Source organism: Brevibacterium sp., from assembly GCF_031179145.1.
Classification (GTDB): domain Bacteria; phylum Actinomycetota; class Actinomycetes; order Actinomycetales; family Brevibacteriaceae; genus Brevibacterium.
This window is the reverse complement of sequence record NZ_JAPSIB010000005.1, coordinates 101932-159602: the sequence shown is the minus strand read 5'-3', so window position 1 is coordinate 159602 and position 57671 is coordinate 101932. Positions and strand designations below refer to the sequence as shown.

Here is a 57671-nt window from a genome sequence, read left to right as displayed (position 1 = left end):
CGCTGTCGGCCGCACCCACAAACGCATCTTCTAGCAGAAGTTCGAAACGTTTCTCCCAAAGAGGGGAATGAGGTTCATTGAAAAGTTCAGCTGCCTCTTCTACGAATACAGATTTGGGCCATCGCAACTGGTTCTTTTCTTCACTGAAGTTCACGCACACCGCCTCTCTGCCTCTAGCCTAGAACATCCGTCTAAACTCACGGGGGCAGATCTTACGGCTGCGACCCCGGCGTTGCTGTGCAAAAGTCTCGGTTTTGATATCGAGGCTGCCGAGCACGCGAGGGCCCTTGGTCTCGCCCGCTACGCTCGACTGCGATGACCATACTCACGATCTTCTATAGCAAAATAGTGGGTCACTCGCGAGGCTTCCTATCGCGGCACCCGCCGGGCGGCCTTCTCGATGTTCTTCGCCATCTGCGGGAAGATCAGCCGGTGGAACGGTGAGACGAACGCCCAGTAGAGCTCTCCCCGCAGTCCGCGAGGAACGAACAGCGCCCGCTGCCGGTACCGGCACCCCGCCCGACCGCCACCAGTCACGCCCTCCTCCACCGTGAACTCCAACCACGCATCCCCGGACATCTTCATCTCGGCGCGCAGGAGCAGCCGGGATTCCGGCTCCAGAGCCTCGACGCGCCACCAGTCGACCGGATCCTCCACCCGCAGCGAGTCGGGCAGGCGGCGTCCCCGGTTGAGGCCGACGCCGCCGACGATCTTGTCCCAAACCCCGCGGACCTTCCACGCCAAGGGCCAGGAGTACCAGCCGTTCGCCCCACCGATCCCGACGACCACGGACCACAGCTGCGCGGCAGATACGCCCGGGAAGAAGAACGTCCGGTCATCGGTGTAGGGCCTGCGCCCCGCCCATTGCGGATCATTGGGCAGCGGGTCAGCCGCCCGTGCCAGCACACCGGTGTCGGCATCCCAATTGGTGTCGACGGCGCCCTCGGTCTCCCGCTGCAAAGCCAGCCGCACGGCCTGCTCGTAGCTGAGCAGCCCGGTCGACGGCGGCGGGATGAGAGAGTCGATGTCGCGCTCCGACGCCACGGCGTCTTCCTGCAGCGACTGGACAAGAGGCAGCGTCAGTGAGAACGGCAGTGGCGTCACCAGGCCCACCCACAGTCCCGACAGCTTCGGCGCCGGCAGCGGGATGGAGACGACGTGGCGGGGCTTGAGCCCGGCGATGCGGGCGAAGGCGCGCATCACCTCGGCGTAGGTGAGGACATCGCGCGAGCCGATGTCGAAGGCACGGTTGACCGGCTCGGTGATGTCGACGGCGGCGATGAGGTAGTAGAGGACGTCGCGCACGGACAGCGGCTCGATCCGGTTGGACACCCAGTTGGGGGCGGGCATCCAGCGCAGTTTCATCGCGAGGTGGCGGATCATCTCGAACGAGGCCGACCCGGAGCCGATGATGATCCCGGCTTGGAACACGACCGTGTCGACTGCGGAGTCGAGGAAGATCTGCCCGACCTGCGCCCGCGACCGCATATGGGTCGACAGCGACTCCGTTTCGGGATGCAGCCCACCCAGATACACGATGCGGCTGACCCCGGCGCTCTCCGCAGCCTCGGCGACCCGGGCGGCGGTGCGGGCCTCGCGAGTCTCGAAGTCGCTGCCCGAACCCATCGAGTGAACAAGATGGTGGACGACGTCGATGCCGGCCATCGCCTCGACGAGGCCCTTGCCGTCGTCGAGGTCGACCCGATGGACGTCGACGTCGCCGGCCCACGGGACCCCCTCGAGCTTCTCGGGCGAGCGCACTGCGACGCTGACGTGGTGACCGGCTTGGAGCAGGCGCGGCACGAGGCGACCGCCGATGTAGCCGGTCGCCCCGAGCACGAGCACCCGGCGCGGCGTAAGAGTTCTGCGGATGATCTCAGTGTTCACGTCCATGCCGGTCCCCCGCTCAACGTAACGTCATTGAGCCCAGCGTAACGTCATTCGCCTGCGGCGATGGCGTCGATCGCGCTCGGATCCGAGGCGCGCAGGAAGTCCTCGATGCGGGCCGCTTCCTCGGCTTCGCCGATCCCCGCCGAGGCGCGTCCCAGGGCGTAGAGCGCGCGGAGGAATCCGCGGTTGATCTCGTGCGACCACGGGATCGGGCCGGCTCCACGCCAGCCGGCGGCGCGCAGGGCGTCGAGGCCGCGGTGGTAGCCGACGCGCGAGTAGGCGTAGGAGTCGACGAGGCGGCCATCGGCGAACGCCTCATCGGCGAGAACCGACCACGCCAGGGAGGAGGCGGGCAGGTCCGCGACGATGTCGAGGGCCTCCTCGCCGGCAGCCAGTCGCCTGCCTGCCTCGACGTCGGCGTGGTCCTCGGGCAAGTAGGTGGGCTGCGGGCCCAGCTGCCCGGCATTGAGGTTGCCGATGTGCGAGGGGTTCCCGATGGGCTGAGTCATGTGCGTCTCCTTAGTGTGTGTCCGTGTGCGATTGTCCGTCGCCGAGGTGATTCCTCGGTTCTCGTGTCAGTCCGTCTTCACGGCGGACGGTTGGATGGCGTAGGGGTTGGTGCTCAGGGCGCCGAAGATGTCCTTCTTCGCCAGTTCCGTGAGCTGCTCCTTCGACTTCACGCCGGTCGCCCACACCTCGAGGCCCGAGTCGAGCCAGGTGTCGACGTCTGCGGCGTCGACGGCGATCATCGTATAGCCCTGGGACTTCAGCTCCTCGGCGCTCGCGGAGGCAAAGTCGCCGACGAACATCGCGGCGATGCCTGCGGACTTGGCCGCGGCCGCGACCTCGGGGTTCGAGGTCCGCACGATCGTCGATTTCTCGGCCTTCGCCTCGGCGATGGGGGCCAGTGCCTTGTCGGCGAGTTCGGTGGGTTCGATCTGGGGCATGAGCACGGTGGTGCCGGCGAAGCTGTCGACGGTCTCATCCCAGGTGATCGGCTCTCCGGCCGAGTTGCCCTCGCGCGGGGACCTGATGCTCAGGTCGGAGAAGGTGTCGCGGTTGAGCTTGTCGAGGCCGCCGGTCGCACCCATCAGCTCGGGGGCGAGTTTGGGGTCGGCGGCGACGACCGTGCCGTCGCCGAGCTCGGCGAGGGTGGGCGCGGGGAGGTAGCCGAACTTCACGTCTTCGGTGAAGGCGAGCTTCGAGTTGGCGGGGTAGACGGCCGATCCCCCGTCGAGCGCGGCGACGGCCGGGTGTTCGAGGGCGTCGACGGTGAGGTTCTCGCGGGGGGCGAAGGCGTTGAACAGGAGGACGACGATGACGCCGATGACCACGACCGCGCCGGCGATCAGCGGGGCGTTGAACTTCTTCGGCTCCGGGCGCTCGGGCACAGGGGTGCGATCTGCAGTGCTCATCGGCTGCCATCCGTCGTGGTGCCGGCTCCGGTGACGAGGCCCTTGAGGAAGCCTGCACCCCAGCACAGGTGCATGGTGGGTAGGACGAGTCCGAACCAGAAGCGTTCGCGGCGGCCGCAGTCCTTGGCCTTGCCTGCGGTGGCGATGATCGCGGCGATGTAGGCGAAGCTGGGGACGTGGACGAGTGAGGTGAAGCGGCGCAGGAACCTCGGCCACCGTTTCGTCTGCCCGCCCAGCTGCAGGAGCGCTTCGATCAGGCTGGCTGTCATCCCGAGCACGAGCACCGGCGGCGCGAAGTAGCGGATCGAGTTCTTCGACCCGTAGCGGCGGATGAGTTCGGCCCGCCAGATCCCAGTGGCCCAGAACTGCTTGGCGATGTTCGACCAGTGCGCGCGCGGCCAGTAGGAGACCTGCAGTCGCGGATCGAAGCGGATGCGCCCGCCGGCGCCGCGGATGCGCAGATTGAGCTCCCAGTCCTGCCCGCGTCGCAGCCCTTCGTCGAAGCCGCCGAGGTGGTCGAAGACTTCCCGTCGGTAGACGCCGAGGTAGGCCGACTCCGAGTCCTGCGCTTCGTCGCCGGAGTGGTAGGCGGGACCGCCGAGGCCGACGGGTGACATGTAGGCGCGGGCGACGGCCTTCTGGAAGGCGGTCTTTCCGCGGGCGTGCATGAGCCCGCCGCAGTTGGCGGCGCGGGTCTCGGAGAGGACCGTGACGCCTTGGCGGGTGTAATCGGGCGCCAGTCCGGAGTGCGCGTCGACGCGGATGATCACCGGTTGTGTGGTCTGGGCGACTGCGAGGTTGAGGCCGATGGGCGTCGCGGCCTCGGGGTTGTCGACGGTCTTGATCCGCGGATCCCGGGTGGCCATGTCGGCGACGATCCGGTTCGTGTCGTCGGTGGAGGGCCCGAGCGCGATGACGATCTCCTTGTCGCCGTCGTACTCCTGCGCCAGGATCGTCGTGATCGCTTTGGCGATGTGCTCCTGTTCGTTGAGCACGGGCATAATGTAGGAGACTCCGGGGAGCTCGGCCAGCGGCGGCAGGCTGTCCGGGGTCAGGGATTCAGAACGTTTCGACACGCTCTCAATCTTCCCATATCGCGCCTGGGCGTCTGCTCATGGCGCTTTGAGGCTCACCGCACCTTCTCGTACCCGAACCGCCCCAGCACTCTCTCGACAATCCCGGGCTTCGACGCCCTCACGACCGGAGCCGCTTCGCTCGGCACAGTCTCTTCAACCGGCCCCGCCTCTTCCGTGTGCCTCCAGTAGCCCTCGCTCTTCGCAATCGCCGAGATGTCCGGCTTATAGGGAGGGGCGACGAATGACAGGTGAGGACGTTCCCAGGCGATGTGCCGGCGCACGACCTTGGCCGGAGTTCCCACCGCGATGCAGTTGTTCGGAATCGTCCGGGTGACGACGCTGCGGAAACCGATCACCGACCCATCCCCCACGTCAGCCCCACCCAGCGCGACCGCCTGAGCGCCGAACCAGACGTGGCTGCCGATCCGGATGTCCTTGACCGGGTTGGCTCGCAGCCCGGTGTCGACGTCGAAGATCGGGTGGCCGTCGTCGGCGCGGAACTGGTTCTCGCTCGCGATCATCACGTCGTCGCCGAATTCGACGGTCGCCCCTTCGACGGCGCTGACGATGCACATCGTTGTGGTGGTGACGTCTGCGCCGATCTTCACCGTGGCGTCCTGGCCGATGCGGATGTTCATCGCGAAGCCGTGCCGCGCATTGGGTCCGATGATCAGGGTCCCGTTGTCACAGTCGAAGACGACGAGCAGCCGTTTGATCCGCGCGCGAGGGTCGACGATGATCCGGTTGTTCCTGCCGCGGATTGTGATCGCGATGTTCTTGTCGAATACTGTCGGCGATTCAACAACGTTGCCGTCGTCGTCAGAGAAGTCTGCCAGACTCGTGAGCTTCTTCACGCTCGGCAGGCTACCCGCCCCACCCACTCCTCCGCGACTCCGCCCGGACGCCGGACCCGGAAAACTCCAGCTCAAAACCGTCACTTGCAGACAGTCACCTTGTCGCTACTCAAGCCTCTGATCACGTCAGATGCTGTCAACTACGGTCGTTCTACCACAGAGGAAGTCGCAGGACAACCTGTAGCATCGCCGAGAACTCTCGTCACGCCGAGGTGACCCACAGGTCGCCGAGCCGCGGGTGAATGAACACCTGACCGTCGGCCCGTCGCCGAGAAATGCCGCCACACGACCACGGATGAGGACTACATGGCCGTTCAGGAGCACCTGCTCACCGTCGTTATCGAGGCGCCCGCGCCACTGGATCGCGAATCGACCACCTACCGCCGCCTCATGTCGGCACGTCTGCGCTGGGAGTCGGAGTTCACGGTTCGCGTCGTCGAAGAGCCATTGACCACCGCCCTGATCACTGAGCTCTGCGCAACGGTTGGCAGCAAGTACATCGTCTTCGTCCGACAGACTCACCAGATCACTGCGACCTACCTTCCGACTCTCCTCAAGTTCCTCAGCTCGAGGACTGTCTACCTGGCAGAGCCATTCAAGTACACGGGCGCCATTCCCAAGCAGTTCGCGTCGACATCGATCGACCGGAACTACCATTACACCCGCGACACGGATGTCTACGGCGTCGCATTCAATGTCGGTCGCCTCGGCGATGTTCTCGATGCGATCCGCGACGTCGACCGCACCGGCGTGTACCTGGCGTACCGCCTGTACTGGTCCATCAACTCGGTCACTCCGCTCGAAGAGGGCTATTCCGTCTCATCCGACACCAGCTCCGCCATCGGCATCAGCCCGCAGCCGGACGTCTCCCGGCTCGTCCCGCTGATTCCGACTCCGTCGAGCTCGATGCGCCTGCATCTGCTGCGGCACCTCGTCCTGTTCCTCCGCGGCCTGCGCGAAACGGAACGCACCGACGTCACGCTCGATCACCTCCGCGGACTTGTCAGCACATTCGATCTGACGAAGAACCTCGATCTGGCTGAGCACATGCACGCCTTCGAATGCGCCTGGATCCGGTGGCTGGACCGGCCGGATACGAAGGAGCACCTGTTCAAGCAGCTGTCGGACCAGGATGCCTACCTGGTGTTCGATGACGCCCCGCATGATCAGAGCGACAGCAGAGACCGCCGCGACGAAGGCATCGCCCGCGACGGCCACCTCGGCGAATCCTCCGATGTGGTCCTCCACCGGATCGAACTCGGCGAGGAGACCCTGACGGTTGTGAAGTCCTACCTGCCGCGCGACCTCCGTCCGGAGCTGGATTCGCCGGACCACTATGACTTCTACCGTCGACCGATCACCGCGGACTCGGTCATCCTGTTCTTCGACCGCCCGATGCAGGCCGATGACAACGCCGAGCACCTCTATGCTCACTTCACCGCCGAGCACCCCGAGTTCACCCAGGCGTACTTCGCGCTCAATCCCAAATCCCCCGATTGGGAGAGGCTGTCCGCGCGCGGCTTCAAGCTCGTGCCGATCTTCACCCCAGAGTTCTACGAACTCTTCCTCCGCTCCGACCTCGTGGTGTCCTCGCAGATCTTCAACCTGCGGCACCAGGGCAAGACGCTCGCCAACTCGCGATTCGTCTACCTGCAGCACGGCGTCCAGCTCAACGACATGTCGAACTGGGTGGCGTCGAAGTTCTTCGACGTCTTCGTGGCCACCGGCAAGGTCGAAGCCGACTACCTCAAGACCGTGGCCCCGGTCGAGACGCTCAACTCCGGACTCCCCCGACTGCAGACGCTGAGCCGGGACTCGGAGGGCTCACGCGACCTGCTTTTCATGCCGACGTGGCGGTTCAACCTCCATCAGGCCTCCCCCGAGCACTTCCGCGGCTCCCAGTACTTCCAGGCCATCAATGCCGTGCTCACGGACAGGGCGCTGCTCAACTACCTCGAGCGCACGGATCGGACCCTGCACGTCAAACTGCACCCCAACATCGAGAAGCGGGCCGCGCAGTTCTCGTTCTCCCGCCGCGTGGTGCGATCGGAGCTCAGCTACCGCGAGGCGATATCCGCCGCGGAGTTCGTCTTCACCGACTACAGCTCTGCCGTGCTCGACGCCGCTTTCGTCGGCACCCCGATCGCCTACTACCAGTGGGACGCGAGCGACTTCTTCCACGAGCAGCCGTACGAAAGCCGACTCGACTATCGCTCCGAGGGCCTGGGCCCGGTCTTCACCGACCATGCGGAGCTCGTCGTGCACATCACCGCCGAACGCTATGCCGAATCCGATCCGGAGTTCGCTCGCCGCAGCGAACGGTTCTTCGAAGGTGTCGACACCGAAAGGATCAACGACACCATCATCGAGAGGATGCTGAGCCTATGACGAACCCCGCGGCCAAGCTGCGCCGTACGCTCGCGAATCAGGCGAAGCGGGCGGCGTACTCACCGACGGTCCGCAACCTCGCACGCACGGCGATCACCTCCGAGAAGGCTGAGCCCCTGCGCAGGAAGCTCGCCGCCAAGGGACTCGACGGCCACGTCCGACGCTTCACCTCGGAGTGCCTGCCCAAGGGCATGTACTTCGCGAAGCTCAGCATTGACGACTGGCAGAAGTTCAAGGGCGAATCGTTCCAGCTCCTCCAGGGTTCGACCGTCGTCTACGGCAACGAGATCGAACCACCCGCCAAGGGCTTCCCGCTGGAGTACCGGAACATCATCGTGACATCATCCGATGTGGCGAAGTTCCGCCTCTCGATCGACTCCTCCTTCAGCCTGCAGATCGGGCACGGGGCATTCACCACCCCACAGCAGGTGGCCTACGACAAGCAGTACGGCGTCGAGCAGCACGGCGACGTGTTCTACTCGCTGCGCGGCAACACCACCTCACCATCGAAGCTACTCATCACCTTCCCCGGTTTCGGTCCCTCGACGTCGCGCATCTCCTACGCGGTGAGCTACCTCAAGGCCCTCACCGACGCGGACCTCAGCGACACCCTGATGGTCTGCTTCCAGGATCGCTACCTGGCGGCAGGCTCCTACATGCTCGTCGACAACGGCGGCCGGTCCCTCGTCCAGAGGGTCAATGACGTCATTCAGGGCTTCATCGATCGTTACGGTATCGCCGAAGACCAGATGCTCTTCTTCGGGGCGTCGAAGGGCGGCAGCATCGCCATCCAATACGCCGAGAACCACCCCCAGGCGCGTCTGCTGGTCGCCGTGCCGCAGATGAACCTGCGCTACTACCTGGACAAACCCTTCTTCAAGGACAACATCTTCGCCCAGGAAGGAATGCACTCGGTCCCGCAGCCGGAGCGGCTCATCCGCAACTACTTCGCCGAAGGCCGCACGATCGACTACTTCTACACGAACACCGACGAGCAGAGCAACCACTCGCTCATCGAACTCGTCGAGGACGTCCCCGGTCTCTCCAAGTACCGCGTCGACGGCCAGCACGGCGAGGTGGCCCGCAAGGCACTGCCCACGATGCTCGCCATCATGCGCCGGTTCCTCTCTGATCACACGGGTTCTTCGACCACCACAGTCGATGAAGTCCACTGCTTCAATCACGACGGCGCCCGTGCCCTGCAGGTCCGCGTCGATCCGGATCAGACGCCGGTAAGTGCCGCGAACTGGTACCTCGAAGGCACGCTGGGGCGCACGAGGTTCCTGCAGTTCCTCTCCGATCATCACCTGCCGTTCGTCAAGTACACCGACGAACAGCAGAGGCTGCACCCGGAGATCGACGATCTTCGTGGACTTCGCAGCATCGTCGCCTATGACCAATCCGGTGGAGAGTGGATCGCAACACTGCCGCAGACCTATGAGCTCACCGAGGACGTTCTGCCCCGACGCACCCACCCGACCGCGACGCTGCGCCTCGACGCTGAGGGACCCGCCGAGTACGTCATCGTCCGCGACACCAAGGTCAATCGCTTCTCCTACGACTGCCGCCGCGGCACCGGCAATGAGCCGAGGATCGATGTCCACATCGTGCCCGACATCGATGCCTTCGACCTCGCCGAGGTGAGACACCGTACCGATGCCCGCTTCGTGGCCGCCGTGGAAGCCCTCGAGTCCGGTGAGCTCGTCGACCTCATGGTCAACCGGCTGTTCCTCGTCTCCGCCTGCGACTCGGCAGCACTCTTTGTCCACGATCTTTCCCTCAGTGAGCCGGCAACACAGGTGCTCGCCGAATACTCGGCGACCCGCACGACTGTGGCGCTGGACAACGCAGCCGCAACTCCGGTGAGCGTCTTCGCGCAATTGGACCTCGACCCCGCAGAACCGTCTGTCCAGAAAGTCTGAGTTCGCTCTCCGATTTCGTCAGCCTGGACCAGCCCGCTCGAGTGCAGCGTGGTCTAGGCTGATTTCTCTTTGCGGAAGATGAGCACGGTGGCGCTGCTCGCGGCGAGGTCGATGTCGAACTCGGTCGCCTTCGGGTCGTCGCTGGGCCGAGCCGGTCCGCTGTAGGGCACCGACTTGGGCAATGGCGTCGACGGGTGGACCGCGGTGGCGTTCTTGGCTTCGTTCGAGGGCGCGTGGACCTGCGCGGCCTCGGCCACCGTGTACCCCTGCGGTGCGATCAGGGTGACAGGGTTGCCGCCGGAGGTCTTGGCGTCGTTGGCGTTGACGACCGTCGTGACTAAGGTGTTCCCATCGTCCTTGCTCACTGTGTACGCGCTCATGTTTCCCCCACCCTTGACCGTGGTGTCAAGGAAGCTGCCGCCGGTGCTGGGCACCAGCAGGCGCAGCGCGGAGTAATGGGGGCGCCCGGTGAAGGTCGACGACTGGGTCCCGTGGTCGGCGGGATCGCAGACGAGGGACATCGGCGCTCCGCCGAGGCAGGCGCCGAGCATCGAGTGCATCGCCATGCGTTCGACGCCGAGAGTCGCCGCGTAGAGGGAATAGTCAACAGCCCAGAGTGCGGTGGCATGGGTGCGTGAGGCGTCGTTGGTGCCGGGGCAACTGGTCGTCCCGGTCTCCTCCAGCCAGAGCGGGAGGCCGGCGCCTTCGGCTTTGGACAGACCGATGTCGAGGATCTTCTCCGCGCTGTCCTTGGCCAAGGGGTCGATGAGGTTCTGGGCCTGCGGCCCGCGACCGGGAACTTTCGTCGACGAGCATTCGTAGAGCTGATACCAGTGCTGAGACAGGGCAGCCGTGTTCTTGACGTCGGCGTCGAGGAAGGCGTCCATCCACTTCCCCTCGTAGACGTCCGGCCCGATGATGGGCGCGTCCGGGCGCTTAGCATGAATGGCACTGACATATGCCTTGAGCTGCTTGGAGTACTCAGCGGTGTTCCACCCCGAGCCCCGGACGGCACCGTTGGGAACCGACTTGATCGTGTAGCCGTTGGGTTCGTTGCCGATGGCCAGGCCGACCAGGGAGTCGCCGAGGATGTCGACCGCGTGCACTGCCATGTCGGCTCCGCGCTGCGGATCGTAGGCGCCCAGCGGAATGCCGATGGTGACGGTGGAACCGGTCGCGTCGACGAGCTTCTTCAGCCGCTTGAGATCATCCGGAGTGACGACGACCTGTTCCGACTTCGTCGGCTTCTCCCCCGTCGACGTCCAGAACACCCGCCTGTCCAGTTCGTTCCCTCCAAAGCGCAGCGCAGGATCGCCGAGGTGGTTGAGCAGGTCATCGAGGTTCGAGGCGGCCGGGTCGATCCTGGGATCTGCGAGCTCCGTCGACTCGAAGGAGATCCCGATGTTGTCGTCGCGGAATTTCTTGCCAGTGCGCTTGTCGGAGATGTTGATGGTCGTAGGGTCGCCGTTGATTGGGCCCGTGAACTTTTGAGTGAATATTTGTGGGGTTGAAGACTCACTGGCTTCCGTGGATTGCGCATCTGAGCGGTCCTCGAGTGTGCATGCCGACGTCAGAAGGACACACACTGCCATGGAAAGAGTCAGAAAACGAATGCGCACTCGACTTGGTCTCCCGCCGCTTTTGTCAATGGATTCAGAGAAGAGGAACCGTCGGTAGTTTGCCGGAACTTCTTGTACTCCAATCGTCCCATGAGTCCATTGATCCACCGCACTGGCAACCGACTCACAACTTCTCAAGTCATCGGCGGTAACGAGACCGCACTCGGCATTTTAGATTTCTAATCCGAGCCTGAAACTTCGTAGCTGTAGGAGCCGACTCTGGACTAGCAGGACCCTGCGGGATAAGAAGCTAGGCGTCCGAATCGATATGTCCGCAACCCGAACACTGAAGGACAACAGTCAATGAAGTCCGGATCGTCTGCTGCTTCAAGCTCGTCGCTGATCTTGATTCGTCGAAGTTCGCCATTCGTAGATGCTATTGACGATGGACACGTAGTCCTCGTCCCGGTAGTGGAACGGCTGCGGACCCCATTTATGATCCGGTCCTATTCTTACTTCATCGCTTCGCCTCGTGATCACGGTCGCAACTGCAGCTTGTGCAATCCTGCGGTAGCGCACGTACTCGGCGTTGGCCCGGGCCGCCCTATCCGCGAACTCCTCAGATTCAGTTGACTTGGTATTCCGCAACTGGCCGAGCGCTTCAGCCGCTCCCTTCCCGCTGGTAAGTGCGCGCCTGGAATCCCGAGCCGCCCGCTGTACCTTCCGCAACCGCCTACCGAATTTCGCCGCCGCATCGTTCTTGGGGTGCGGAGCTCCGTCGACAGCGCCCGCCCACTCGATGTCCAAGAGAATAGTCTTGTCCCAGATCCCGGCCTTCTTCAGCTTATCGATGAGCATGGAGAAGCCCTTTTGCCACGCCTGAAAATGCTCGTCGGTCCCAAAAGCCACCAAGCGTGCACCTGCTTCTGTCGCTCTCGCTCCAGCACCGCACAATTCGATTTCGAGGGAGTTCGTCATCGCGGTGCCGTCAGGAAACAACCAGAAGCCCCGACGCTCGTCGACCAGATCTATGAGGACAACGTCGATCAGATGGGCCTGCTTGACCAGTCTGTCGACACCGTCTCCTCGAAGATCGCTCTTGACCATGCGTCGCTGGAACGGGGACTCGAGCGCGCCAAATGCGACACCTGATTCGCCATGAGGAGACAGAAGACTCGTCACCGAGTGTCGAGCGACATAAGCGATGACGTTCACATCAGCAGCGAACTCGCAGGTGTCTCTGCTCACGCAAGACCCGAAGATCGCTATATTCATCGTTTGGAATCCCTTGAATGCGTGCCGATGGAGCTTTCATGCGGGGTCTTCGAGGCGCTCACTGATTCCGAATCGTCCATATCACGCCGCTTCTGTCGGTCCTGGTAGCGTTTGTCCGCGACCTTGCGGGCCTGCAAGGCCAGACGGCGCCCGGTGAGATCTCCTTCGGAAGCAATTGCCGAAGCCCTGTCGAGGGGATCGGATGCTCGCAGAATGACTTTTTTGTCGCTGGGTCGAAGCCTCAGAGGGGGTGGACCGGCCTGAGATTTCACCGCGCTGAAGGCTTCCGAGGCGGGTTTGGGCAACGCCGGAAACTTCGCTGGGCTCTGCGGTGTTTCGAATTTTTCCGGCCAGACTTGAGACTCTGCGGAGGCAAGTAGGGGTGTCGCAGTCTCTTCAATGACTTCGGCGTGATCGCGGCGTTTGATATGGCGCGCAAATGCGCGTTCCTTTTTCGTTGCGCGTGCCGCATGACGTGGAATGGGGTTCTTCACCAGTTCCGGTTCGAGGATGTTGATCTCTTCTTTCACGGCGTTTCTGACAATATCGTGGAGCAGCTTCTCAGCGACGTCCTCCTTGCCCTTGGCGACGTTCCAGGCCCACCATCGGTATTTCTCCGCCACCGCTTCGGCGGGGCCGTCCATGAGGATCTCACCCTTGTGCATCCACACAGCACGAGTGCACAGTTCTTGGATCACTTTCGCTGCGTGATTCACCAAAAGGACGGTGCCCGCCTCAGCCAGAAGCTCATCCATAGCTCTCTCGCTGCGCTCGGCAAAAGTCGCATCACCTGTGGAGAGTGCTTCGTCGATGAGGAGGATTTTCGGTCGAGCGGCCAACGCGATCGCGAAGCGCAACCTGGCGCCCATTCCCGAGGAGTATGTGCCCATTGGTCGATGAATGGCAGCACCTAAGGAAGAGAGCTCGACCACATAGTCGAAGGCCTCAGCTGCTTCCTCCGGTGACAGACCCATCGCCAGACACCCCAAGCGAACGTTCTCACTTCCGGACAGGGCCGGTTGCAAAGCGGCGCTCACGCCGAGTAGCAGCGGTTGATAGCGGACGAGAATGCGCCCCCGGTCAGGCTGCTCGACACCGGCGATATTGCGCAGGAACGTCGACTTCCCGGAACCATTGGCTCCGACGACGCCCACCATCTCGCCCTCACGCGCGACGAGATTGACTCCACGCAGCGCCCGGACGGTTGTCTGTCCCCTCCTCCCAAGCATGGCGTTTCCAATGCGTCGCAGACCCTGTGAGCGCTGACCGGGGTCGTTGGTGTTGACCGTGTACCGGACTTGGACGTTTTCAGCAACGATATTGGGAGCTTGGGGTTCAGAGTCGACCATAGCTCTCCTCCCCTCGCCAGAAGAACAGGAATCCGACGATGAGCAACCCGAATGCCCATACAGTGCCCAAAATCCACAACCAAGCTGGTGAGTCGACACCGTAGAGCAGGGAGTTTCTCACCAAAGTCAGGTACGCGTGCATTGGGTTGAACTGCATCGCCGTGAGGATCGCAGGGTAATCAGCCAGACGGTCTTCAATCGAGAAGAAGACGCCCGAGCCGTAGAGCCAGAACCGGCTGACGATGGACATGAAGTTCGTCAGGTCCGGGATCTTGTGTCCGATCCTGGCCAGCAGGCACGCGAGTCCGACGTTGAAGATCGTCTGCAGCGCAATCACCGGGATGACGAGGATCACTCGCCAGGTGATCACTTCGGCAGGAGGAATGACCGCGATGAGGACAAGCATGACGGCCACCGTGGGGATGAAATCAAGGAAGTTCCTCACCACAGTGGAGATCGGCAGGGCGGCACGCGGGAACTGGAAGCCCTTGATCATCTGGGCACCTGCGCGGATCGATCCAGTTCCACCGGTCATGCTCTTTCCAGTGAACTGGAAGAAGAAGACACCGATGACCAAATAGCCAAGAAAGTTCTCAATGCCCCGGGAGGATTGGAGGATAAAACCGAAGATGAACCAAAATGCAAGTACCGAAAGCAATGGGTTGAGGAACAACCAGCCGTAACCGAGGAGATTCTTCCGCGTCGAACCGCTCATCTTGGCACGCGATTCGGCGATGATGAAATGTCGACGGTTCCACAGCGCTGCAAGATAGCTGCGCAAACTGGTTCGCTTGCCGACAGGCACGAGCCCCTCACTGGAGACCGAAGGGATCGTGCTCAGCCCGAGTGGATTCCTGACTTCGCTCGGATTCGTGGGCTCATTCACTTCGCATCAGCTCCCACGAGGTGGGAATAGGTCTGGCCGTACCGTCGGCCGATGTCCTTCCACCTCCGTGTCCCGAGAACATGTTCACGTCCATTCCGTCCAAACTTCAATCTCGCACTATGATCGCAGGCCAACTGCGACAGTGCGTCAGCCAATTCTCCCGGATCTTCGGGGGACACGCACAATCCTGCACTGTCCGGAACGAGTTCTCTCAGGGCCGGCAGATCTGAGATGACGACCGGCCTCGCCAGACCCATCGCTTCGATCGGTTTGATCGGAGTGACCAGCCGGCACACCGGTTCGTCCTTCCGCGGGACAACGATAGCGTCAAGGCCGAGCTGATACTCGATCGCTTCAGCCTGTGACACTCTTCCGGTGAAGAGCGCATTCTCCCCCAACGCTCCAGCACGTTCACGCAGGTCCGGCAAGGCGACACCATCGCCCGCGATAAGTAGGCGCAGATCGATGCCCGTGTCCCTGGCGAGGATGACGGCGTCGACGAGGTCGTCGAGTCCTTCATAGCCCACGATCGAAGCCGCTGTTCCCACCCAGATGCCAGCTTCGGGCAGGCCGAGACCGGCTCTCACCTCGGAGGGGGTACGTGAGATGCTTGCGTTCACGACGGCTTCGGAGACCGAGTTCGGTATAAGAGTGATCGATTCCTCCGGGACTCCGCCTGCGACCAGATGCTCGCGCATGGTCTCACCCAGTGTGATGACGGCATCGGCGGCCTTCGCAACCTCGATCTCCTTGGCCCGCATGAGTTCGAAGCGTTGGCTGGCACGCCGTGCGGCACGCTCGGCCGGAGTGCCGCCGGCCGCCGCCCAAGTCTCCTCCAGGACGCCGCGGACTTCGTAGACCCAGGGCAGCCCGGCTGCTCGAGCGGCTGCACCGGTGGCCAGACCGTTGACATAGTGCGTCGTCGTGTGGAGGATCTGCGCACCGCGATCCTGTGCTTGGGCGACGATCCAGCTTGCCTGATCGCTCAGCCGAGCGGTGGGTGTGGGCAGAGGACGCAGCGGCACCTGCCGCAAGTAGTCAATACCGTCAATGGTCTCGACTGGTCCCGAACTCACCCGTCCGATCGTCACCGGGTAGGAGGGCCGAGTCACGGCAGCCACTCGATGCCCGGCGTCCTGCAGGGTGGCCAGGATCGCATGCGAGCGGTAGGCATAACCCGAGCGCGTATGGGGCAGGGAGTTCGTCAGCACGTGGAGCGCTGCGGGTCGGGAGGTTTCTCCCACCGAGCCTGCTGCCGAGTCCTCTCCCGAGTCATGGGCCGGTCGGGCTGTGACGTGAATAGTTACCTGCGGCCACCAGCCTGGCTGCAGGCAGAGAAGCTCATCGAGGAGCCTCGCTCGGCGAGCTCCAGCTGGCACAGCTTCGATGGCCTCGTTGAGCTGGCCTTTGGTCCAATGGATTCGTGAGCTCAGTGCGGCAGCTTCGGGCAGCGCATCTGAAATAGCTTCAGCCTGCTCGAGGAGGCCGAGGTTCAGTGCGATTTCCCCGAGCAGCCGAGATGGGGTCCGCGAATTTGCCACTAGGTCCTTTGCTTTCGTCTCCTGGCCGAGCAGCCATGCAGAGGCAGCCTGAGCCGCATCGCCGGGGAACCGACCGAGAGCATGACCCGCGAGACGCGAGAACGGACCAGGCAAGCGTCGCGCCAGCTGCATGCCGAAGAACACATGGTCGTCGTTGATATGGGAGAACGTCGTCGAGGTCACATTGGTGATTTGACGGGCGACGAAGAGCAGATTCATGCGACCACCCCTCTGAGGATGCGTTCGTAGTCGTGTCCCATGGTCGCAGCCGAGGCGTGCCGAATCACCCATTCGCGGGGCTCCTCAGCTGAGGAATTGGTGCCGAACTCCGCTCCGGATTCAATGCGTACTCGCATAGTGGTCATCGCTGCTGCTATCGAGTCGATGTCTCCCGGGTCCGCCACTTCGCCTGCGGCGGTGCTGGTGATGATGTCAGCAGCCTCGCCGGCGACGACACCGAGGACCGGAATCCGGCGTGCCATGAGCGAGTAGAGTTTCGAGGGCACCGTGCACTCGTAGGATTCGAGCGGACTGAGGCTGACAAGCCCGGCGTCGGCCCATTCCCAATGGGCTGCGAGTTCCGCTCCGGCGTGCTGAGCGAAGAATTCGACGGGGACATCGTTTTCTGCCGCGGCAGCTTTGAGAGCCGCTGTGTCGACGCCATCACCGACGATGCGTAGACGAACACCCTCTGTGCGGGCCAGGGCACGGATCGAGGTGCCGAGGTCCTGGGAGCGACCGACAGTCCCCACGTAGAGCAGGTTGAGACCAGACCGCGCTTCCGCACGATTCGGCGTGGTGGACTCACTTGGCTTGTCGAATGAGGAGGAGACCACAGGGATCGCGCCCGTTGCGGTCAGCCCTGAGGCGCCGGCGAGTTCTGCGGGCGAGACTCCGCTGCGCACTACTTCAGCGGTGACACCGCGATCCTCCAAACGGCGCTTGAAGCCCTCCGTGGTGACGACCACGACCGCGGCGCGCCGTTGGGCTCGGGTAAGCAGGTCAGGCAGGAGTGCGTGCTCGACGGAGCTCGTGAACTTGCGCGGCAGGTATTTCCCTACGGCACTCGTGACCAGATTCATCTCCGAAATCAGGTCTGGCCAAGCGTCACGCACCTCGGCAACATGGGGGACGCGCAGGATCCGCGACAGGGTGTCTCCAGCGAGCAGATATGGCAACGCAGGAGTCGTGGAGACGACGACATCGGGTTTTGAACTGCCGCGGAGTCGATCGAGGACAATGGACATGGCACCGGTTGCCGACACCGCCTGATCGAGCATCTGCCGCGTCATGGACGAGCCACTGCGCAGATAGGGCACACGCAGGATCCGCTCCCCTTCGACTCCGGCATCCCAGGTGCCTCGGAGCCGAAGGTCCACCCGGCGTCTGCCGCGGCCAACCTGGGAGTCGAAGAATCGGTCACGATCGGGATACGGATAGTGCGGATGGGGAGCGACAGTTATGACCTGGTGACCTGCCGCTCGGAGGTGATCGACGAGTATGCGCCAGCGCCGTTGCGGGGCGCCGACCTCTGGGTAGTAGTAATGTGTCAGGAGCAGAATTCTCATGTAAGCACCGTCCCGGCGTCGTCGCGTTTCCGCAACCACAAAGGCAACAGAACGTACAGGGCCAGAAGGCCGGCCCAGAACACATGTGCCGGATACGTGGTTGCGACATTGCCGCTCAACAGTGTCGGGATGGCGAGAACACAAGCCAGGACACACAGCGCGGCGTGGAAGAGGGACACTCTCCCATGAGTCCAACCTGCCTGCTGGATCCGCTGGTAGATGTGCTGCCGATGCGGCAGAAAGATGTTCTCTCCCCGGAACAGACGCAGCACGAGAGTGAGGCCGACGTCGAAGAGGACGAAGATCATAGGCGCGATGATGACGACGATCGGAACTCCCAGAACGAATAGCCACACCGCGATGACGAACACCGCGGCCCCGATGCCGTAGCTTCCGGTATCGCCCAAGAAGGCCCTGGCCTGACCAATGTTGAACGGGAGGAACCCGGCCGCAGCCCCCGTCAGTGCGAGGGAGAGAAGCATGACGTCGTTCTCCCCGTTCCAGAAGCCGACAAAAGCGAACCATGCGCCGGTGATAATCGTCCAACCGGCGACGTAGCCGTTGAGCCCATCGACGAAGTTCGCAGCGTTGACTACGCTGACGCCGATGATGGTGAATGCGAGGATGTGCGCGATTCCGTGGGTTGAGAATATGGCGATGCAGGCGCTGAATACCAAGGCAAGTATGACCTGCCCCAGCAGACGGCCGATGGGCTGCAGCGAGTCGAGGTCATCATTCAGCCCGATGGTCGAGTAGCACCAGGTGAGCAGAAGGAATGCGACCGGGATCAAGGTGCTGCCGATGCCGAATACGCCGTGCTCGGAGAGGTTCCAGATCATCGCGACCACGGTCGCCGCAGTGATTCCGCAACCAACGGCGATTCCGCCACCGCGTACGGTCACCTGAGTGTGTGATGATCGATGAGAGGGGATGTCGACAATCCCGGCACGCCGCATCAACGGAAAGACGATAAGAGCGCTGATCATTGTGACAGTGGAGGCCACGATGAGGATCACCAGCGACTGGAGAGCCATCAGTGGGCTACCCCGGCGTCCTGCGATCCGGAGCCATCCTCCGAGGCAACGATCTCCGCGCCCATCTCGCCGGCCTCGATCCCGATGGTCCCGTCGACGATCCGCTCCAACTCGCCAATCAGTTCCTCCCGATGAGCATAGACTTTTGGGTCACGGGCGGCGTTGACGATTTGCCTCAGTGCGTCGATGTCAATCGGCAAGATCGACACCTGAGTGATGAGCGGGTGGTTGGGACGCCTGTCGGCTTCGTCCGAGGACAGGAGCGATTCTGTGAGCTTCTCTCCCGGCCGCAGTCCGGTGTAGACGATGTGGGCACCGGGATGCCCAGACAGTGCGATGACCCTTTTTGCCAGGTCGTCGATCCTGATCGGCTCGCCCATATCGAGCACGAGGGTCTCTCCCGGACTGCCGATTGCCGAGGCCTGCAGGACGAGTTCACAGGCTTCGTCAGCCGACATGAAATAGCGAGTGGCCTCTGGATCCGTGACCGTTACCGGGTCCCCGGCGGCCACCTGGGCGACGAAGGTTTCGAGGACTGACCCTCTGGAACCAAGGACATTGCCGAAGCGCACAGACATGTACTTCCGACCTGATTGTGCCGCTACAGAGGCAACCGCTCTCTCGATAGAGTACTTCGTTCGCCCCAAGACTGAAGTCGGCCCTGCGGCCTTATCCGTCGAGATGTGGACGAATGCTTCGACGCCGTTGGCGACTGCGGCGTCGAGCAGGTCGAGGCTCGCACCGATGTTGGTGCGTACGGCCTGCTCTGGAAAGCGTTCGAGGAACGTCAGGTGTTTCAGTGCTGCAGCGTGGAAAATGATGTCGGGCTTCACCTCGGCGACGAGGGCTTCGATGAAACCTGAGTCCCGCAGGTCACCCAGCACGAGGTCTTCGCTCGTCAGCAGCGCAGCACCTTCGAGTCCGAGCTGAGTGGCGTGCAAACCGGACTCGTCGCGGTCGGTCATGATCAGTCTGGCTGGGTCAAAACGAGCCACCTGTCTGCACAGCTGGGAGCCGATCGAGCCTCCGGCACCGGTGACGAGGACGACCCGGCCAGCGATTTCCGACGAGATATCCTCGACATTGGTTGAGACCGGCTTACGACCTATGAGGTCCTCGAGGCTGATGTCGCGGAAGTTCCGGTGACGCAGGTCGGCCATGTCGTGCGCGTCCGGGGCCGGACGGAGGTAGTCGGATTCCTCGAGGTTCGGCATGATCTTGATTTCGACCGGGCGGGAGTCGAGAGTCGACGCGATGCCCTGGAGCACCTCCGGAGGAAGATCCGAGATCGCGACGATGATCACACCGGCACCAGTGCGGTCAACCTGATTCGCGACATCCGAAATCGGACCGAGAACCCGGGTGCCGTTGTAGCGCAAATGACGTTTGCTCGGGTCGTCGTCGAGAATGCCGACGGCAACGTATTCGTTGCGGTTATCCTGTTCGATCATGTCCAGAGCGAGCATTCCCTGATCGCCAGCCCCGACGACAAGAGTCGGTCGAGATGACCCTGAGGTCGACAGAGTGCGCTGACGCAGGTTGCGGCGGACCCAGTTCTCCAGGCTCTTGAAGACGACCATCATCGCACCGGCAGCGATCGGCACACTGGTGGGGATGAGAAGCCGACTGGCAAAAACGAACTCGGCGACCCACATCAGCCCAACTGCCAACGCCACAGTCCCGATGATCGCCGTGAACTGGTCGGTCGACCCGCGACGATACCGACCGCGGTAAATCGCGAGCGGCCCACAAACGAGGAAGACTATAAATCCAATGGCCGAGCACACGATCGTCCCGGGAACATTCACCAGTTCCATATGGAAGTCGTAACGGACCAGCGTCATCGCAACGACAAGGAAAGCGAAGACGATGCCGTCGCCCAGGGACAGAACGAGCGCCCTGATACTCCCGGGCAGTTGGGCGCGTGAGGGCATGGGCTCTGAGTTGCTTCCCACAGTCCTCTTTTCGCTCGGATTCAGCGCCCTGACAAGCAGATGCGTTCACGGCTCCGCCTGTATCGGTCAGACTCCGCCGAGCGCTATTCAACTTCACAATTGTACTATTGGCAGTGCCGGGATACATACATGAGCATCGGCGGCACTGTTCCGTTCGTCTCCGACTCGCTCGCACCGGTAAGCCTCGTCTGCTTCAGAGACCGGTTCGAGCTAGAAGACTGCCTGCTACCATGCGATCGGGTTCTGCGCAGAGTGGAGCGCAAATCTCCAACGAGAGGAACACACCGTGGACAGGATGCCGCTTCGCACACTGAGAACTGCCCTCTGGCATTGGCGCAAGGGAGGGATTTCCCAGCTTTCAACCTGGAGGCGCCGCCGTTCGATCACTCAAGGATCGGTGGAGCCCTCGGGCCGAATTACCGCGGGCAGCTTGTCGAACGAGATTTTGGCCGAGCTCTTTCCTCCCATGCCAGTCCCGCCACGGACTCCGGTGTTCGACCATTGCCGTGTAGGTGTCATCCTCGATGAGTTCTCTGCGCAGAGCTTCGGCTTCGAATGGTCTACAACCGAACTCTCGGCTACGAATTGGTCGAAGGACCTCGACGGCCTTGACTTCGTCTTCATCGAGTCCGCGTGGAACGGAAACTCAGGCGACTGGAAGTACAAGCTCACCGGACCTTCCGGTCCTAGCTCGGAGATCGTCGAACTGCTGGCCGAGAGCCGGCGTCGAGGCTTACCTATTGTGTTCTGGAACAAGGAAGATCCGCCTCACTTCGAAGATTTCCTACCTTTGGCGAAACTGTGCGATGTCGTCTTCACCACTGATTCTCGACTGGTCCCCGAATACCAGGCTCGCTTGGGCCACGACCGGGTCACGGTTCTGCCATTCGCAGCCCAGCCCGCCATTCACAATCCTGCACGACCGGCCCGGGATTTCGCGGAGCGAGACATTGCCTTTGCTGGCATGTACTTCGCTCATAAGTATCCAGAACGCCGCGAACAGATGGAGATGCTGCTTGGAGCGGCCGCCAGAGCTTCAGCACGGATGGAATACGGCCTCGAAATCTACTCGCGCTTCCTCGGCGAGGACGACCGATATCAGTTTCCTGGCAAGCTCGCCGAACACGTCATCGGATCGCTTCCTTACCGGAATCTGCTGACTGCTTACAAACACTATAAGGTCTTCCTCAACGTCAATTCCGTCGTCGACTCGCCGAGCATGTGCGCGAGACGGATCTTTGAGATCACCGCGGCAGGAACTCCCGTGATCACAACTCCCAGCGCTGCTACGAAAGAGTTCTTCCCCGCAGACGAAGTCCCACAACCTGAAATTCAGGAGGACGCAGAATACGTTCTGCGTGCGTTCGTGCGTAGTAAAGAACTCAGGGATCGGGCTGTTCATAAAGCTCAACGGCGCATATGGGGTGAGCATACCTACACCCACCGCGCCCTCACTGTGATGGATTCGCTTGGGTTGTCCCACAGCAACCCACTCCAGGCCTCGATTTCCGCTGTGGTGGCAACCAACCGACCGCAGCACCTAGGCGAGGTCATTGCCACTCACGCCAAACAGATCCACGCCGACCGAGAACTAGTTCTCGTGACACACGGCTTCGAAGCTCCGCCGGATTTGGCAGCCCGCGCTGCCGATGAGGGGATTGAAAACCTCACGGTCGTCCGTGTGGAGGCAGCCGAACCACTGGGAACCTGCCTCAACCTCGGAGTTGCCGCAGCCTCGGGAACGATCGTTACGAAAATGGATGATGACGACATTTACGGTGCCGACTACCTATCCGATCAATTGGCCGCGCTGTGGTACTCCGACGCGGACCTCGTCGGAAAGCAAGCCCACTATCTGTATCTCCGAGGGCGCAATGTAGTCATGTGTCGATTTCCGGAGCGAGAGCACCGATACACCGACCTCGTCATGGGCCCGACATTGATGGGACGCAGAGAACTCTTCATTGAGCATCCATTCGCGGAGAGAACTCAGGGGGAAGACACCGAACTCCAACGCCGGTTGGTAACTGCCGGTGCGCGTATCTATTCGGCCGATCGATTCAACTTCGTCCAGGTGCGCGGCGATCACTCGCACACATGGTCAGTCGACTCTGATCACCTCCTGGCCAATAGCGACGTCCATTCCTTCGGATTCGCGCCTGAGCATTACTGCTTCTGAGCAACGCTGAGTAGGTCTCGGATGATAGACACGCTACGTTCGGCAGATTGACCGTCTCCATAAGGATTGCTCGCATTTGCCATGGCGGCGTATGCCGATTCTTCGTCGAGGAGCTGCGCCACCTCGGCAACAATGCGGTCCTCCGCCGTGCCGATGAGCTTGGCCGTGCCAGCGGCCACTGCCTCCGGGCGCTCGGTGTTCTCCCGCAGCACCAACACCGGCTTGCCCAGACTAGGGGCCTCTTCCTGGAGGCCACCGGAGTCGGTGAGGACGATGTCGGACCGTGCGATCAAGTGCGAGAATTCCCCATATCCCACGGGTTCTATCGAAATCACATTGTCGAGGTCGCCGATTTGCGGCGCAATCGACGCGCGGACCTTCGGATTCCTGTGCGCAGGCCACACGATGACCAGATGGGGGTAGGAAATCGCGAGCCGGCGCATGGCATTGCCGATGCGCACCATGTTCTCACCAAGGTTCTCCCTCCGGTGGGTAGTGACAAGGAGAACTCGTCGACCGCCCTCGTCGAGACCCCTGAGCTCGGATGCAGTGAGCTTCTCGGGACGGGACACGGCCCATTGGAGCGCATCAATGACGGTGTTGCCGATGACGTGGATATTCTCGCGGCGAACCCCCTCGCGGAGGAGATTTTCACGGGACACATCGGTCGGGGCGAGGTGGACCCGAGCGATCTGCGAGACGATCTTCCGGTTCGCCTCCTCCGGAAAGGGAGAACTCATATCCCCGCTTCTCAGCCCGGCTTCCAGGTGAATGACCGGAATCTCCCGGTTGAATGCCGCGATCGCTGCACCCATCACAGTGGTCGTGTCGCCTTGGACGAGAACGGCGTCGGGCTTGTGCTCGACGAGCACGGCGTCGAGCTTAGTGATGACGCTTCCGGCGATATCGTTGAGCGTCTGACCATGTGCCATGAGGTTGAGGTCGACGTCGGGGGCGATGCCGAACACCTCATTGACTTGGTCGAGCATCTCGCGATGCTGAGCGGTGACGACGACGATCGGTGAGAGCGCCCCGTCTTCGTCGAGAGCCTTTATCACCGGGGCGACCTTGATGGCCTCTGGACGAGTTCCGTAGATGACCATGACCTTTGGGACGCCTGACGGCAGATCAGCACTCACTCAACCTCCTTGGTCGTGGCGGTCACCGCCACAATATAGCAACAGGAATCTTCTGGTTTCCGCGTCTGTCAAATTCAAGGCGCCACGCCCCGAAGTTTCATCACGTTGACGTCATTCACTATCATCTCAGTTGTTGCTATCTTTCCGGCACTCGTCTGCAGTGCTCAGGTGGAACAGATTCCACCTCGACTCACCAGTCTGGAGCACAATTTGATGAACCTCCATCCCGGAAGCCTTCGCCCGTCGGTTGCAGTCATCGGACTCGGATACATCGGATTGCCAACCGCAGCGGTCCTCGCCAGTTCAGGGGCGAATGTCGTCGGGGTGGATATCAACCAGCGGAACATCGACGTGATCAATGCGGGCGAAGTGCCCTTCGTGGAACCGGATTTGGTCACCACCGTTGCTGGCGCCGTGGCTCAGGGACGACTCAGGGCCACGACGGAGATGCCTCATGCCGATATCTATATCGTGGCCGTTCCCACTCCGTTCTCCGATGGAAAGAAGCCGGATCTCTCCTACATCAAGACTGCTGGTGAACAGATCGCTCCGCTGCTCGCAGGCGACGAACTCCTCATCCTCGAATCGACCTCCCCCCCGGGCACGACCGAGTTTCTGGCTGAGACGGTGCTAGCTGCACGTCCGGATCTTACGCTCGAGCCTGATACGGCGAAAACTATCTACTTCGCCCACTGTCCCGAGCGCGTGCTGCCCGGTCGAATTATGATCGAACTGCGCACCAACGACCGAGTTGTCGGCACGCTCAACGGGGATGCCGGCGAACGGGCTCGGGAGCTCTATCAACTCTTCTGTGAGGGTGAATTCCTCATGACTGATGCACGAACCGCCGAGATGTCGAAGCTGACGGAGAACGCATTCCGCGACGTCAACATCGCCTTCGCCAATGAGCTGTCGATGATCGCAGATTCTCTCGACATCAACGTGTGGGAACTCATCGAACTGGCCAATCATCACCCCCGAGTGAACATCCTGCAGCCCGGACCAGGCGTTGGAGGTCACTGTATTGCCGTCGACCCCTGGTTCATCGTCGCGGCCTCACCGGAAAGGTCGTCACTCATAAGGACCGCCCGTAAGGTCAACGATTCGAAGCCCGAATTCGTCCTCGACAAGCTGCTCCTCCAAGCACGTCGCATCGACCACGTGAAGATCGCAACTCTGGGTCTCGCATTCAAGCCGAACGTTGACGATCTACGCGAGAGCCCTGCCGGCCACATTGTGGGCCGCCTGGCCGACGAACTACCGGACGCTTCGATCCTGGCCGTCGAGCCGAACATCGAAGAGCTGCCTGCGGAACTGGCCGCGCGGGACAATGTCACGCTGGAAGAGACGGTTGCTGCCATCGGGGCCGCCGACATTGTGCTCCTTCTTGTTGACCACAACGAGTTCGTCCATCTCGACCCTGCGCTCCTGGCGCAGAAGATCGTCCACGATACTCGTGGAGTATGGAGTTGAAAGATTCCGCCGCCCTCTTTGACACCGAGTAAGGGGGAACGGGTGACAGATGTCGGAAGCGAAGTTGCCGCGGCTCTCCTCGTCGGGTGTCTTAGATGCAATGCGGCTGTTGTATTTTCGGCAGGCCGTTGCCGTATGCTTCATACGGTGACGACTACGTTAGCATCCGTGCGCGCGAGCGCGCAGGAAACCGTCAAGAAAGCGCACCTATGAACGTACGAATTCAAGAATCGGCCGACGTCGACCCAAGTGCTCGCATAGGCGAGGGATCCTCGATCTGGCATTTAGCCCAGGTGCGTAATGACGCGCGTCTCGGCACGAACGTCGTCGTTGGTAGAGGTGCATATATCGGATCGGGTGTGCAGATCGGCGACAACTCGAAGGTCCAAAATTACGCGCTCGTTTACGAACCTGCGGAGATCGCGGACGGCGTGTTCATCGGACCGGCAGCTGTACTGACCAATGACACTTTTCCACGCGCGATCAATGCGGACGGCAGTCAGAAGGATGCGAATGACTGGGATGCTGTCGGCGTCAAGATCGAGCAAGGTGCATCCATTGGTGCCCGCGCCGTGTGTGTCGCGCCGGTCCGAGTCGGGGCATGGGCCACAGTTGCCGCCGGTGCTGTGGTAACTAGAAACGTTATGCCGCACGCACTCGTCGCCGGAGTACCTGCACGTCGCATCAATTGGGTCGGCAAGTCCGGCCTGCCTCTCAAACAAAACGACGCCGGTCTGTGGCTGGATACCTCCACAGGTGAAACTTACCGAGAGATAAACAACGCAGAAGAACTGGAGAAGGTCACAGAATGAGCGATGAGTTCATATTGCCAGCGTCGCCGATTATTGGTGACGCCGAGCGTAAGGCAGTGGACGCGGTGCTCCAGACGGGCATGATCGCGCAAGGGCCAGAAGTCGCGGCCTTTGAAACTGAGTTCGCCGAGCAGATAGCCAAGACGACCACTTGCGTAGCAGTGAATTCGGGTACTTCCGCCCTCCACTTGGGTCTTCTCGCAGCGGGCATCGGACCGGGCGATGAGGTCATCGTGCCATCTTTCACTTTCGCTGCCACTGCCAATTCTGTCGCCCTCTCGGGGGCAACACCGGTATTCGCCGATATCGACATCGATTCCTTCACACTCGATCCGGAGTCAGTGAGAAATAGCATTACGGCCCGCACCAGAGCGGTCATGGCGGTCCACCTGTACGGGCTGCCCGCAGATATTGCGGCACTCCAGGCTGTCTGCGATGAGAACGACCTGCTGTTCTTCGAAGACGCAGCTCAGGCCCACCTTGCTGAGTTCAGAGGCCAGCACGTAGGGACATTCGGGATGTTCGGAGCCTTTTCGCTCTATCCCACGAAGAACATGACCTCCGGCGAAGGCGGTATGGTGTCGGCAACCGATGAGGAACTTTTGCGACTCGTTCGTGTTTACCGAAACCAGGGTATGGAACGACGCTATGAGAACGAAGTTGTCGGGTTCAACTACCGCATGACCGACGTGCACGCAGCTATCGGTCGCGCTCAGTTGCAACAAGTGGCTGAATGGACAGCCGTCCGTCAGTCTAACGCTGCTGCACTCGATGATGGCCTGGTAGGCGTCGTGACACCGCCCGTGCCGGAGGGGCGCAAGCATGTCTATCACCAGTACACGGTCCGCATCGATGGCGCAAGCGCAGACGACCGTAATCAGATTGCCAACGTACTCAAAGACGAGCACAATATCGGGACAGGTGTCTACTATCCAGTGCCGAATCACAGATTGCCGTCTCTGGTTGATTTCGCGCCGGAGCTCGAGCTACCGACGACTGAGCGAGCGGCCGAGGAATGCCTTTCCCTGCCGGTCCACCCCAGACTCGGTAAAGGCGATCTCGAGCGCATCGTGAATGGCGTCAACTCCGTCGTACGGGCAGGAGCGTGACATGGGCAACTTGAGAGCCGGATTGATCGGCTTAGGCATGATGGGACGCCATCATGCTCGGATTCTGCATACCTTGGAGGGCGTCGATCTTGTCGCTCTAGCGGACTCCTTCGGTGATCCACACGGCGTAGCGGGAGACCTGCCGGTGTTTTCCGATATTGATTCGCTGATCGAATACGGTATCGATTACTGCGTGGTAGCTGTACCAACTCATCTCCATTATGAAGTCGGTAAGAAGCTGGCTGCTGCTGGAGTGCATGCGCTGATCGAGAAGCCGCTAGCAGGAACGTACACAGAGGCAGTTGAGCTCGCCGAACTCTTCGAAGCCGCAGGGTTAGTTGGGGCGGTTGGTCATATCGAGCGCTACAACGCGTCGCTGCAGGAATTGCGCCGTCGGTTGAAGTCAGGTGACCTCGGCGATATCTATCAAATCTCGACCAGCAGGCAGGGACCGTTCCCACGCAGGATCGCGGATGTCGGCGTGGTCAAGGATCTTGCCTCTCACGATATCGACCTCACAGTTTGGGTAGCCGACTGCGGATACAAATGTGTGGCCAGTCAATCACTGCACAAGTCGGGGAGGGAGCATGAAGACATGGTCGCCGCTACTGGGCTGTTGAACAACGATGTGACAGTGAATCATCTCGTCAACTGGCTGACGCCGACGAAGGAGCGGCGAACTACAGTCGTTGGCGAAGGTGGAATGTTCGTCGCCGACACCCTCACCTCCGATCTGACGTTCTACGCAAATGCGTCAGTGAACTCGGAGTGGGAGGAAATGTCGCACTTTCGCGGCGTTGCAGAGGGGAATATCACCCGGTTCGCCTTCCCGAAGCCAGAGCCGCTGCGGGTAGAGCACGAATACCTCCGCGATGCGATCATCGGCGACAGCACTCGCGAAATTGTCACGTTGCAACAAGGAGCTGAGGTGCTCCGAGTGTGTGAGGCCATCCTCGAGTCCAGTACAACCAGAACAACTGTCAACCTGTCTTGAACGACGGAGAGAAGAAGAGGCACAGATCGTGAGAATCAGCGTCATCGGACTCGGGAAGATCGGCCTTCCGCTTGCCGTGCAATTTGCATCCAAAGGGCATGACGTCGTGGGAGTCGACGTCCAGCAAGGAGTCGTCGACTCAGTGAACGCCGGAGTTGAGCCATTCCCAGGGGAATTCGACCTGCAGAGGAAACTCAGCGAATCACGTGAGGCCGGCACTATCCGCGCGACGACCGAGTATTCGGATGGAATCCCCGGGAGCGACGCCATCGTCATCGTTGTTCCCTTGTTTGTCAACGACGAGACTTGGCAGCCGGATTTCAAGTGGATGGAGAACGCCACTCGTTCGCTAGCCGAACATCTCTCCCCGGGAACCTTGATCTCATACGAAACGACACTTCCTGTGGGCACAACTCGCAAGCGATGGAAGCCGATGATCGAGGAAATTTCGGGACTCATCGAAGGTGAAGACTTCTTCCTTGCATTTTCGCCCGAGCGCGTGCTCACTGGCCGTGTTTTCGAGGACCTGCGCAAGTATCCCAAACTTGTGGGCGGCCTCGGGTCAGAAGGAACGCAACGTGCGATGGACTTCTACCGATCCGTTCTTGACTTTGACGAACGACCTGACCTGGCTCCCGAAGTCAACGGCGTATGGAACTTGGGCACGGCAGAAGCCGCCGAAATGGCGAAGCTGGCTGAAACTACCTATCGCGACGTCAATATCGGGCTTGCAAACCAGTTCGCCCAGTTCGCGGAGCAGAACTCGATCGATATTTACAAGGTTATCGCGGCATCAAACTCGCAGCCCTTCAGCCATATCCATCTACCTGGCATCGCCGTCGGCGGCCATTGCATCCCCGTGTATCCGCGCCTGTACCTGTACAACGACCCGCAAGCGACCATTGTGCGTACCGCTCGAGAAGCCAATATGAACATGCCGGCACATGCTGTGCAACTGCTCGAGGGGGAACTGGGTGACCTGCAGGGCAAGCGCATAGTGGTGCTTGGCGCTTCTTACCGGGGCAGTGTCAAGGAGACAGCGTTTTCCGGCGTATTCCCGACGGTATCGTTGCTCAAGGAGCGCGGCGCGATCGTATCTGTGCACGACCCCATGTACGGTGACGATGAGCTTCGAGCATTCAATTTCGAACCCGCCCAAGTCGGGGATGTAGCCGATGGGCTCGTGCTGCAGGCGGATCACCCAGAGTATCGTGACCTCAATGACGATTCATTCCCAGGAGTGCGAGTGCTGGTGGACGGACGCAATTTGACTGACGCGGCAAAGTGGCGCGGTGTCCGGCGGTTGGTAATCGGTGGCGGCGAATAGCCCTCATCAGCAATCGAACTGTCCACAAACAGTGAGACGGCACGTAGCCGACTGGATAGTCGAGATGCGTAGCAAGATGATTGATCTGGTCCCTCGCGGGCGAGCTACGCACGGTTCAAGTGAGCGCCCACTTCTGGTGCTGGCGGGTGTGGGGCCAGCTCAAGTCGTTCTAACTGAGAGCGCCCAGACTGCTTGGAAAGAAGCGTGCGCTGTTGTATGGCTGAACCAGCATCCGAGCACGTCGGGGAATGCTCTCCGCACCACAGCAAAGAACTTGCGTGCGACACGCGCTATTGCAGTGGGGTCAGAAGCTGTATACGCGGTTCGAGAATCACTACCAGATATGCCAATCGAGGGCGTGTTCCTGCATCACGAACTCGACTTCCGGTTTAGCAACAAAGTTCGTCAGAATCGGCTCCTCGGCGCCTTCTCGTCTTGCGATCGATTGTGGTTCGATAGCACTGTTGCCATGGACAAGGCTTGTGCGCACGGTTCGGATCGGCCGCATCTTTTGGCTCCCCGTCCGATCCTGTACGCGCAGCAGGTGGAGAGAACGGCAGCAGCGTTCGTCGCGATTCTGACGTCACATGAGCAGCAATCTCCGGCTGAAGAACGCATTTCACAAATTTTGCAAGACGCGATATCTCAGGCCGGCGGGAGGTCAGAAGTTTGCCCGGCCGACCAGCTGTATACCGAAGATGATATGAAGCTGGGAAGGAGCTGGAGCGACGCGGTAAAGAGCCGCGTACCGCGCGGGATTTCTCATGCGGTACTCATCGGCAAGGGTGGACATCACTTTTTCGCGGGGGCCGCACTGCTCTACCAATCGGTTGAAGTCTTTGCTGAGGCGACTATCGAGAATACTGCGGTGGCACGCCGCCTGCAGCTCGATGAACAACGGATAGCCCGCGGGGCTGCGCTCGCTGAGCGGGTTGCCACTGCTGTGCGAGACCACGAGACGGCACCTGAGAGCAGTGGGCTATCCGTTCCCTCCGCCAGTGAGTTTCGGACGAAGTTCGAGGCCGCCGCTGCTAAAGAACTTCCCGATTGGCACGAAGAGACCGTCGTCGACATTGAGCAACACGAATTCGATCTGTTCTTCTCTACAGCGGCAATAGAAAACCGTAATGACGGTGCCCGTCCGCAACGGATTAGAGCGATGTCACAGGCATTCGAAGAGCCCGGCGTTCCTCTTGTGAGAATGACTTCCAACCTGAACTTGCTTCGTCGAAGACTGCACGGCGCTATAAACCTCGTACGTTTAGGGGCAGAACCCCGCTTCGGGTACGGGGAGAACTCGACGGCTCCTATGCCGCTGGAATCTCGAGTCGCGCTCAGGGAAGGTGTACGTGAACTACGGAAATGCGGGCTCCGGTTCGCGTGGTACGTACGAGATTTCCATTGGCTTGACCCTAACAGTTCTGTTTCCCAAGCTGGAGATGGTCTTGACGAGTTGCGTCAAGCCGGCCTCGCGGAGCTCGAAGATATGAGGGATCTCGCGGATATAATGTACGCTCCCTCAAGGGAAGCGTCGCGCATGTTTGATGAGCTTCTCCGCAGGAGTTTCGACGGGGAGACCGTTATTTGGAAACCACTACCTCCCGGCATCGATTCTTCAAATTGCTTGGGGGCTCCGCGCTCTCACTCTGCACAACACGGAGCCCTCCACGTTTTTTACACCGGTGGGCTCGGCGGCGTCTACGAGCTCCGGACAGCGATGAAGGCGTTGGCTGACTGTGACAACGAATGGCAATTGCACTTGACAGTGCGTGCCGAGGACGAAGCTGTCGCGCGTCAGGTGACCTCGCACCTGCCGCATCACAGGGTTCAAATCGAGTGCGGCGAGTTCGCCAATCTCCCCGCGACCGAGGGCACGGCAGTGGGCCTGGCGCTTTTGGACTCGGAGTACGGCTTTGCCAGCTTTCCGCTCAAGGTGCTGAGCTACCTCGAGAAGAGGATTCCGGCATTGGTCTATCGAAACTCTTCCCCGGCAGGTCTGATTGAAACGTACAGGGCTGGAGCAGTCGTCGACCGCGCAGCAGAATCGGTCACGACTGCACTCAATACATTCGAATCGAATTTCGGTTTGGACGAAGCGGACTGGACAAACCTACACGAGAAAGAATCATGGAAGGCCCGCGCGGCAGTCGTAAGGAAAGACCTCCTGGAACAGCCTAACGCTAGGCTTACTGATAACATTTCATACCAAACCCCTGGACGAGAGGCCGCTTCATAATGCGCGTAGTCAGCATCGTCGGTGCCCGCCCCCAGTTCGTGAAGCTTGCTCCTATAGCTCGAGTATTCGAAGATCTGGGCGTGGATCACAAAATCATCCACACTGGGCAACATTACGACATGAACATGTCAAATGCCTTCTTCCAAGATCTGTCCATCCCCGATCCGGATGTACACCTAGGCGTCGGTTCCGGCACCCACGGGGTCCAAACAGGTGGCATGCTAGCGCAAATGGACTCGGTTTTAATGAGCTTCCAACCGGATTGGGTACTAGTTTACGGCGATACTAACTCCACTATCGCAGGGGCGCTTTCTGCAGTGAAACTCCACCTGCCCCTTGCGCATCTCGAGGCGGGCCTCCGATCATACAACCGGAGCATGCCTGAAGAACACAATCGAGTGCTCACAGATCACGCAGCGGACGTCTGCCTAGCCCCATCTGCAACGGCGGCCCAAAATCTTGCAAAAGAGGGACTGAGTGAACGCACGGTGTTGGTGGGAGACGTCATGGTGGATGTCTGTTACCTAACCAGGGATGCGGTTCAGAATTCCGATGCTCCAGTGCCTGGCGTTGAACCAGACGAACGCTTCCTGATCGCCACAATCCACAGAGCTGAGAACACTGACGACGCAATGCGTCTCGAGACGGTTCTAAAAGCCCTACGTGATCTTCCCCTTCCAGTTGTGTTGCCTGCACATCCGCGTTTAGTCGCAAAAGCTGCCGAGTTCGGAATACCGCTCAACGGAGGAGCACTGCGTCTCGTCGAACCGCTGAGCTATCCGGAAGTTGTGAAGGCAGTAGTTGCAGCAGTAGGAGTTATTACGGACTCGGGAGGTTTACAAAAGGAAGCTTTTCTTCTCGGCACGCCGTGCACGACCCTTCGCACCGAAACTGAGTGGGTGGAAACGCTAGCTGACGGCTGGAACGTTCTCGATCCCGATCTCACTCGACTGTCCCAAACCGCAACTCGTCCTACGGGGGTAGAGCAACGCAATTCCCCATATGGACAAGGAAACGCCGCGCACGCAGTTGCAAACGCACTGATCGAGCACCACTAAAGTGCTCCTACAAGCCGCCTCAAATTAACGACGAGGGCCCAACGCCCTGAATATACTGCGTAGACCTTTACGCAGGTTGGGTAGATTCTCATAAACGGAGAGCAGCCTGGGCTCGTATCGTGCCCAGCTATCGTCTGCTATGAATCTCTTGGCGCCTTGCCTATAAAAAACAAGATCCTCATCAGAAAGACTATTAATGGCACATCCGATTTCCGCGGAATCAAGATTGGCAGAGACAATAAGCCCCATCGAAGCGGCCCGAATACGCGACGCCATTTCCGGCAAATCGGTAGCAAGAATAGGCACCCCCGAAGCCGGGAACTCCCAAAGTTTATTGGGTGTACAGTAGCGATGGTTGAGGCCGGTATCTTCGTATGGAATCGCCCCTAGGGCGGCCCCCGCGGTCCAAAGAGGAAGCTCAGGTTGCGGCGCGCCGGGAACTACGACAACTCTGGCGTGCGTCGATGCTTGATCGCTCAATTGAGAGGCACGCGCGCGTATCGAATTCTCGAGCTTTCCCCATCCCATAAAGACCACCGACCACCGTGCGTCCAGTTGGCAAGCGACTTCCAATAGTGTGGAGATACCCCGATTCTCTGCGAAGCCACCCTGAAATAGCAAAATGCGCTGATGGGATTCGAGACCCGCCGCTCGATGCAAACGTCCATCGTACACCGGTACACCCGAAAAACGAGACGCGTTGGGAATGAGAACAGCGGAAGGCAGTTCCGGGTATCGACCGGCGTAAAAGCGCGCGATGCTCTCGTTGAGAGTAATGAACGCGGTGACGAGCGAAGCGTTCTCCCGAATTATACGCGGGTTGACTATCCGTCGCACGTCGTCGAGCCCAGCTAAGTCCTCATAGATCTCGTGAGCGTCCCAAATCAGCGGGACCGCGAAAGCATCTTTGTAGCGGGTTGCGGCTGTCAAACACACATGATCATGAATGTGAACTACGTCCGGACGCATTACTTCGCGAACACACTCAAACACAAGGCGACCTTGTTCAGTGAACGACGCCCAAACCTTGTTTTCTCTGGAGGGTGCAAGTCCACGCTCCTCAAGGAACTTCAAAACGTCAATTTTGCCGCGGCTCACAAGTTGAACCGGCGTACCGTCATCGAGACAAAATTTTTCGTGCGAGTTTGCACTCAATCCAAAGACATGCACATAATGCCCTGCAGCCTTCAATGTCTGAGCCTGTTTGATTACACGGGCATCATGACGAACTCCGTTGTGTACGACGATAGCAATTTTCATTCAGGCGCCATTCGAAGAGTTGAGATCATATCAAGGCAATCTAAAATAGGTCGGAGTGGAATCACAGAATCACTGGTGAAACGATCCATCCGATGGTGATCGAAACTGCATTTCGCGGTCTCATATTTTTTAAAACTGCTGACTGACACACCGCCCTTAGGACAGCTTCCAGGTGATGAAACGAGTTAAGAGCATGACAAAGGCAAGTTGCCGGAAACGCCCCGAAGTTCATGTACCCAACAAAACGAGGCCCGAGCCTGTGCCTAGAACTCTAAAATTTGAGCTAACAAACACGTACGGGCTCCGGGTCGGGGGCGTCGTCGATCAACTTCCGAGTCGCATCCGGGCCTATGTTGAACAGAGCGTCAATAGCCGAAAGCCCCGGAACGAAGGAATCCGTATTCTGCTGAGGATAAGGCATACCCTCGAAACCCGTGTAGGTTAGTTCTATATCAGCAGAACTGAACGTTTCGTGTTCCTGATAGTTATCCCCGCCATGTCCCGAAAGGTAGCACGAACCACCTACACCACGCACGAGGTCAACGAGCCTCTCATCCCCCTTACTGCTCAACTCGTACTTGGACGATCTTACGGTAGGGGTTGAGATATCCAGCAATGAAGCCACGTGAGAAATAAGCGCCTGGTTCAGTTCGGACAGACCGCTTTCAGAATGACGTTTTAAGGTTGCGGTCAGCTCCGGCATCAAATCTTTGTAGAACGAACTGCGCTGGTAATTGTGTTTCAGGGTACCGAGATGCTTAGCGATCCATTCATCGCCGACAGTCGTCATATGGTTGATATATCCATCATTACGATGGACAGGGACGCTCAACCATCGCGCCTCGCCTTGGACTAGAACTTTCGAGCGATTGAAGTATCCCCGGCTTGGCGCCAGAACGTCATCTAGGATGACGAAAACATCGCTACGGCTCATTTTGTAAAAATAGCCTAGCCAAGGAAGAAAGTTCGGCTGGTGCACCCCGACAGTAACTAAATTCAATGCTCTCTCCAAATGAATATATTCCGTATCGCTGGAAGCCTCGTGGTACCCTTGGGTTCTATAAAACCTGTATGACGATTCGTTGAAGGCAGGTGTCTTCAAGCCAACCTTGAGAAAGCCGTGCGCACGCCCGGTGAGCTCGACTTCCCGAAGCAGTCGCGCTCCCAACCCACTACCGCGGTGCTGCGGGCTGACTACTAACCTATGAAGCCAGAGTGTATCTTCTTTGGCTGAACACAATGCATAGCCAACAATTTCACCATCGATTTCGGCAGAACGTGATAGCTCCCATTTTTTAGGCAGATCAACCGCGTAAGCTTCGTCCTCCCAGGACATCCACTCAATATCCGAGTCAACAGCGCGTAGCTCTTGGAGGCGTGAATTTAGCTCTTCCTCCCCCAGAATAGCAATATGCGTCCCAGCCATTGGTCAGATCACGCCGCGATAAAGAGTGAAGGCTTCCGCGTACTCATGCCCAATCGTGACGCCACGTGAGTGGCTGAGGCCCCGAATAAACCTCTCAGTGATGTAGGGGCGGTGACGCTGCGACTCGTATTCGGCTAGCGCGGCCACTTTACGATCCACGTCTATTTCATCCAATTTGACGATTAAGTTGGCGTCGAACGAAATATTGTTCCATGGCATCTCGTATCCCAAAATCGTCCGCGCCTTAAATGCACGCATCGCTTCGGCAGCGACCACGCCATGATCTTGGTGCAGATCCTCACGGGTGGGGCAAAATACGGCTTCAGGGTCAAGTTCTCGATTGAGTTCCACCATAGCTTGCAGTACTGCCTGTCGGTGGTCCGCCAGGAAACGAACTGGAAAATCCAGAACCCTAACCCTTTCCTGAGATATCCCGAGCACTTGAGTAGCTCGCATTACTTCAGCACGCAAGGTCCCTGGTTGCACTCCTTCGGGGAGACTCTCATCACAGCTGCAAAAGGCAACATAGTAAACCTCATGACCCTCACGGATCAGCCTTGCAATAGTCCCCCCGCAGCCCAATTCCCCATCGTCCGTATGGGGCGCAAGAACCAGGACCGTCGAATTCTTCTGAAACAAGTGTCTACCTTTCGTGGTCTACCCGAACAGGGCCGTCACCAAGACCGTAACGATTCGAGAAGTAATAGAACTCCGCACCAGAGATATCTACCGGAGCAGGGTCATCCGATAAGAACACGGCCTTTACTTTCACGCCTCGGGACGTTAACGTTCTCGTTATACGTAAGAATCTTTGATAACGGGAAATATCCCGAAATCCTATGAGTGTAACTGTCTGCGGATTACCCAGGAATTCGATAAGATCTTCTTCGCCACTTTCCCAGGTCAACGTGCGCTTTGCCTCTAAAGCATAGCGCTTGAAAGTTTCTCTGTCCTCCAGCACTTTGATTATTGCTTCAACCCACTGGTCGGTCGTTACCTCTTTTAAGGTTATCCCAAACCGATGCCGTTGTACGAGGTCCACGACATCCGGCATCGGGGGCGCGATGACCGGCAAACCAGCGGTCAAATAGTCGAAAAGCCTGTTGGGTAATGCGACTGCACCATTAGGGTTACTGACGTCGCTTGTAATCAGACCGACGTCGGCATCCGAAGCCAGAGAAGCCAGCCTTGAATATTCCACAAAGTCGAAGAAGTGAATCCTGTCCGCTAGACCAAGCTCGCGTATTTCCTCGTGAATCTTTTCTTCATACTCGGCCGGTTTCAGCTTAACAAACGCGGCTAAGTGCACGTCTTCAGGTAGCCTTGCCAATGCACGTATGACCGGTTCGAAACCCACCACCACATTGCCGCTAGCAAACAGAAGACGATCATCGGGTTTGAGCCCACAGTCTTCTCTAAGCTGGTTGGCCGGGCGGGAGTCCTCGAACCACCGATAGTTGGGAAGCACGTGCACCGGCGGACCAAATCGAGTGAGTGTCTTCGCCAGCGCGTGACCTACCGTGAGTATACCGTCGGCAGCCATTAGAGATCCGAAGGCGGCTAAGTTTATCAACTCCAGAGTCGGTGGATGAACACGCGGCGCCAAAGAGTGCTTGTGAACCTCGACGTTTTCAACTGAATCACAGAAAACGCGGCCGCCCTTCAGGCGCCTCAACGAAAGTCCCGCGGGCACAGTACTTGGAAGCAAGCAGAGATAAGCATCTGCTCCGAAATCTACTTCGGATTTCGATATTTCATCAAACAAGAAGCCCTGTCGATATATGCCGAAGTATCTTCGTGCCGCGTCGTAGAAAGAGGATTTTAGAATCAGCTTCTCTCTACTTGACGCAAGCTTGTCTTTATATACTTGAGTACGTTCTTTTAATGTATCTTTTAGCTGGGCTGTTCTTTCATTAGCTTGAACTACTTTTAAGCGCTGCTCTTGCACGCTAGATTTTAGCTTTTCAATTCGCTCGGAGGAAGTTGCCAAGCGCTCCTTGCTGGTTTCCTTAATTCGAGCAACGTTCTCGTTGGCTCGCACTACTCGTGACTGTTGCTCCCGCACACCTTCTTTGAGTTTTTCGACTTGCCGCATGGAAGCTGAAAGTCGAGTCTCGGTCGCGGACAATCGTTGTTTAAGTAACGATTCGCGTTCCTGTATAGTCTCAAGCTGATATTCGAGTTCCGCCACCTGCTGACGTGAAATGTCTACCGGTGGCGCCACTTGGTCCGTTTGCACCATTGTGTAACCCTCCCGCGGCGGGAGACCCTCGTCCCATTCTGTCGGACTGAAGTCTTCTCGGGTGTTCGGTGATAGTTCCTGGTGTCGGATTGCGGCGGCTGCATCCTCGACACCTCGTCTCCGGCTCCGCTCATGTCCAACTTTACTGCGACCAGCTTGATCCTCGTCTTCGAGTTCAGTTGCACCGGGAAAATGTGTTCCGACTCTGTCAGAATGGATATGCTCTGCCGCGCTCCGACTTCCGGGCGCGGTAGTATCCTGCGGATCCCCCGCAGGTCGCCGGCCTGACGTGGTCGGGGAAGTGATTTCACTTTGTGGATCGCTTGTTCGATCCCGCTCTCCGAAGAAGAGGTGGCGGCACCAGGCGCCAAAGTCCAATTTTCCCATAACTGTTCTAGTTTATCAGAGCCGTTACTGGGCTGGACCCACCATGAAAGCTATGCTTTGGCCGGCGCCGTCGCTGAAGTCTCAAGGGGCGAAGCAGTCGCTAGGATTGCAACTGAAGACTCCCCCACTTGTACGCTTCGTGCGATGGGTATGGTGAGCTGTCCGGCTGGTTGGGGGTTGGACCTACGCTTGGCCGCATGGTGACCGAACATCATGTCTTCCGTGTTGTAAGTGAACCGTGAAAGTACGGCGCTTCCGCGCACTGACACTTTCACGACGTGTAGGTCCTTCGGGGCCCCTCGGTTCGGCACCCGGCTGGCTTCTATCCCCACCAATGCCGCTGGCTCATCTAAGCACACCACACGCGCGTGGTAGTCTCGTGCGCATGCAGCTGTCCGGAGGAGCGTCTTGAATAGCAACAAAAGAAGTGCACTCGATCAATACGTCGCCGGGCGTAAAGCCCTAGAATCCGGCGACCTAAGTACAGCGCTAGACCTCATCGCCGACGCTGTTGCAATGAGCCCTGACAATTTTGGCTGGAGGACCACCCTAGGCCAGATCCTAATAGAGGCTGGCCGTACCGATGAAGCGGTCGCGGAGCTAGACCGCGCAGCTAGAATTGCGCCTGAATCAGCGAAAGTTCAAATATTGCTTGGCCGCGCACTAGCAGCATCGAAGAGTCCCTCCGAGGCAGCTTCCGCTTTTCGCAAGGCAGCTCAGCTTGATTCCAAATCCGTGATCGCATGGGAGTCTTTAGGGCGCCTTGCCCGGGAGCAAGGGGAAACTGAAGTCGCGAGGGAGGCGTTTGCGAAGGTCCTGGTGTTAAGACCCGATCATGTGCCCGCTCACTTAGCGCTCGCGGAACTCGCTGCCCAAGGTGACGACCGCCATAGCGAAGCACATCATCGCGGCATCGTAGCTGACCTGAAGGCAGACCATGCGCCATCTCAAGTACTGTACGCTAACAGTTTAATGAAGGTTGGCCGTTATGCCGAGGCGAGAAAACGGTACCTTCGAGTAGCTGAAATCCGCCCGGATAATACCGCAGCCAGTGCGGTTGCAGAGGAACTTACACGTTGGATAGCCAATGGACGTCCGCAAGGTGGTGTAGTTTCGGTCGACTATTACGATGCTGTGTATGAAAGCTCGATTCGGTACAGCAAAGACGGATCCGAGCTTGACGATGCAAAGCACTTTCGGTTAATTTGTGATTTACTCGAAGCTGAAGGGACAGACGCAGTCCTCGATTTAGGATGCGGACCCGGGCAGTTCGCACAGTACCTAAGGTCGCGCATGTCAATACCCTATATTGGTATTGATTACAGCCCGATTGCCATCCGGTCCGCCTTGGATCGGAGTATCCCCGGCACTGATTTCCACGTACTGGACATCATCAAAGCCGACCTTCCACATTGTTCTCCTACCACCTCTATCGTGTGCACGGAGGTTCTTGAACACGTGCTCGAAGACTTGTCACTTATTGAAAAATTTCCCGTCGGAATCCTTTGTTACTGTTCAGTTCCGAGTTTTCACACGTTCGGTCATGTCCGTCATTTTGAGAGCCAGTTAGCAGTAAAGCAAAGATATTCGCAATACTTTGATGACTTTTCGATTTCTGAGCTGCCGATCGGAGTTGGGAAAAATAGGCTTTACGTTTTCAGTGGGCGCAGGAACTCAGTTCCCGCGGTTAATGCTTCGTGAAGCCAGATTGATCAGTTTCCGCGCTATTCGTTAGGTTTGCGCCACCTGGGACGCTTCCGCTTTCCCGACCCCGAATTATATAGCATCAGGCTTTCTGTTTCTGAACCGCTTGGTCCTTTGCCGTTCGTTCCGGGTCGCGCCTGTACCGTGTACGTCATGATCGGCAAGCTGAAATCATAGATTCCATTCTTGCAACGACCGCCATTAAAGAAAGTTGCTGGAGAGCGAAAGTTCGGCTCTGCCGACGTCGTTCCGCGACTTCTTGCCGGTCTTGCAGCAGGCTTGTGACTGTGGAATGTATCGCATCGGGTGATGAGTAGACCAGAGGCATATCAGCAATGACGCTTGTTACTTCGCTTCGCCCATCGGGGTTGGATTGCTCGTCGGCACTCCCAGTAACAAGCACGCAACCCGCGGCAAGCGCACGCAGCCCACTCGCAGTTGGGAGATCAGCGGAAAGCGAGTCGATGATGATGTCGAAGTCGCTCAAGTCTGTTGAGGTGTTCTGGTTCTCAATCTCGATGACGTTCAATTCTGGCCCCACGGCGGAGTGCAAACTTTCCAATGCAGTGCGCTCGCTCGCTGATCTCCGTTGATCAGCAAACCACCCGAGTCGCAAGGGCTCGTGAAGAGGGCGGTCGTTCCGGTTGCCCACAGCAAGCGGAGACGGAAGGAACGTGGATACGTTGCCCAGCGACCAGCTCGACGTCAGACAGTTGGTCATAACGCGGCGGTCGTTTGCACCAATGCTTTCACGCAGCTCTACAAACTCTGAGCGGAGCCGATCCGCTTCCTGATCGGAGATCTCGTGCAGCCAGTGATACGGGTGTCGGGCACGCAGGCGGTCAACATCGAATACGGTCTTATTGGCGAGCAATCGTATCGCCGGCTTTCCGGACATTGAGAGGATCCCTGTGGTCAGCGCCGGGGACCAGCTGTCGACCAAGGAGATCGGGTTCTCATAGAACACACCTCGTAGTCGCGCAGCTTCGTGCCTCCAGAAGTCGAGAAACCGCAGACCATCTTCGGTGAGCACGAACCGGCCGTCAGTGAGGTCCCCGCGGATTCGCTTAAGTTGCGGTAGAGCGGTTAAGACGCTCGTTCTCTTGCCGAGAACCTCAAAGGCAGGACCCCAAGCCTTCTCAGCTCCACCTTCTCTGCTGAAAACTGTTACTGGCTCCTCATGCCTCTTCGGAGGCTGCACCTGACGATCGTGCGGCGAGAGATTTGCCCAGATGGACTCCAATCCGGGAACATCCGCCTCCCACGAGTTCTCAAGGATGATTCCGTCGGTGATCTTTTCCTTGTATTCCGAGGCATGTGCCAGCACGTACTTCAGCGTCTCGGCCATCGCTTTGGAGTCGCCACTCGGATAGATTGCGCCGAAGCCCAAACGCCGCACACGCTCAGCCTGAGCGCGCATATCACTGACGACCACTGGCAGGCGAGCGTGGAGATACTCGGACACTTTTGTCGGAGCAGCGGCTTGATGTGCAGCGCTTGGCAAGAGCGCACTGATACCTACATCAGCCGTGGAAAGGAACTTGCTGACGTGTGAGGCGGGAACATAGTCGAGGAGATGAAGCCGCTTCTGTGTCCCGAGCCGTTTCGCTTGCTTTCGAAGGTCTTCGCGGAGGTCGCCGTCGTTCTTGCAGAGGACGGCGACATGCAACTCCGGAAACAGAGCTTGTGCTTCCAGGAGTGTACTAACACCGCGCTGGGGGGCGATGCCACCGGCGTAAACAGCCAGCGGAACATCCGATGCAAGCCCCACTGCACTCCGTACATCTGTGCGAAGAGTGTTCTTATCAGCTTGCGTTGTGCTCGGCAGGTTTCTGACGACTGTCGGGGCCTCGGCGAGGCGGTGGCTTCGCCGAAGCAGCTCGGCGATTTCGTCGGTGACGGTCAGTACAGCGTCTGCCCGCTGAATGCACTCAGCCTCCACCGCAATCCAAGCCTCCTGTTGCTCGACCGGGGGAGGCAAGTGTTGGGTCGGAACATATTCGTGTGCGTCGTAAAGCCACAGCACGGGACGCACTCCCGGCGTCTGCGCGGCCCAGCGGGAATACTGTGCAGCTCCGGGGAGCGGGTGCCTGTCATGCACATGCACAATATCGGGTTCGAGCGCTTTGAATGCGTCGAAGAAGGTAGTTTCATAGTCGACGAGATGGGGCCAGAGTGTTCGCCAGGATCGCCCGAGACGCCGGCTCGCTTTCACACCCGCTTCTCGACTGCGGACTACGCTGCGGTGCGCCAGGTAGGCAGGCCTCTTGAGAGGCTTCCGGAGTCGGTTGATCTGTCGCCGTCTCCACGCTAAACGATCTTCCCGAGCCGCGACTGCTGCAGCGATGCGATCATGGTTTTCGTGTCCTATGGGCAGCCTTACGACAGGAATGTCACCATCAATAAACGAAACCTGCTGAACGGTTCGGCGGCGCACGCCCACCACGGTTACCTTGTATCCGAGGTCGCGCGCAGAGATAGCTGCCTTCTCTACCCGTGAATCACCCACCACAAGGTTTCCCACCGCCATAACAAGGTGTGGTCTGAGGTCCTGGCCTGAGCGATCCGCTGATTGATGCATAAAACTCATTCCACCCCGAGAACGTCGAACCATCGATTCAGTATTCGGTCTCGATCCCATTGCAATGACTGCCGGCGTGCTCGTCCGGCGGCGTCAGCCAACTTATTGCTGTTGTTGAGGTCCACGATCCTCTGAGCAGCCTCATCGGCGCCTTGCACGATCCACTCTCGTCCGAAAATCTCTTCGGCCCCCGGCCGTTCCCAAATTACAGGGACTGCGCCACTCGCCATCCCTTCAACTGGTGCAAGATGAAAGCTCTCATTGTGGCTCGGGGACAGGATAAAGCCAACTCCCCTGAGCCACGACGCGATATCTGGCGAGAACGATTCGAAAACGACCCGGTTCTGCAGGTGTTTACTGTTGCGAATTCTTGCGTAGAAGTCGAGGTATAGTTGCCGCTGCAACGGATCGCGCCACTCGTGAGGATAGTCCCAGGGAGGGCGACCCTTGATGCGCAGCATGTACCGCTCGTCAGATTCGAGTAAGAGCTCCAACAGGTCAAGCGCCCGGTCTGGACGTTTTCCATATCCAACAATGCCAGCCATACCGAGTTGAAACTGACTCCCCGCAAGCTTCGGTCTGTTGAAATCATCGCTTTCGATCATATTTGGAATGACCGAAGTCTTTTCAGGGGCGAGCTTCAAGTTTTCAACTGCGATTTGACGATATCGTTCGGAGACGAAAACCCAATGATCGACCCCGTCAATCTTCAAGGTTTCCAACCATGGACCTCGGAGTTCAAATCCATGTAAACGCACGACAAGTTTCGTCCCCGGGTTCTTATGCTCAGCGTGCCAGACAAGTGAAGGTCCTGCCCATTCGCAAAATACGACATCGGCATCGGCCTTCTTCTGAATGCTCGAGCTTTCGTCATGAGTGTGCAGACTTGTCCATCCGTCAAACTGCAGATCAATATCAGCGCGTTGCCGCAGGCCGTCAACTAGCTCTCCGAGAAATTTGAAGTCGTGGGAACTGATCACGATTTTTGTCCCGTTGTCAGTGCGCGGTATCGACCTTGCACCTCTCACCAAGTACCGTTTGAGTCGCGTAGCAGCGGCAGACATCGAATATTCCGTCGCAACCTCGCGGGCTGCTGCGGCCGTGAGAGCTAGATCCGGTGCGATATTCGCGATGCGATCAGCCACTTGTTCGACCGAAGCGTCGCTTCCCACGATCAGGGGATAGTCTTCTCCCCAAAGGGAAAGATGATCTGCAGAGACATTCAGCAAAGGCGCGGTTTCGCACGCGGCATACTCCAGTGCCTTGGTAGAAACTTCAAGGCTTGCGTCAAGCTCTGCGCTACGCCAGCCGATGCCCACGTGCGCTTTGCTGATCTCATGCAACACACGATTGCGATCAATTCCGCCTAGCCACGTTACGTGGCTGTCAGGATCCTCATGCGCAGCGACAAGTGCTTCGCGCATTCCTTTCGCCCACGTTGGATCTTGCTCATGGTGCTGGAACTTGTCTCCCACTACGACTAGTTCTGCGTCCACGCCACGACCAGCAAGTGCTCTTGGCAGATCGAGCATTTCGTATGTGTGCCACGGCTTTGCCATTTTCCCTGCATAGATCAAGCGCAACCGTGTGTCAGCCGCAGATGAGTCACGTTCGAACGCCTCGTCCGGGATCATAGGAGGCATCAGTAGTGTTTTTCCTGCCGCAGCGGGTGCCACGGCTTCGAGGTACGAACGAGCAGCCTCAGTCTGGGCGAACATTCGCCGACTCGCCGTCGCTACGCGCTGTAGCCGTTCCGACTGATCGTTTGAAAGCTCCTCGATAGGAAAAGGCAGATCGGTGATGTATGACCACAGAACAGACGCGGTCTCAGTCTTCTCGCTGAACGCGAGACAGGCGGCAAATCCGCGAGTGATGATCACATCGAAGTCGTGCTTTTGGCGAAGTCGCACGGCGCGACTCGCAGCCTGATTCGGTGACAAGTCGGGGTCGCGGTCAGCCGGCATATGAATCTGCACTTCAGGATACCGATCTCGGAGCCGGTCCAAGACGCGGCTCTCAATGAATCGGACTTTCGACAGTACATGAACTTCGTGTCCACCTGACGATAATACTTCAGCCAAAGAGGCCAGCCACGTGGACGAACCATCAATCAACCTAAGATCAAGATCAGCGTAGAGCAAGATCTTCATCGTCGCTGTGTCCCTTCGCCGGTGGGCGCGTGGGCTTTAGACGCTGATATAGCGTCGATAAGGGCAGAGTTGACGTCATGCCCCCAACGAGTAGGCGTGAGCCCGTTGTTACGAATTCGGACGTGTGCCAAGTTCTCGAGGGACGCTGTAAAATGACTCGGCACGTCATCGCCGTGAACCACTACTACGATCCCCATTTTCCGAGCCGACATCACGATAGTACGGAGCTCCTGGAATAGACGTGTTCTGCTTGCGTCCAACGCACCTCGCCAAGGAGTCTCGGACAGGGTATCCAAGTCGATCACGAAATACGATGTGGAGACCGACAATGCTGCCTCACCCATTCCTGGCGCAACCCCAGTTATCGACCCCACCGATTCCAGGCTCGGAATGAGGCCTTGTCCGCCGATGTAAGCGATTTCCCTCCGCAGAGCAGTCTCAGCCGCAAGTAGTACCCGTGCGAGATTGCGCTCACCTGGGTGATTCATATCCTGCGTTGCTGCGTCCCGGCCTGCGATGTGCATTCTCGGGCGACCCTGAATTGCGTTCGCGGGGATTGCCCCGGGTGCGAACACGGACCGTTCGGTCGACTGCGACGGTGCCGCATGCCTCTCGTCGGAACTCAAGGGGGATGCCGCGACTCCCCCATCTGCAAGCTCGCGAAGATGCGCCAGGACCTCACGCATTTCGACCGATGTTTTGACAACCGAACCGCGGATATCGTGGACGGGCTGAGTGCGATACTCCACCTTGCTCACCCGATTGTCGACCTTGATCAGCTCTTGCAACAGGGACCGATGTTGCCTTCGGGACAAAACTACGTGGACTCCGATGAAACCCGCTATGACGCCTAGGGCAAGCGCCAAGCCGAATGGTTGATAACCCAGGGCTGGCAAAGCCACAAGGGATAGCGCTATCAATAGCACCAGCGAACCGCCGATGAGAGCGACTGTCTTCTTATTCAAGGCACATCCCAGTGACAATTTGCTCGGCGACGCCCTTCGTCAAGACAATCGTTGGGATTGTCTCGTAATGTCGTCGAAGGTTGCCATTCGGACCGATTGGGCTTTTCGAACTGCGACTCGAGGGCCCCACAAGATGCAGCACATTGAGTTCTACTCGGCTCGCTTGCTCCATGGTCATCTCTCGGTATTCTGCCTCAGCTCAACTACCACTATAAACGAGGTGACGTTCGCTACCGAACGCCCGAACCCCGTTCCTCATGCCTGCGGAACCAACCCAACTTCCGCCGCAAGCCCAAGCTCCTCCCACACCTCCGGGTCGTGAGTCGCGCTGTGGCTCCAGAACAGCCGGTCGATGAGCTTCACGTGCACGTTGGGGGCGCTGGGCAGGCGCTGCGCGGTGCGGGCGACGGCGAGGACGATGTCGAACTTCAAACGGATGTCGACGACGCGGCGCACCTTGTCGAGCATCTGGCGGTGGTGGGCGTTCACCGGGGCGCTGAGGAACACCACCTCATCGACCGAGACCCCCGCATTCACCGCGCGGGCGAGGACCTCGCTGCCGTAGCTGAATGCGAAGACTGTGTGGAGCGCATTCCCTCCGCCCGCGGCCACCGCCCAGCGATGGAACCGTTGGCCCGCGAGATTCCGCTGATCCTCGCTGAGAGCACCGGACCAGGAGAACTCCTGGCCGTCGTCGTAGAGGTCGGCGCGAACGTCACGCTGAATGAGGGTGTGGAAGTCGCCTCCGGGGTACCACCAGGTGTCCTTCCAGTCCCAGGTACCATGCACCATCGTCGAGACGCCCGCCGTCCGCGCGTGGCGTTGCACAGAGGACGACCCTGCAGCTGAGCTGCTGTCCGCAGGGTCGATCACCTTCGGCTGATACAGGAACGGCGCCAACGAGATCTCGCGCACGACAGCGTCCCCAGACTCCCACCCTTGGCGCACGCGCAGCTCGGCCAGATCACGCAGCGTTCTCACTACTTGATCCGGATTATGCGTCCTCAACGCTCGGTCGAGTGGATCCTCACACTGACTCTGCCAGTCGCCGCCAGAGCCCTGCCAGCCGTCATCAGACCCCTGCCGGTCACCGCCGGACCAGGTCCAAGGCCCCTCCGTCCAGCCGAACGGACGATTGACACGCTCGACCGAATGAAGCGAGGTGAGTAGCGCTGCAGCTGCCGTCACGGATTCGCGCTCCAGGCCGCTGCTGAGTCCGGCGGCGAGCAGCGCCAGTCGCGCCCGTGGTGTTCCCGACTCCTGGAGATCGGCGAACGCCTCCCGACGGAGAGCGGAGCAATCGGCTGCATAGGCATCGAGCAGCCACTCCACCTCACGGTTCTGGTGCTGCGGCGTCGTCAGGGTCTGCCGCGCCGCCATGAGGTCGTCGTCGAGTCCCACGCTCGCGAGGCTACCGTCGGGCACAACCATGTCCGACGAAGCACCATGGGTGTTCGGCCCCGGGCCGAGGGCGGCCATCATCGCGAATCGGGCAGCATTGGTGCCTTCGTGCGCGGAAGTGGGCTCGATCGACTCGCGATCGGCGAAGACCTCGAAGCTCTCGACCACCTCGGCGCCCTTATTTGAAGTTCTCGTACTCCTTGACGACGTCCTCCGTGGGTCCGTCGGCGCGGAGCACACCCTTCTCGATCCAGATCGTGCGGTTGCACGTGTCCTTGATCGAGCGCATCGAGTGCGAGACGAGGAAGACGGTGCCGGCGTTCTCGCGGATCTCCCGGATCTTGCCCTCACTGCGTTTCTGGAACTGCTTGTCACCGACGGCCAGCGCCTCGTCGACGATGAGGATCTCGTGCTGGACGGCGGTGGCGATGCCGAACTTCAGGCGCTGGGACATGCCCGAGGAGTAGGTGCGCATCGGCATGTCGATGAAGTCGGCCAGACCGGTGAACTCGACGATGTCGTCGTACTTGGCCTCGACCTCCTCCCGGGTCATCCCCAGGGCCAGTCCGCCGAGGATGATGTTGCGACCGCCCGACAGGTCCCCGATGAGGGCTGCGCCGACGCCGAGGAGGTTGGGCCTGGCACTGGCATACACCGCACCGGAGGAGGTGGGGGTCAGCCCCGTGATCGTGCGCATCAGGGTCGACTTTCCGGACCCGTTGCTGCCGATGATGCCGATCGACTCGTTCGCGTGGGCGATGAAGCTGATTCCCTTGAGGGCATGGACCTCACGCAGCTCGCGCTTGCGCTGGAGGAATCCGCTCGCCGTGCCGAGCGCCAGCTTCTTCCCCGTCGCCAGGGTCTTGTACTTGACGTGGACCTCGTCGCAGATGACGACGGGCGGATCGGTCTGTTCGTTGGTTTCGGGCGCTGCCATCTCTGCCTCACTCATCGCGACCGTACCTTTCCTCGGCCCGCCAGAAGAACACGAAGCCGAACACGAACACCACCACTGCCCAGACGGAGAGGTTGAAGAAGTACTCATAGGGCACGGTCATGTTCTTCATGAGAATCCCACGGCTGATGGCCAGGACGTTGTTGAGGGGATGCCAGTCGGCAAAGGGCTGCCAGCCGGGCGCGACCTTCTGGATCATGTCGTTGAGGTTGAAGAACACTCCCGAGGTGTAGAAGATCATGCGGGAGATGAACGGGATGACCTGGCTGAGGTCGCGGAAGTGGACCGTGATCCGGGCGAAGATGAATGCAATGCCCTGATTGAAGACCCAGAAGATCAGCACCAGGGGGATGAAGAGCAGCCAGTCCCAGCTTGGGCGCGATCCCCAGATCATGGACAGGATGATCATCAGCGCCAGCGTCGGCATGAAGTTGAGGAGGTTCTGCAGCACCGTGGCGATCGGCAGCACGATACGCGGGAACGGCAGCGACTGCACCAGTGATGCGTTCTGGATGATCGACTTCGCGCCGCCGTTCATCGACGAGTTGAAGAATTCGAGGGAGAACACGCCGATGATGACGAAAGGCACGAAGTCATCAGGCCTGGCGCCGACGCCTTTCATGATGAAACCGAAGACGAGTCCGTAGATCAGCGCTGAGAACGAGGGACGCAGGACGACCCAGAGCATGCCGAGGCGGTTGCGTTCGTTCTCGCTCTGGATCCGGTACCGGGCCAGAGTCAGGGTGAAATCGCTGCGCTGCCACAGCTCCTTGACGTATTCGGGCAAAGACGGCCGCCCACCCACTCTTTCGAGCCCGTGCTCGGCAGCAAGCTTGGCCATATCCATGAATGAAAGGTCTCTCGTCGGCGACTGGTTACGAACAAAGGAAGTCTATGCGATCGCTCTAACCAAGGCTCACAGTCGGCTGTGAGCCTTGAGGTCGAATTCTGGGTCCTCGATCTGCGCCCTCGTCGGAATGTGACCACCGTCCAGTACGCGTCGCGCGGCGGCCTGCATCGGCGGCCAGCCCAGCGTTTCGACGCCGATGAGCAGAGCGTCCGGTTCCGGCCCGGCGAAGTGGAAGACCTGCATCTTCTTCCCGTCCGGTCCCATGCGGATGACAACGTCCCCCGCGTCAGGTCTGGTCAGACCGGCGGTGAAGACCTTCTCCGGGCCCTGGAAGCTCCAATGCCACGGCACGTCGGACCACGGCTGCTCGGTCTCGCCGGTGAGCAGCTGGACCAGAAACTTCCCGTGGGTCTCCGCCACCGGCTCGCACGCCCACGGGTGGGCCAGGGCATAGGGACCCGCGGTCACCCGTGCGCAATCCCCTGCCGCCCAGACCCCGGGATGCGATGTTGCCAATTTCTCATTCACATCCCAGGCGAACTCGGGCACGTCCCCGTTGATCGGGATGAGCTCGGGCCGGGCTCCGACGCTGGTCACGAGCAGATCGTGGACGCCGGCCGGGATGTCCGCCGGGTCAGTCAGATTCATCACGAATTCCACGCCGGCGTCCCTGTGCCTGGCAACGAGCGCGTCACGGACCGGCTTCGACAGCTGCCTGCGCAGCGGTTCGGTCCCCCGCAGGTAGACGGTGGCCCGATGACCGGCGGCCACAGCCGAGGTCGCGACCTCCATCCCCAGGTATCCCGAACCGAGCACGCCAACGTTCAGCTGTTTCGTCGATGCCTCGACGCGCGCACGGATCCATTCCGCCTCGCCGAGGTTGTAGACCGGAAGCGCGTCCGGGTAGTTCGGGACGTGGGGAGCATTGGCCTCCATCCCGGTGGCGAGGATGCAGTGGGTGAACTCGAGCGTCTCGCCGGAATCGAGGGACACGGTGCCGGCGATCTCGGACTCGCCGAACGGGGCGGCGGTGTCCTGCTGGGACTCGGCGGTCGGCCGGGACTCGGCAGGTGGCTGGGACTCGGCGGTCGCCTCGGCGAGGGTGATCTGCAGTGCCCGGGCACTGACGAAGGTCACGAGCTCCGAGGACCCGAGGTGATAGGGCAGGTGGTAGCGGGAACCGTCGAAGAGGTGCTTCGACAGGGGCGGCCGCTCGTATGTCTCCCCCGCCTGCGGGTCGATGAGTGTCACTGCCTGACCGCGTTCGCCGAACTCGCGCGCGGCGGTGGTGCCTGCCAGGCCTGCCCCGATGATGACGATCCGTTTGCCCATAGGCCCATCGTATTGCCAGGGGATGCTCGGGCTCGCCTCGGTGCTTAGACTGGATTCATGAGTGATGAAACTTCGGTCCAGGTGACAGAGATCCCCGAGGGGGCGCCAATCCTCGACGTGCGCGAGGACGACGAGTGGCAGGCCGGGCACATCGAAGGGGCGATCCACATTCCCCTGGGCGATCTGCCCATCCGCTACGGCGAGGTTCCCCTCGATGAGGACGTCTACGTCATCTGCCGCACCGGCGGTCGCTCCCGCCGCGCAGCGGCCTGGCTCAACGGCAACGGCTTCGACGCGATCAACGTCAACGGCGGTATGGGTGCGTGGAACCTCGACCACGGCAAGCCGATCGTGTCCGAAACCGGTGAAGAACCCTGGGTGAAATAGGGCGATATACGACCACCCGAGGGCTGCGACGCGTCGGCCTCGCGATCCTCATCCCCTGTGCGGCGCTCTGCGTCCTGCTCATCCTGTTCCCGTCGGGGAGCGTGATCGCCTCTGCCAACTTCAAGGTCTGGGAGGCGTTCCAGGCGGTGTTCGGCTGGCTCCCCCATGCGGAGACATTCACGCCGGGTCGCCTCGAACGAGTGTGGAACGTCGTCATGTTCATTCCGCTGGGTTTCGGCCTGGTTCTCCTGTGGCCGCATTGGTGGTGGGCCTCGGTGCTCCTGCTGGCCAGCATCGGCATCGAGGGCGTGCAGTTCCTGTTCTACGGCGGCGCCCGACTGCCCGAGGCCTGGGACATCGTGACGAACGGCCTCGGCGGGATCATCGGAGTCGCAGCGGGGTTCGTTGTGCTGTGGCTATTCCGGCCCGAGGACGGACGGGCGGATGATGGTTAGCCGGCAGGGTAGAAGCCGGACCGGGACGCGCCTGTGCGGCACCCCTGAAGTGAACCGATATCGTCCACCATTCAAGACCTCGGGGTCGAGGACTGTGTGCCCGGGCGGGGATTTGGCAAGGTAGGGACATGACTACTCGCGCCGGCCAACTTGCCCAAGATCGGGACCTCGTTGACATCCCCGCCCTGCTCGACTCGTACTACGATCTCGTCCCTGACGCTTCCGTCGCCGCCCAGGCCGTGAGCTTCGGGACCTCGGGGCACCGCGGATCGAGTTTCAACCGCGCATTCAACGAGGCCCACATCGCCGCGATCACCGCCGCGATCGTCGACTTCCGCAAGGATCACGGCACCCGCGGGCCGATCTTCCTCGGCCGCGACACCCATGCACTCAGTGAGCCCGCGTTCCTCACCGTGCTCGAGGTCCTCGCCGCCGCCGAGGTGCCCGCCCTCATCGACGAACGCGACGGGTTCACGCCCACCCCTGCTGTGTCCCACGCCGTACTCGGCTTCAACGCCGGCAAGAGCCGCACCGACGCTCAGGCCGACGCGATCATCGTCACCCCCAGCCACAACCCACCCTCCGACGGCGGCATCAAGTACAACCCGCCCCACGGCGGTCCAGCCGGCACCGACACGACGAAGTGGATCGCCGACCGCGCCAACGCCTATCTCGAGGCCGGGTGGGAGAAGATCCCGCGGAAGTCCTTCCAGCGCGCCTTCCACCTCGAGAACACCGAGAACTTCGACTTCATCGCCAACTATGTCGGCGACCTCCCCTCGGTCATCGACATCGACGTCATCCGCAGCTCCGACATCAAGATCGGTGCCGATCCCCTGGGCGGGGCCAGCGTCGACTACTGGGCCGCGATCGCCGAGGACTTCGACCTCAACCTCACCGTCGTCCACCCCGAGGTCGACCCGGCGTGGAGCTTCATGACGCTCGACTGGGACGAGAAGATCCGCATGGACTGCTCCTCGCCCTTCGCGATGGCCGGCCTCATCGCCTCCCGGAACGAATACGACATCGCCACGGGCAACGACGCCGACGCCGACCGGCACGGAATCGTCACCCCCGACGCGGGACTGATGAACCCCAACCACTACCTCGCCACCGCCATCGACTACCTGCTCGAGCATCGCAGCGGGTGGCCCACCTCGGCGGCCATCGGGAAGACCCTGGTCACCTCGTCGATCGTCGACCGCATCGTCGCCGCCCACCGGCGGACGCTGTTCGAAGTTCCCGTCGGCTTCAAATGGTTCGTCCCCGGCCTGCTCGACTCGACCCTGGCGTTCGGCGGTGAGGAGTCCGCGGGAGCGTCGTTCCTGCGCCGTGACGGCAAGGTTTGGTCGACGGACAAGGACGGGATCATCCTCGCCCTGCTCGGCGCTGAGATGACCGCGACGACCGGGCAGACGCCGTCCCAGCGCTACGCCGGTCTGGCCGCCAAGCATGGCACCAGCGCCTACGCCCGCCAGGATGCTCCCGCCACTCGGGAGCAGAAGTCGCGACTCGGTTCGCTCAAGCCCGAGGAAGTCAGCGCGAAGACCATCGCCGGGGAACAGATCGACTCGGTGCTCACCTCGGCGCCGGGGAACAACGCACCCATCGGCGGACTCAAGGTGACGACGGAGAACGCCTGGTTCGCGGTCCGCCCGTCGGGCACGGAGGACGTCTACAAGATCTACGCCGAGTCGCTGCGCGACGACGAGCACCTGCAGCAGGTGCAGAAGGACGCGCGGACGCTGGTGGACTCGGTGCTCAAGTGAGGCCGATGCGCTGACAGACGAACGGCGGCTCCCTTCGCGATGAAGGGAGCCGCCGTTGTCAGTCTCCAGGCAGTCGCCCGGTCAGGACGACCGACCGATCAGAGGTGCTGCTCAGGCGCGGTCTCGACGTACTCGGCGAGGGTGTCGTTCTTGAACGCCTCGCGCACCTTCTTCAGCTCCGCCTCGTCGACCTCGATGATCGACTGACCATCGGCCGAGCGACCGACGCCCGCGGTCGGGGCGGTGAAGAACTGGATGTCGGATGGGCGGACGTCGCGCATCTCGAATGCAGTCGCGGAGATGTACTGCGCGGTGAGCCCGCTGTCAACGTACATGTAGGGCGCGAACTCGGTGACCATGTTCGCGATCTTCTGCGGGTCCGACAGAGTGTCGGCGGAGATCATCTCGTTGATCAGGCCCTTGATGAACGCCTGCTGGTTGCGGGCGCGCTGGAAGTCGCCGTCGGAGAACTTCTTGCGTTCGCGCACGAAGGCCAGTGCCTCTTCGCCGTTGAGGCGGTTCTCGCCCTTGACGAATTCGTGGCCGTCGCGGGTGAAGGCCTGCTCGGAGTTCACGGTCACCCCGCCGAGGCTGTCGGTCAGTCCCTTGAACCCCTCGAAGTCGATGACGGCGACGTGGTCGATGTCGTCGTCGATGAAGTCGGAGACCGTGGACACCGCCAGTGGCAATCCACCGTAGGACAGCGCGGCGTTGATCTTCGCCTCACCATGGCCCTCGATGTCGACCCAGGTGTCACGCGGGATCGACATCACCTGGACGTTCGATCCGGATTCGGGCAGGTGCATGACCATCATCGAGTCCGAGCGCAGTCCGCGGCTGTCGTTCATGTCGACTTCGCTCATCGGCTCGTCCGAGCCGAGCAGCAGGATGTTCGTTCCGTTCTTGTCGTTCGACTCCTTGGCCTTGGTGTCGCCGAAGACCTGCTCGTCGGAGAGCTGGTTGGCCGCCTCGTTGAAGTTGCGTCCCACGTTCCACAGGTAGAGTCCGACGCCCAGGACGCCGAGGACCACGACGACGATGGCCGCCACAAGGATCTTGCGCCACACCCGACGCTTCTTGCGAGGACGTTCGCGCTGCTCGTCCTGCCGGCCGAACATGTCGTCGAAATTGCTGTGGTCCGTCATCGGCACTCCAGTCGTGTCAAGAGGGGTGGTGCTGCAGTCGTCGCGCGGGTGGTCGTGCTGATCGGGGCGCACGGCAACGGCAGAAAGCGTCAAGGATCGCACTCATTGTATAGTCATGGGCTGGCATCGGGACTCAGCGTCGAATGGGGCGCGGGCTCCGGTCTGGGGCGGACCGGCGGGCTCGGGCGGGGCGGCCTGGCGGGCTCGGGCGGATTGGTGGGCGGTGACCGTTCTCACCCGAGATTCCGCCGCCGGACTACTGTACCGACTGGACGGTAGTAGGTAGACTTCTGAGGTGTTCAACAACTATCGGGAAATTCTGTCTCTTCCCGGTGCCCTCAAGTTCTCCTTGGCCGGCCTCGTTGCACGCATGCCCATCGCTGTTCTGGGTCTGGGAATCGTCCTCTTCATCCAGGGCGTCACCGGCTCCTACGGCCTGGCGGGCATCGTCACCGCCGTGTACATGATCGTCCAAGCGATTGCGGGCCCGGTGATCGCACGCCTCGTCGACCGTCGCGGGCAGGCCACGGTGATGGTGCCCATCGTCATCATCCACCTCGCCGCGCTGCTCCTGCTCATCCTCTCGGTGTACCTCGACTGGTGGGTCGGCTTCGTCTTCCTCTTCGCCGGCATCGGCGGAGCCACCGTCGGCTCCGTCGGTTCGCTCGTGCGCTCCCGCTGGTCCCATCTCGTCGGCTCCCCCAAGCAGCTGCAGACGGCGTTCTCCTGGGAGTCCGTTGCCGACGAGCTCCTCTTCGTCACCGGCCCCGTGCTCGCCACTGTCCTCGCCACCGCCGTGTGGCCGCCCGCAGGCGTCATCTTCTCGATGATCACCACCGCCGTCGGCTCGGTCCTCCTCTACATCCAGAAGTCGACCGAACCGCCCCCGATCGAGCGCAGCACCGAGCCCAAAGGCCATGTCTTCTCCAACCCCGGCATCTTCACGATCATCATCGTCAACGTGTTCCTCGGCGTGAACTTCGGGGCCATCGACGTCATCGCGGTCGCATTCTCGGACGAGCTCGGCCTCAAACCCCTGTCCGGGGTCCTGCTCAGCGCCTTCGCCCTGGGTTCGCTGATCTCCGGAGCGCTCTACGGCGCCCGCAGCTGGTCATCGGCGACCCACCACCGCTTCGGCGTCACCGTGTCGCTGCTCGCGATCGGCACCTGCACGATGCTGCTCGCCGAGGGCATGATGTCCTTCGGCATCATCCTCTTCTGCGTCGGCTTCACGATCGCCCCCAGCCTCATCGGCGCGAACTCCGTCATCGAACAGCTCGCCCCGCCGAGGCGACTGACCGAAGCCTTCGCCTGGCTCGGCACATCCCTGGGCTTCGGCGTCGCCTTCGGCTCGGCCATCGCCGGCAGCATCATCGACGCCCATGGCGCGAAGTCGGCGATGCTCCTGCCCGCCGGCTGCGCGCTCATGGGCGCCATCCTCGCCGTGAGCCTGCTCAAGCTGCTCAACCCGAAGCGCTCAAGCCACGAGGCGCGGCTCAGCCGGAAGGTGTCGCTCAAGGGCTGATGGCCGGGTGGGATCAGCCGGTGACTCCGGTGATCTCGTCGCTCGCGTGGGGCAGCTCCTTGCTCTTGGTCACCTTCCCGGACTCCAGATCGACGACGTGGAGAGTCTTCTTCGCGGGCTCGCTGACATAGGCGTTCTTCCCCTGCACGTACAGAGTCGGCCGCGCCTCCTGCCATTCGAGGGGCTCGGTCCACTTATCGACCACCGGGATGACGGACTCCTCTCTGCCCGACTCGGCATCGATGACATGGAGCTGTCCGTCGGTTCCCAGCACCAGCGCCTCACCCTCGGGGCCACGATCGAGAGACCGGAAGCTGTACGACGTTCCCAGATCGACCAGCTTGAGGTGACCGGTGCGGGTATCGGTGAGGCTCACGCGTTCCGGCCGTTCCAGCTCGGCGTCTTCGTCGACCTTGTAGTCGCCGAGGATGACGGACGAATTCTCGTCGCCGGCCTGGTTCCCGATGCGCCCGTATTCGTCCGTTGAGTCGACCTTGGTGAACTTTCCCTGGCTGTAGTAGAGGATCCCGTTCTCGCAGCCGAATGCGATGACGTCGTCCTTCGCGGCAGCTTCGCCGTGCACGCCCGGGCAGTCCTCGTTCCTGGCGGTTTCGCGGCCCTCTTGGTCGCGGACCACGACTCCCGATCGCTCCTCCTCGGTGCCCACGGTGTGGATGAGCTCTCCGGTGTCCAGTTGGACTGCGGCCCCATGATGAGGTGCCTCGGCCTCGACGATGCGCGGCTGGGGGTCGGCATCGGAGAGCTTCTCCGGGTCGAGGATCTGCATCTTCCCGTCCCCGTCGCCGAACAGCACGGTCGACTGTCCATGATGGATGACATGACCGGGCTTGTCCGAGGGGAACGACGTGTCCGTCATTCCGGGCGGGACGGAGTAGCTGTGGGAGTGGTCGCCATGCGGCTCGGTCCAGGAGCCGGCGTCGAAGAGCCGGAATTCGTTCCCGGCCGTCACCATCACGTGACGACCGTCTCCGGCCGGGTTCACCCGATTGAACCCGTCCAGCTGGGTGTCGTCGATGACATCGAGCGTCTGCGCGTCGAGGGTGAGGAGGCCGCCGTCGTAGGTCAGCACCAGCCGAGGTTCCGGCTTCTTCAGCTCCGTCGGCGGCACGGAGGGCCGGGCCGATGGCGAGGTTTCGCCTTCTCCTGCTGCAGCCGAGGTCTCACTGCTCTCACCGGCACACCCGCCGAGGAGAGCGAGTCCTGCGGCCAAGACCGCGGACGGGACGACGAAATGCTGTCGAGTCTTCATGGAGGTCCTTCACATAGTCGTTCTGTTATATTTATTGATAGTCGTTATCACTAGTGGAAGTGATCCTACATGATGTGCACGGGCTGTCGGCACACGTGGCGCAGGGCGGCCACTAGGATGAGAGACGATCATCGACGCCGCAGCTTTGCCCAGGGAGCCCTCATGACCGGCCGCACAGGCCCCGCCGACTCGGAGGCGACTCGGAAACCGCGTCGCAGCACGCAGCAGAAGAGCGCGATCAGCGCGGAACTGTCGACGCTGGGTGGCTTCGTCTCCGCGCAGGAGCTCCACCGGCTGCTCAATGCCTCTGGTTCAGGAATCGGTGTGGCAACGGTCTACCGGCAGCTCAACCGCCTCGCCGATGACGGCGAGATCGATACCGTGACCAGCCCCGACGGTGAACGGCTCTTCCGCTCCTGCCACACTGCCGAGCATCACCATCACATCGTCTGCCGACAGTGCGGCACCGCCGTCGAGATCAGTCCGCCCGTCGAGCAGTGGCTCGACGACGTCGGTCGCTCCAACGGGTTCACCGCGATCAGTCACACTTTCGAGGTCTTCGGAATCTGCGCCGACTGCTCCACGAGCGCAGAGACGTCCTGAGAGCCTCGCAACCCTCCTTTCCCGTCCGCGGGTACTTTAAGTGAGTTTCGTGCACACCTTTTCATTCTGTCCCCACCGCGTATTCTCGGTGTTCCAAGCAGTTGCAGCGGATCAGATGGACACAAGGTGGCTTTCGCCGATCCAACACCTGTTCGCAGCTGCTCATCATCGTCGATACGGAGGAGTGATGCTTTCGTTGCGGAACTGATGACACGTGACGGCCGA

43 protein-coding genes (1 of these 43 running past the window's edge) are annotated in these 57671 nt (G+C 60.4%); 16 read left to right on the top strand and 27 right to left on the bottom strand.

What is annotated here, in order from left to right:
- The 6 genes from RIT73_RS06050 to RIT73_RS06025 form a co-directional block, all read right to left on the bottom strand.
- Window positions 1-154, bottom strand: partial view of a hypothetical protein gene (locus RIT73_RS06050; RefSeq protein ID WP_309131161.1) — the start only. The gene continues 968 nt to the left of window position 1, outside the view; the window shows 154 of its 1122 coding nt (coding positions 1-154); the start codon lies at window positions 152-154; its stop codon lies off the left edge, out of view.
- A 215-nt stretch (window positions 155-369) separates the two neighbouring features.
- Complete coding sequence (locus RIT73_RS06045; protein WP_309131160.1) at window positions 370-1893, bottom strand: SDR family oxidoreductase; 1524 nt, start codon at window positions 1891-1893, stop codon at window positions 370-372.
- A 44-nt stretch (window positions 1894-1937) separates the two neighbouring features.
- Entirely contained in the window at window positions 1938-2399 is a 462-nt protein-coding gene (locus RIT73_RS06040; protein ID WP_309131159.1) for a DUF3151 domain-containing protein, read from the bottom strand.
- Window positions 2400-2465: 66 nt separating this feature from the next.
- Entirely contained in the window at window positions 2466-3305 is an 840-nt protein-coding gene (locus tag RIT73_RS06035; protein WP_309131158.1) for a hypothetical protein, read from the bottom strand.
- Entirely contained in the window at window positions 3302-4381 is a 1080-nt protein-coding gene (locus RIT73_RS06030) for a glycosyltransferase family 2 protein (protein ID WP_309131157.1), read from the bottom strand. Before RIT73_RS06030 ends, RIT73_RS06035 begins: the two co-directional genes overlap by 4 nt.
- 53 nt (window positions 4382-4434) lie before the next feature.
- Window positions 4435-5235 carry an acyltransferase gene (locus tag RIT73_RS06025; RefSeq protein ID WP_309131156.1) on the bottom strand — a complete coding sequence of 267 codons (801 nt, stop codon included), beginning with the start codon at window positions 5233-5235 and terminating at the stop codon, window positions 4435-4437.
- A gap of 306 nt (window positions 5236-5541) precedes the next feature.
- Here RIT73_RS06025 and RIT73_RS06020 point away from each other — a divergent pair, with 306 nt between their 5' ends.
- Together RIT73_RS06020 and RIT73_RS06015 are read left to right on the top strand one after the other, a co-directional pair.
- Complete coding sequence (locus RIT73_RS06020; protein WP_309131155.1) at window positions 5542-7623, top strand: CDP-glycerol glycerophosphotransferase family protein; 2082 nt, start codon at window positions 5542-5544, stop codon at window positions 7621-7623.
- Window positions 7620-9545, top strand: coding sequence for a hypothetical protein (locus tag RIT73_RS06015; protein WP_309131154.1), 1926 nt, complete (start codon window positions 7620-7622; stop codon window positions 9543-9545). Before RIT73_RS06020 ends, RIT73_RS06015 begins: the two co-directional genes overlap by 4 nt.
- Window positions 9546-9598: 53 nt before the next feature.
- On the opposite strand, the gene RIT73_RS06010 is transcribed toward RIT73_RS06015, so the two are convergent.
- From RIT73_RS06010 to RIT73_RS05975, 8 genes are all read right to left on the bottom strand, one after another.
- Window positions 9599-11137, bottom strand: coding sequence for a hypothetical protein (locus RIT73_RS06010; protein ID WP_309131153.1), 1539 nt, complete (start codon window positions 11135-11137; stop codon window positions 9599-9601).
- Window positions 11138-11491: 354 nt separating this feature from the next.
- Window positions 11492-12379: a DUF6270 domain-containing protein gene (locus tag RIT73_RS06005; RefSeq protein ID WP_309131152.1), complete on the bottom strand. Its 888-nt coding sequence runs from the start codon at window positions 12377-12379 to the stop codon at window positions 11492-11494.
- Window positions 12376-13728, bottom strand: coding sequence for an ABC transporter ATP-binding protein (locus tag RIT73_RS06000; RefSeq protein WP_309131151.1), 1353 nt, complete (start codon window positions 13726-13728; stop codon window positions 12376-12378). Before RIT73_RS06000 ends, RIT73_RS06005 begins: the two co-directional genes overlap by 4 nt.
- Window positions 13715-14533, bottom strand: a complete 819-nt coding sequence (locus RIT73_RS05995) for an ABC transporter permease (RefSeq protein ID WP_309131150.1) — start codon at window positions 14531-14533, stop codon at window positions 13715-13717. The genes RIT73_RS06000 and RIT73_RS05995 overlap by 14 nt, the downstream gene beginning before the upstream one ends.
- A 77-nt stretch (window positions 14534-14610) precedes the next feature.
- Window positions 14611-16374 (bottom strand): glycosyltransferase family 4 protein, encoded by a 1764-nt coding sequence (locus RIT73_RS05990; protein WP_309131149.1) that lies wholly within the window; start codon window positions 16372-16374, stop codon window positions 14611-14613.
- A complete protein-coding gene (locus tag RIT73_RS05985) occupies window positions 16371-17723 on the bottom strand; it encodes a glycosyltransferase family 4 protein (protein WP_309131148.1) in 1353 nt (450 codons plus the stop codon). The genes RIT73_RS05990 and RIT73_RS05985 overlap by 4 nt, the downstream gene beginning before the upstream one ends.
- Entirely contained in the window at window positions 17720-18625 is a 906-nt protein-coding gene (locus RIT73_RS05980; RefSeq protein ID WP_309131147.1) for a hypothetical protein, read from the bottom strand. Before RIT73_RS05980 ends, RIT73_RS05985 begins: the two co-directional genes overlap by 4 nt.
- A gap of 131 nt (window positions 18626-18756) precedes the next feature.
- Entirely contained in the window at window positions 18757-20712 is a 1956-nt protein-coding gene (locus RIT73_RS05975; protein WP_309131146.1) for a nucleoside-diphosphate sugar epimerase/dehydratase, read from the bottom strand.
- Between the two features lie 430 nt (window positions 20713-21142).
- Here RIT73_RS05975 and RIT73_RS05970 point away from each other — a divergent pair, with 430 nt between their 5' ends.
- Window positions 21143-22891 (top strand): glycosyltransferase, encoded by a 1749-nt coding sequence (locus tag RIT73_RS05970; protein WP_309131145.1) that lies wholly within the window; start codon window positions 21143-21145, stop codon window positions 22889-22891.
- On the opposite strand, the gene wecB (RIT73_RS05965) is transcribed toward RIT73_RS05970, so the two are convergent.
- Window positions 22879-23994, bottom strand: coding sequence for a non-hydrolyzing UDP-N-acetylglucosamine 2-epimerase (wecB, locus tag RIT73_RS05965; protein WP_309131181.1), 1116 nt, complete (start codon window positions 23992-23994; stop codon window positions 22879-22881). The two genes, RIT73_RS05970 and wecB (RIT73_RS05965), sit on opposite strands and share 13 nt — an antisense overlap.
- Before the next feature lie 249 nt (window positions 23995-24243).
- On the opposite strand from wecB (RIT73_RS05965), the gene wecC reads away from it, so the two are divergent.
- The 7 genes from wecC (at window position 24244) to wecB (RIT73_RS05930) (ending at window position 33039) form a co-directional block, all read left to right on the top strand.
- The gene (wecC, locus tag RIT73_RS05960) at window positions 24244-25503 is read left to right on the top strand and encodes a UDP-N-acetyl-D-mannosamine dehydrogenase (protein ID WP_309131180.1); all 1260 of its coding nucleotides are present in this window, start codon (window positions 24244-24246) and stop codon (window positions 25501-25503) included.
- Window positions 25504-25712: 209 nt separating this feature from the next.
- Complete coding sequence (locus tag RIT73_RS05955) at window positions 25713-26315, top strand: acyltransferase (RefSeq protein ID WP_309131144.1); 603 nt, start codon at window positions 25713-25715, stop codon at window positions 26313-26315.
- Window positions 26312-27424, top strand: coding sequence for a DegT/DnrJ/EryC1/StrS family aminotransferase (locus RIT73_RS05950; protein ID WP_309131143.1), 1113 nt, complete (start codon window positions 26312-26314; stop codon window positions 27422-27424). The genes RIT73_RS05955 and RIT73_RS05950 overlap by 4 nt, the downstream gene beginning before the upstream one ends.
- 1 nt (window position 27425) lies before the next feature.
- Window positions 27426-28418 (top strand): Gfo/Idh/MocA family oxidoreductase, encoded by a 993-nt coding sequence (locus tag RIT73_RS05945; protein WP_309131142.1) that lies wholly within the window; start codon window positions 27426-27428, stop codon window positions 28416-28418.
- A 28-nt stretch (window positions 28419-28446) separates the two neighbouring features.
- Window positions 28447-29745: a nucleotide sugar dehydrogenase gene (locus tag RIT73_RS05940; RefSeq protein ID WP_309131141.1), complete on the top strand. Its 1299-nt coding sequence runs from the start codon at window positions 28447-28449 to the stop codon at window positions 29743-29745.
- 343 nt (window positions 29746-30088) lie between these two features.
- A complete protein-coding gene (locus RIT73_RS05935) occupies window positions 30089-31981 on the top strand; it encodes a hypothetical protein (RefSeq protein ID WP_309131140.1) in 1893 nt (630 codons plus the stop codon).
- Window positions 31981-33039: a non-hydrolyzing UDP-N-acetylglucosamine 2-epimerase gene (gene wecB, locus RIT73_RS05930; RefSeq protein WP_309131139.1), complete on the top strand. Its 1059-nt coding sequence runs from the start codon at window positions 31981-31983 to the stop codon at window positions 33037-33039. The genes RIT73_RS05935 and wecB (RIT73_RS05930) overlap by 1 nt, the downstream gene beginning before the upstream one ends.
- A gap of 24 nt (window positions 33040-33063) precedes the next feature.
- Here the strand turns inward: wecB (RIT73_RS05930) and RIT73_RS05925 are convergent, their stop codons facing one another.
- The 4 genes from RIT73_RS05925 to RIT73_RS05910 all read right to left on the bottom strand — a co-directional run bounded on the left by RIT73_RS05925 (window position 33064) and on the right by RIT73_RS05910 (window position 37967).
- Complete coding sequence (locus RIT73_RS05925) at window positions 33064-34299, bottom strand: glycosyltransferase family 4 protein (RefSeq protein WP_309131138.1); 1236 nt, start codon at window positions 34297-34299, stop codon at window positions 33064-33066.
- A gap of 283 nt (window positions 34300-34582) precedes the next feature.
- Window positions 34583-35635 (bottom strand): WbqC family protein, encoded by a 1053-nt coding sequence (locus RIT73_RS05920; protein WP_309131137.1) that lies wholly within the window; start codon window positions 35633-35635, stop codon window positions 34583-34585.
- A 93-nt stretch (window positions 35636-35728) separates the two neighbouring features.
- Complete coding sequence (locus RIT73_RS05915; protein WP_309131136.1) at window positions 35729-36364, bottom strand: PIG-L family deacetylase; 636 nt, start codon at window positions 36362-36364, stop codon at window positions 35729-35731.
- Between the two features lie 4 nt (window positions 36365-36368).
- On the bottom strand, window positions 36369-37967 hold the full coding sequence (locus RIT73_RS05910; RefSeq protein ID WP_309131135.1) for a glycosyltransferase: 1599 nt from the start codon (window positions 37965-37967) through the stop codon (window positions 36369-36371).
- A 795-nt stretch (window positions 37968-38762) separates the two neighbouring features.
- On the opposite strand from RIT73_RS05910, the gene RIT73_RS05905 reads away from it, so the two are divergent.
- Window positions 38763-40055 carry a tetratricopeptide repeat protein gene (locus RIT73_RS05905; protein ID WP_309131134.1) on the top strand — a complete coding sequence of 431 codons (1293 nt, stop codon included), beginning with the start codon at window positions 38763-38765 and terminating at the stop codon, window positions 40053-40055.
- A 154-nt stretch (window positions 40056-40209) separates the two neighbouring features.
- Here RIT73_RS05905 and RIT73_RS05900 read toward each other — a convergent pair whose 3' ends face one another.
- The 6 genes from RIT73_RS05900 to RIT73_RS05875 form a co-directional block, all read right to left on the bottom strand.
- Complete coding sequence (locus tag RIT73_RS05900) at window positions 40210-42639, bottom strand: glycosyltransferase family 4 protein (protein WP_309131133.1); 2430 nt, start codon at window positions 42637-42639, stop codon at window positions 40210-40212.
- Window positions 42640-42644: 5 nt separating this feature from the next.
- Window positions 42645-44789 (bottom strand): glycosyltransferase, encoded by a 2145-nt coding sequence (locus RIT73_RS05895; protein WP_309131132.1) that lies wholly within the window; start codon window positions 44787-44789, stop codon window positions 42645-42647.
- 1220 nt (window positions 44790-46009) lie between these two features.
- Window positions 46010-47323: a hypothetical protein gene (locus tag RIT73_RS05890; RefSeq protein ID WP_309131131.1), complete on the bottom strand. Its 1314-nt coding sequence runs from the start codon at window positions 47321-47323 to the stop codon at window positions 46010-46012.
- 10 nt (window positions 47324-47333) lie between these two features.
- Window positions 47334-48107, bottom strand: coding sequence for an ATP-binding cassette domain-containing protein (locus tag RIT73_RS05885; RefSeq protein ID WP_309131130.1), 774 nt, complete (start codon window positions 48105-48107; stop codon window positions 47334-47336).
- Window positions 48100-48957 (bottom strand): ABC transporter permease, encoded by an 858-nt coding sequence (locus RIT73_RS05880; RefSeq protein WP_309131129.1) that lies wholly within the window; start codon window positions 48955-48957, stop codon window positions 48100-48102. The genes RIT73_RS05885 and RIT73_RS05880 overlap by 8 nt, the downstream gene beginning before the upstream one ends.
- 69 nt (window positions 48958-49026) lie before the next feature.
- On the bottom strand, window positions 49027-50292 hold the full coding sequence (locus tag RIT73_RS05875) for an FAD-dependent oxidoreductase (RefSeq protein ID WP_309131128.1): 1266 nt from the start codon (window positions 50290-50292) through the stop codon (window positions 49027-49029).
- Between the two features lie 57 nt (window positions 50293-50349).
- On the opposite strand from RIT73_RS05875, the gene RIT73_RS05870 reads away from it, so the two are divergent.
- The 3 genes from RIT73_RS05870 (at window position 50350) to pgm (ending at window position 52903) form a co-directional block, all read left to right on the top strand.
- A complete protein-coding gene (locus RIT73_RS05870) occupies window positions 50350-50679 on the top strand; it encodes a rhodanese-like domain-containing protein (protein ID WP_309131127.1) in 330 nt (109 codons plus the stop codon).
- Window positions 50667-51134 (top strand): VanZ family protein, encoded by a 468-nt coding sequence (locus RIT73_RS05865; protein ID WP_309131179.1) that lies wholly within the window; start codon window positions 50667-50669, stop codon window positions 51132-51134. The genes RIT73_RS05870 and RIT73_RS05865 overlap by 13 nt, the downstream gene beginning before the upstream one ends.
- A gap of 128 nt (window positions 51135-51262) precedes the next feature.
- A complete protein-coding gene (pgm, locus tag RIT73_RS05860) occupies window positions 51263-52903 on the top strand; it encodes a phosphoglucomutase (alpha-D-glucose-1,6-bisphosphate-dependent) (RefSeq protein ID WP_309131126.1) in 1641 nt (546 codons plus the stop codon).
- A 98-nt stretch (window positions 52904-53001) separates the two neighbouring features.
- Here the strand turns inward: pgm and RIT73_RS05855 are convergent, their stop codons facing one another.
- Window positions 53002-54048: an LCP family protein gene (locus tag RIT73_RS05855; RefSeq protein WP_309131125.1), complete on the bottom strand. Its 1047-nt coding sequence runs from the start codon at window positions 54046-54048 to the stop codon at window positions 53002-53004.
- A gap of 295 nt (window positions 54049-54343) precedes the next feature.
- On the opposite strand from RIT73_RS05855, the gene RIT73_RS05850 reads away from it, so the two are divergent.
- Window positions 54344-55573 carry an MFS transporter gene (locus RIT73_RS05850; protein WP_309131124.1) on the top strand — a complete coding sequence of 410 codons (1230 nt, stop codon included), beginning with the start codon at window positions 54344-54346 and terminating at the stop codon, window positions 55571-55573.
- A 13-nt stretch (window positions 55574-55586) separates the two neighbouring features.
- On the opposite strand, the gene aztD is transcribed toward RIT73_RS05850, so the two are convergent.
- A complete protein-coding gene (gene aztD, locus RIT73_RS05845) occupies window positions 55587-56843 on the bottom strand; it encodes a zinc metallochaperone AztD (protein WP_309131123.1) in 1257 nt (418 codons plus the stop codon).
- Between the two features lie 162 nt (window positions 56844-57005).
- Here aztD and RIT73_RS05840 point away from each other — a divergent pair, with 162 nt between their 5' ends.
- Entirely contained in the window at window positions 57006-57446 is a 441-nt protein-coding gene (locus RIT73_RS05840; protein ID WP_309131122.1) for a Fur family transcriptional regulator, read from the top strand.
- Window positions 57447-57671: the final 225 nt, after the last annotated feature.

Excerpts from the sequence above, each read along its gene's own strand:
- RIT73_RS06045 (WP_309131160.1), bottom strand. The coding sequence starts at position 1,893 with ATGGACGTGAACACTGAGATCATCCGCAGAACTCTTACGCCGCGCCGG.
- RIT73_RS06040 (WP_309131159.1), bottom strand. The coding sequence starts at position 2,399 with ATGACTCAGCCCATCGGGAACCCCTCGCACATCGGCAACCTCAATGCC.
- RIT73_RS06035 (WP_309131158.1), bottom strand. The coding sequence starts at position 3,305 with ATGAGCACTGCAGATCGCACCCCTGTGCCCGAGCGCCCGGAGCCGAAG.
- RIT73_RS06020 (WP_309131155.1), top strand. The coding sequence starts at position 5,542 with ATGGCCGTTCAGGAGCACCTGCTCACCGTCGTTATCGAGGCGCCCGCG.
- RIT73_RS06015 (WP_309131154.1), top strand. The coding sequence starts at position 7,620 with ATGACGAACCCCGCGGCCAAGCTGCGCCGTACGCTCGCGAATCAGGCG.
- RIT73_RS06010 (WP_309131153.1), bottom strand. The coding sequence starts at position 11,137 with ATGGCAGTGTGTGTCCTTCTGACGTCGGCATGCACACTCGAGGACCGC.
- RIT73_RS06005 (WP_309131152.1), bottom strand. The coding sequence starts at position 12,379 with ATGAATATAGCGATCTTCGGGTCTTGCGTGAGCAGAGACACCTGCGAG.
- RIT73_RS06000 (WP_309131151.1), bottom strand. The coding sequence starts at position 13,728 with ATGGTCGACTCTGAACCCCAAGCTCCCAATATCGTTGCTGAAAACGTC.
- RIT73_RS05990 (WP_309131149.1), bottom strand. The coding sequence starts at position 16,374 with ATGAATCTGCTCTTCGTCGCCCGTCAAATCACCAATGTGACCTCGACG.
- RIT73_RS05985 (WP_309131148.1), bottom strand. The coding sequence starts at position 17,723 with ATGAGAATTCTGCTCCTGACACATTACTACTACCCAGAGGTCGGCGCC.
- wecB (WP_309131181.1), bottom strand. The coding sequence starts at position 23,994 with ATGGTCATCTACGGAACTCGTCCAGAGGCCATCAAGGTCGCCCCGGTG.
- wecC (WP_309131180.1), top strand. The coding sequence starts at position 24,244 with ATGAACCTCCATCCCGGAAGCCTTCGCCCGTCGGTTGCAGTCATCGGA.
- RIT73_RS05955 (WP_309131144.1), top strand. The coding sequence starts at position 25,713 with ATGAACGTACGAATTCAAGAATCGGCCGACGTCGACCCAAGTGCTCGC.
- RIT73_RS05950 (WP_309131143.1), top strand. The coding sequence starts at position 26,312 with ATGAGCGATGAGTTCATATTGCCAGCGTCGCCGATTATTGGTGACGCC.
- RIT73_RS05945 (WP_309131142.1), top strand. The coding sequence starts at position 27,426 with ATGGGCAACTTGAGAGCCGGATTGATCGGCTTAGGCATGATGGGACGC.
- RIT73_RS05935 (WP_309131140.1), top strand. The coding sequence starts at position 30,089 with ATGCCAATCGAGGGCGTGTTCCTGCATCACGAACTCGACTTCCGGTTT.
- wecB (WP_309131139.1), top strand. The coding sequence starts at position 31,981 with ATGCGCGTAGTCAGCATCGTCGGTGCCCGCCCCCAGTTCGTGAAGCTT.
- RIT73_RS05925 (WP_309131138.1), bottom strand. The coding sequence starts at position 34,299 with ATGAAAATTGCTATCGTCGTACACAACGGAGTTCGTCATGATGCCCGT.
- RIT73_RS05920 (WP_309131137.1), bottom strand. The coding sequence starts at position 35,635 with ATGTCCTGGGAGGACGAAGCTTACGCGGTTGATCTGCCTAAAAAATGG.
- RIT73_RS05910 (WP_309131135.1), bottom strand. The coding sequence starts at position 37,967 with ATGGTGCAAACGGACCAAGTGGCGCCACCGGTAGACATTTCACGTCAG.
- RIT73_RS05900 (WP_309131133.1), bottom strand. The coding sequence starts at position 42,639 with ATGCATCAATCAGCGGATCGCTCAGGCCAGGACCTCAGACCACACCTT.
- RIT73_RS05895 (WP_309131132.1), bottom strand. The coding sequence starts at position 44,789 with ATGAAGATCTTGCTCTACGCTGATCTTGATCTTAGGTTGATTGATGGT.
- RIT73_RS05885 (WP_309131130.1), bottom strand. The coding sequence starts at position 48,107 with ATGAGTGAGGCAGAGATGGCAGCGCCCGAAACCAACGAACAGACCGAT.
- RIT73_RS05880 (WP_309131129.1), bottom strand. The coding sequence starts at position 48,957 with ATGGATATGGCCAAGCTTGCTGCCGAGCACGGGCTCGAAAGAGTGGGT.
- RIT73_RS05875 (WP_309131128.1), bottom strand. The coding sequence starts at position 50,292 with ATGGGCAAACGGATCGTCATCATCGGGGCAGGCCTGGCAGGCACCACC.
- RIT73_RS05870 (WP_309131127.1), top strand. The coding sequence starts at position 50,350 with ATGAGTGATGAAACTTCGGTCCAGGTGACAGAGATCCCCGAGGGGGCG.
- pgm (WP_309131126.1), top strand. The coding sequence starts at position 51,263 with ATGACTACTCGCGCCGGCCAACTTGCCCAAGATCGGGACCTCGTTGAC.
- RIT73_RS05855 (WP_309131125.1), bottom strand. The coding sequence starts at position 54,048 with ATGACGGACCACAGCAATTTCGACGACATGTTCGGCCGGCAGGACGAG.
- aztD (WP_309131123.1), bottom strand. The coding sequence starts at position 56,843 with ATGAAGACTCGACAGCATTTCGTCGTCCCGTCCGCGGTCTTGGCCGCA.
- RIT73_RS05840 (WP_309131122.1), top strand. The coding sequence starts at position 57,006 with ATGACCGGCCGCACAGGCCCCGCCGACTCGGAGGCGACTCGGAAACCG.